The following is a 57,671-nucleotide window of genomic DNA, read 5'->3' as shown; positions in this document are numbered from 1 at the left end:
GCCGAACAGCAGGGAACAGCAGGAACGCTGGGAGGAGATCTGACCAACGGCCGCCCAAGACCGGCAGAGCCTCTGGCTCGGTGATTCGTTACTGACCTGGGGCCTGTGGTCGAGCGCCTGAAGGCGCCGGAGTCAGTGCTCAAAGTCGTCAGCAGGTCCAAATAGCTGATCGACGGCCTTCCGAGCGCGATCCTGGCTGTTCGGCATGAGGTGCGCATAGACCCGCAGCGTCAGGGCGGGATCGGCGTGTCCTAGGTAGTCACTCACGGCCCGGAGGCTCTCCCCGGCATCCAGCAGCACCGACGCGTAGAAGTGCCGGAGGGCGTGCATGCCGTGCTCCCGCGCGGGTGCGTAGGGTTCGCCTCGGCGCGGAGTCGGGATGAGGCCGGCGGCGGCGATGGCGGGCTTCCACTCCTGGAGGTTGAAGTTGCTACGCCAGACCAGACCGCCCGCGGTGTTGGTGAAGAGAAGGCGGAAGGTCACCTTCGGCCCGTCCGGGGTCTTCCATGGGAGCGTCACGGGGACTGGCTTGTACGTGTCCATGTGGGTGCGGACAGCGGCGGCTACCGTCCGGGGGAGCGGTACGTCACGCTCCTTGTTGCACTTCGGAGGGGCGAAGACTGCCTTCCCCCGGATGAGCTTCACCTGACGGAGGACACGGATCGTGCCGGCCTCGAAGTCCAGGGCGTCGTCCTCCGCCAGGCCGATGATCTCGCCCTGGCGGAGACCGCACCCGCCACCGAGATTCGCCATCGCCCGGTACCGCTCCGGGAGCGCGGCCCGCACCGCGAACACCTGCTCCGGGAGCCAGGGCACGACCCGCCGGGTCTCAACCGCCGGGGGTCGGACCGACTTCGCTCCACAGGGGTTCCGGCTCAGCAGGCCGTCGTCCACGGCGGCAGAGAGCACCGCCCGCACGTCGGAGTAGATGTTCCGGGCGTACCCGCCAGTGATCGGGCTGGCCTCCAGTGCCTTGACCAGCTCCTGGATGTGGGACGGGCGGAAGGAGTCGAGAGGGCGTCGCCCGATACGGGGGAAGACGTGGAGCCGGAGGTGGGTCTCCACGAGAACCTGGGTCGCAGGGTCCGTGGTCTGCATCTTGAGCCATCGCTCCGCGAACTGCTGGAACGTCGTCCGGGCGGCCCTGGGGTCGATGTACTGGCCCCGCGACATGTCGGCGCGGACCTGGGCGAGCCACTGCTCCGCGAGGCGGCGCTCCCGGTCCGCGAACGACTTGCTCTTCTCGTTTCCGTCGGGGCCGACGTAGCGGGCCCGGTAGCGAGAGCCGGTGCCGTAGCGGTCGGTGCGGACGCGGCGGGGCTTGCCGTCGGGGCCGATCTCGGTCTTGTACCAGCGGTCTTGGATGTGTCCGGCCATGGGTGGCCTGCTCCTCGGGGGTAGCGGGTGTGGGTTGGCGCGTGCGGGCCCGCTTTGAGCCTGTTTTGGGGCGCACTGGGGTAGGCCGCTGGCTGCTAGCGGCCTGCTCAGGTGGGGTGTGGGGTGCTAGCGGGGGTGCTACCGGTAGCGGGGTGGGCCGCTACCGGTAGCGCGAATCACGCAGCGGGGCTGCTCTGGTCGGCGACCCACCGGGCGACGGCGTCGGGGTGGTACCGGACGTGGCGGCCGGCGCGGAATCCGGGCGGACCGGTGCGCTTGCGGCGCCACTGGTAGACGGTCTCCAGGGGCACGCCGAACAGCGCGGCGACGTCCTCGGGGGTGAGGAACCGTGCGGGCAGGGTGAGGGGTTCGGCCGATGGGGCGGTGGGCAGTGCGGTGACGCTGGCGGTGCGGCGGGGCATGCTGCGTTCTCCTCGCGGGTCGATGGGTCCAAGCAGTGGTGGAGGGCAGTGCGGCGGGGCTGGGGCCGGGGAAGGCGCTGTTCCCGGCCTCGCCCCGGCGCTCTGGTCGCTGGGTGGGTGCGAGCCGGATTGAGCGGCTGGCCCGGCTGGCCCGCTATCTGCTAAGTGCCTGGTCAGGTCGTGGGTTGCCCGCTATCGGCCCTGCTATCGATAGCGGCCGGGTGCGCTATCGATAGCAGCCCGTCGCCCTGCCGAATGAGGACGAGAGGGAGGCTCAGGCAGGGCGGTTGGGGCATGTTCCGGATGCTCTGAGGCTTGCCTGTGGGGTGCCTCCCTGCCTCCCTGGGAGACGGATTGTGCTGGCTGGAGCGGGTGGGCGGGGTCAGGGAGGCGGTGAGGGAGAACTCCCTGCCTCCCTGGCGTCCCCCCCTGCTGCGGGCTGGCTCTTCCGAGCGGGTCGCGGGTGCCGGTTGGCTGCCTGAAAGCAAGAAGAGCACCGGCGGCCAGGGGGAGTGCTCCTCTTGTTTTTCGAGCGAGCGTGGGCGCCTGCTGGTGCGGCTGCTAACCGCTAACCACCTGGTCGGCAACCCTGTGGGCCGCTATCGGGGCCGCTAACGTTAGCGGCCTGCCCCGCTAGCGTTAGCGGGCATTGGGCGGTCCACCGCGGACTCTGGCTGGTCTTGAGAGCTGACGGCGGGTGGGACACGGGTTGATCCTTTCGAGGGCCGCGGGCGGCTGGTCCTGGTGTCGGGCTGCCTGTCGTGCGGGGGTGTCTGTCGCCTGTTGCCTGTCACCTGTCTGTCGCCTGTAAGGCGCAGGTCGCAGGGGGTGCGTGGCCGCGGGGGCACTGTTGGGAGCACCGATGGCTACAGGTGACAGGTGACAGGTGACAGGTGCGCGGGTCGGCCAGAGCGGCTTGTCACTTGTCTTGTCACTTGTCGTCTCGGATGTGGCGGGTGGTCTCGTGCGGTGCCGGGACGGTGGATGGGGGAGCCGCACAACAAGTGACAAGTGACAAGCCCGGCGACAGTGCTGGGTGCCTGTCGGGGTGCCAGTCGGCTCGCGCGCGTTACCCGGGATTTCGGGAGGCCGGGTGACGGTCGGCGACTGGCGCCAGTCACTGGCGATGGTCACGTTCCGTGCGGGCTACTGGGTACTGGGTAGTGGGGAATCCCCGGGGTGAGCCCGGTTTTAGGCCCCTGGGAGCCGTTTCGGGCTACTGGGGTGCGCCCCAGTAGCCATTACCCGGTAGCTCTGCGTGATCGTCTCTCGTTGTCGGTGGGTGTCAGGTTGGGCGCTGCGAGGGTGTCTGACACCTGGAGGCGCGGTGACCGGTGTCAGGTCGGGGTGTCTGGGTCGCCGGGCGGGGTGTCAGACGGAGTGTCAGACACTGTCTGACGGCCCTCGCGCGCGCGTTACCCGGGGAAATGGGGCCGGTTGCCGTCCGGGGTGTCTGACACCCGGCGGTGGAGTGCATGGGCGCCGGGTGGCGGTCACGGGCAGTGGTGGGCTGGCGGGCAGGAGGGCCAGGGAAGGCGCTTTCTCTGGCCCCGCCCCGCCGGCCTGGTGGTCGCATGAGCCGGGGGCGGGGTGGGCTCTTAAGAGCGGTGATGGTGGGGAGCGGGCCCGCGGCTCGGTCGGCCGTGGGATGGGGGTGTCTAGTTTTCTGGACGGTTCGGGCCTGCTGGGGTCGGGGGTCATGGTGGTCTCCTGTCTTCGGGGGTGGTCCGGAAAGGTCGGAAAGGTCGTAAAGGGGTCTGACCTGCGGTTTTGGGTGGCGGAAAGTGGTCCGGAAAGGTCCGGAAAGGGGTCCGCGAAGGGTGCGGGCCGGAGGGGCTCGGGGGCTTTCCGGACCTTTCCGGACCACTTTCCGCCCGGTGTTTTTGCTGGTCAGGGGGCTTTCCGACCTTTCCGACCTTTCCGGACCGGGGGTCAGTCGTCGCCGGGGGCGTAGAGGTAGACGGTCTGGTGTCGTCCGCTGCCCTGGACGGGGGCGGCGGTGAAGCCGGGGAGCTGGCAGAGCCGGGCGGTCAGCTCGCCGCGCCAGGTGGCGTTCTGCCGTTTGAACATGACCTGGACCTCGGACTGGGTCAGCCCGCCGGGCCCGGCCGCCTTGACGGCCGCCGCGAGCTTGTCCAGGTTCGGGTCACCGGTGCCGCCGGCGGCGGCGCCGAGGATGTGGGCGGCGCTGGCCCGGGCGTAGCGGATGAGCGCCCACGCCGCGCGCAGGTGCTGTTCTTGGATGCAGGGCTTGCGGTCGAGCAGGGCGTAGACCATGGCGGTCCGCTTGGCGTAGGGGGCGGCGCGGGCGGTGAACTCCGCCAGCGGTCCGTCGTCGTCCTCGCCGCCGGACAGCGCCGGATACACCTCCTCCCGCCAGAGCTGCGCGGCCTGCTCGGTGAGCTTGACCTCGCCGACGCGGCGCGCGTCCGCCAGGACGGTCCGCCAGGCACCGGCGAGGTTGGTCACCAGGTCCTCGGAGGCGCCCGCGGCGTCCGGCAGCAGCAGATTGCGGTGCACGAAGACCGGCAGGAAGCGGTTGTAGGTGCCTCCGGCCAGTTCGGAGTCCTGCATCTTGGCGCGCAGTTCGCGCGGGGAGATGTGGCCGATCAGGGCAATGTGCGGGGCGGTGGCGTGCATGGCCTGGCGGTTCATCACGCCGAGGTCCTCGCCGTTCCACGCCTGCCGCAGCACACCGCCCAGCGAGGAACCTTCGCGGCGGGCGCGGGCCATGGTGATGCCGTACTCGGACTCCACGACCCACAGGCGCTTGTCGGTGACGCCTTCGGTGTCCTTGCCGGTCTTGGGGTCGGGGCCGCCGTCGCGGACGGCTTCGATCAGGCCCTCGCCGGAGGACAGGCCGGAGGGGGTGTTGTCCGCGACGAACTCGGGGACGGCGGCCTTGAGCAGGCGGCGCACGGTGTTGGAGGCGGCGCCCTTGCGGCCGGCGGCGGTCGCGCCCACGGTCAGGGCCCAGATCAGGGCGGGGTGGCGGTCGTTGCCGATCCACAGGAACGGGCCGGGGCCGATCACGGCGCCGCCCGCGGAGAGCAGGTTCACCAGCACCCCGACGGGGTCGGCCTCGGTGGTCGGGTCCAGGGCGCGGACGGTCTCGCCGACCCACCCGCAGAACACCTCGGGGTCGGGGACCGGCCCGGGCCGGGTCGGGCGGTCCACGCCGGGGGCGGGGTCGTAGAGCGGGTTGGCCGCCCGGGTTGGTCGATCGTCGGTCTGGTGGATCAGGTGGAGTTCTGGGCTCATCGGCGGATCTCCAAGTCGGCGGTCGGTCGGGTCCGATCGGGCGGCGGTCGGGTGGCGGGTCGCGCATCGGCTGGCCTCACGGGTTGTGCGGCGGTCGGGCGGGTGTGCCGAGGAGAAAGCGCTGCTCCGGCCGCCCGCCGGGTGGCGAGGGGGCGGCCGATCGATCGGGTGGTGGATCGGCGGATCGGTGCAGGCCGGAGGGCGACCGTCGGCCGGTCGGGGCGGGGCCGGAGAAGCGCTGTTTCCTTGACGGGAGTCGGGCTGGCGGTCGGCCGATCGCTCACCCGATCGCGGTGGGTGCTCACCGCCCGGCGGCCGGTGCTCACCGCCCGACTGGTGGCCGCTCAACGGTGCGTGGCGGGTGCTCAGAAGAGGCCACCCGCCCGCTCACGGCGGGCCGGTCGGTGCTCACGGGTTCGGGGGTGGGCGCTCATCGATCGGCGGCGGGTGCCCACCCCCGGCCGGTGGGCGCTCACCGGTGCTCACCGGGTGCTCACTGGCCGGTCGGGTACGCGTACTCGGGGCGTTCCCGCCGTACCCGGTACGGATAGCGGGCAGGTCGGGCCGGGTGTGCTGCCCGGCCGACCCGGTGGTCGGGCCGGGCGGTGTACCCGGTGTGGGTACGGGGCGGGAACGGTTCCGGGTACACCCGGTGGGCGGTGCGGGTACGGCGGTCAGGCGGCGGCCAGCGGGCGGGTGCGCACGGTGGGCAGGGCGGTGGTGAACACGTGGTCCAGGCCCAGCAGGTAGGCGCCGGTGAGCGGCGCGGCCTCCAGCCGCGTCAGGTGCAGGACCGGGGCGGCGGCCGGCGGGCAGCCGTCCACTCGGGGCATCACCAGCATCTGGTCGTCCGCGCGGACGACGTCGTTGGCGATGCCGCCGTGCCGGGCTATCCGCACGCCCGGCACCGCGTGCAGGTCGGCGAACAGGTCCTCCACCAGCAGCAGCCGGGTCGCCTCGGCGTGGGTCGCCGCGAGCGTCGGGTCCGGCAGCGCGATCCGCACCCGCACCCCGGCGGCGGCCCGGTCCGTGAGCAGGACCACCAGGTCGGGCACCGCGTCCAGCAGGAACAGCCCGCAGGACAGGGCGAGGTCGATCCGGTCCCCGGCGCCGCGCGGCACCTGCGACCACAGGGCGGCCGGGACGGCGGCGCGCGTCGGGTACCAGGTCAGCAACTCGTCCCGGGGCGCCGGGGTGGCCTTGTGCCGGGTGCCCAGGGTCGGCCACAGCCGGTACGGGTCGGCGTGCAGCATCCTGGCCACCGCGTGGGCGTGCCGGGCGTAGGGGGTGCGGCCCGGCTCGTTCAGCCAGCGCTCCACCGTGCGCGGGTCGGTGCCCACCTCGCGGGCCACCGCCTCGATCGTCAGCCCGGAGGCCACCAGGGCGGTCCGCAGGCGGGCGTTGCCGTGAACGGCGCGGTCGGCGCTCACCGGGCCACCCCCAGCACACCCACCGGGATGCCCCGGGCCTTGAGGTAGGCGCGGAACGCCTCCCGCTGGATGCGGATCGTGCCCCGGCCCGTGCCCACCCGGTAGGACGGCAGCCGCCCCGAGCGGACCTCGCGGTACGCGGTCTCGTCCGAGACGCCCAGCGCCCGGGCGACCTGGACGACCCGCAGCGGTTCGTCCGAGCCGTACCCGGCCAGCTCTGCGAGAAGTGCGGCCTGTGACAGAGATGCGGTGCTCATGCGCGCACTCCGCCCCGGCCGATCAGCACCTGGGAGGCCGCGAGCGTGGCGGGCGGCTCGGGGGCGGTCACGCCGAACAGGTGCGTGATCACCTGGCCGAGGCGGACCGCGAAGTCCAGCAGGTTCGAGGACCGGCGGCCGGTGTAGACGTCCATCGCCATCTCGGCGAAGTCCTCGGCGGCGCCGATGTCGGTCTGGGTCAGGCCGAACCACAGGCACTCCAGGATGCGGGCCTCGCTCGGCCCCTCCAGGTCCTCCCGCATGAGCATCGACCCGGGCGTGAACAGCAGGCGGCCCATGATCTCCGCGAACGTCAGGTTGATCGTGAGCTGGACCGCCACACGCGGCGCGCTCTCGGCCGTGTCCGGGTCGCCGAACACGTCGACCTGGTGGCGGATGGGGCCGGCCGACAGTGGCTGGCGAGCAAGCGAAACGGGCATGATGGAACTCCCTTCACTGGGGCATGGAGCGGCGGTCTTTCTTGGCGGTTAGGGCGCCGCTCCTACTGCGTCTACCTGGACTCTTACGGGCACCCCCGTGGGGGCGGACCGTCGTTCAACTGGTGCGCACCAGCAGGATGGCAACTGGTGCGCACCAGTGTCAAGCGCTTCTCTGTCGGTCTGTCAGTTCCGGCCGTATCTCTATGGAACGACGTAGGCCAACGGCCCGGTAGGCAGCTGGGGTTAACCCAGTTTTGTTAACCCGTCATGTGCGCGTCGGTTCTGCAGGATGCTGAGGTGGAACGGGCATCACCAGGGCAGGGGGAGTGCATGGCAGAGCGGCTACGTCAGGCCCGCAAGGAGCGCGGCTGGTCGCAGGACCGGCTGGTGCGGGAGATCGTCCGGTATGCCGAGCGACGCCTCATCGATGTGGCCTCGCCGACCAGCTTGAAGGTCTACATCTCGGAGTGGGAGAACGGTCGCAGGACTGTCTCTGGCACGTATGCCGCCATCCTGCGGGCGCTGTTCGGGAAGACGGACGACGAGCTGTTCGGAGCTCCTGAGCCCGCCCCGACGACTGCCGATGGCTACGACGATCTGCTCGGTCGGATCGACTCAGCCCGGGGACTCAGCCTCGGCATGGTGGACACCCTGCTGAACCAGACCGAGTTACTGCGGAGCTTTGATCGCCAGATGGGTGCGGCGGCGCTAGTCGACCAGATGCGTGCGCACCTGGATGCGCTGGAGGACGCGCTGACCTTTGCAGTGCTCCCTGACGCTCGGCGGCCCGTGGCTACGGCCCTGGCGGGGGCGGCCACGCTCGCCGCCTGGCAGGCGCTCGACGTGGGGGCAGTGGAGCGGGCCTGGCGCCACTACGAACTGGGCAAGCGCGCGGCGGCAGAGGCTGAGCAGCCGATGTACCTCGCTCACGCGATGGCGGAGCAGGCGTACGTGCTCGCCGACGCAGGGCGCCCGGAGATGGCGGTGGATCTGGTACGCGATGCCCAGCGGGTCGGAGGAACTAAGGTCTCCCCGCGGCTTGCAGCGTGGCTGTATGCGGCGGAGGCAGAGCTATGTGCGAAGGCGGGCCTGGCGGGTGACTGCCGCCATGCGATTGACCGCGCTGCGTTGGTGCTACCGGCTGGTGACGAGGCGCGCGATCCGGACATGCTGAGCATCTTCCTCAACGCCAATCACCTGGCCCGATGGCGCGGGAATGCGCTTGCCATGCTGGGGGAGGAAGCTGCCCTGGCGGAGCTCTACGTAGCCCTTGAGCGGATGGACCCGGCGTTCACGAGGGCAACGGCCGGCCTGCGCTGCGATCTGGCGCAAGCGCACCTGGTGCGAGGGGAGTTCGGACAGGCGAAGGAGCATTTGCAACAGGCCCGCCTCCTGGCGAACCGAACAGGGTCAGTCCGGCACAGGAGGCGGATTGAAGGTCTTACCGGGCGCCTGTAGGCCGTTGAGAGCGGCTGGCCAGCAGGTGAAGCAGGGCGACGAGCGTTCCCGACCCCAGCAGCTCATCCCGGGCGATCAGGCCCGGGACTTCGGCGAGAGGAATCCACTCGATCCGTCCGGCTTCCTCGGCGTCCGTCGGCTCCCCGACTAGGGTGGCTCCCCGGGCTACGAAGATCTCGTGAGGGGAGTCCACCATCCCCACCATGGGCTGGTAGGTGACTACGTGCTCGATGCTGCCGGGCCGCCAGCCGGTCTCCTCCTCCACCTCCCGAGCGGCGGCGGCGGCAGGCTCCTCGCCAGCGTCCACGATGCCGCCGGGGAGCTCCCAGCCGAAGCGGCCCGGTACGAAGCGGTAGCGCCAGAGCATCAGGACGCGGTCTTGGTCGTCCACCACCGCCGTGATGGCGACGTGCTGAAGCCGTACGACGTGGTGCTCGAAGCGCTCGACGCCGGGGGGTTCGACATCCACCAGGGCGAGCTTCACCCACTCGTTGTCGTAGACCAGCCGCTCACCATGGATGCGCCACGGCTCAAGCTCCCCGTGTGGTGCCTTGACTGTCACGTGCCCCTCCGGGTTGCTGGTGCTGACGTAGTAGCCGCTTCCATGCTGGGCAACTACCAGGCCCTCGGCGGCGAGTTTCGCCAAAACCAGCCGGACTGTCGTCCGTCCGACGCCAAGATCGGCCGACAGTGTGCGCTCGGACGGCAGCTTCGCGCCGCCGGCCAGCTCGCCGGAGCTGATCCATTCACGGACGGTTCGCTCCACCCGGTCGGTCTTCTCTCCCATGGCCTTTCGCACTCTCCCGCCCTCCATAACTGGTGCGCGCCAGTCTAGGTCAACTCAAAGCAGACGCAGAGGCGTTCCCACCGGCTTGGCGAGGCTTCTTCTCCCCCTCGCAGCTACGAACAGCGCAAAGCCGCTTCACTAGCCGCACGCGTACTGGAAGATGCCAGCATGATCGTGCCGTCTGGGGGAGGTCGGGCTGGTGGGGAGAGTAGGAAGAGTGGGGATCAGAGATCGCATGTTGCGGCGCCTTCGAAGGCGTGCGCGGGCTTCCGTTCGTAATTCTGTTCTTTTTTGGAACTTCGTTCTTCACGCCATGGATATTTCGGAAAGGGTTCCGGTATCCGTGCGCTGGGCGCTGGCGGCCTATCATTTTGGGCGGTTCCGTAGGCTATGTTCATACTTGTTGATGGCTGTGCCGATGATTGTTTTTGGGTATGCCGCCCCGCTTATTGTCATGCGACACCCTGGATCCTTCCCCTCCTGGCTTATCTGGCTAAATCCTTTCCATGGGAATATTGTCGGCTCGATCGTTTGGCAATTCTTGCTGCCGGTGTCGTCCTATGTGGTGCTGCGCACATCTATGCCTCTCGGCAGAACTGAAGATCGCAGCACCTATAGATTGATAGCAAAGATCTCCGCGGCAATTCAATCGTGCGGTGCCGCATATCGCCAGACTGCTCCTCGCGATGCGGTAATCATGCAGCTCCTTTCTTCTAGGATTAGATCGGTTGAGAGGGGGATACTTCAGGGTCCATTGAGGCGCGGCACGATGCCCAGGCGATCGCACCGGCGACAGGCTCTGACCGTGCATGCTCGTTTGGTGGTCGCCTCGTTGCGGCGTGTGGAGGAGTCCGTTGACGTGAACCCTGAGATTGCATGCAAAGAATTGGCCCGCATGCTTACGCATATTGCCGAAAAATATGCCCAAGGGAGGCTTGGTGCGTTGCTGCCGGATGGTGATCTAGAGGGACTCGAACCCGTTCGGGACCACGCCACGCTGCTATCCGCATGTCGCACGGTAGTGGGCTTCGCTTTTGTCGCCCTGGCCGGTTGGGCCGGTACGGTATATGGCAAGCCGTATGGCGTTGAGGCGCCATGGTCGCTGGTTCCGGCTGTGATGGTGGCGCTCGTAGCTTTTCCTGCATTGCGCCCGTCGGTTCCAGAAATCGCTCGATCGTTTCTTCCTGGAGCCAAGTAGTCGATGCCTGGGTCGAGTTCGGGTCGCGGGCGGCCCCCCTCCTCGATCTGACCCCCCATGGGCGTACCCGGAACCTCCAGGGGCCGCCAAGGCCGAGCGCAAGCGTCACGAAGTGAGCCTTAGCGGCCCCTGGAGAACCCGGGTGCGGCGAAGCTGCCCGATCGAGGAGGGAACCACCCGCTCAGCCCGGCCGTGGCCGCAGGCCAGCCAAGCTGCTCCGCCGGGAGCGCGATACGGTGCCCGCATAACGCCCGAAGACCGAGTCGAAAGCCGGGAAGACCTCGCGGCATTCATCCGTGATCTCCACTCCGAGTACCTTGAACGGGGCGCCGAGTGGGAGAACGCGACGCTCGATCGCTTCCTGGAGGCCCTTGCCAGCTGGGTCGAGGATTCGCCCGGCTGGTACCGCAACTTCAAGCGCGAGATGCCTGCTGACGGCGACTGGGGCTTCTTCGCCCGTGCCCTCGGAGCAGCCACTGTCTACGAGTGAGCTGACGGCCGTACCAGATGAGTACCAGATCGGGCGGTCAGTCGCCGTAAGTGGCGGGAAGGGCGAGCGCACGAAGAGGGCTTGCAGGTGATGTTCGCCCAGCTCAGGGGTTAGTTCGTGGCGGGGACACTGCTGATTCCCAAGCTCAGGTGGTAGGCGGGCGGTCGTAGCTGGCAGCGTCGGACGGGGTGAGAATCAAGGATGCCCCCAGAGCCGCCAGCCTCGCCTGCTTGGACGTCTTTCGGAAGTTCTTGTCCGACGTCACGAATACGTCGGCGCGAGCCATGATGTGGGTGTGGAGCACCATCACGTCCAGCTGCTGGTTGCGCCACTTACGTTCGGCCTGCTCCCTGGCCTGGCCATCGAGCCCGAGAGGTACCGCATCGACATAGTCGAACGGTGCAGTCGGAAACAGGACCGAGTGGAGATTACGAGCCTCCGCCTCAGCCTCGTCATGGGCGAGGACGCACCAGTCCAGGTAGCTCAGATCGAGCACGCACACCGGGCGAAGAATCTCCAGATCTTCCAGGCCAAGCTTGTGAAGGCGTTCCTGGAAACCGGCGAAGTTGTCCAACACGGTTCCGTCTCGCTGGTTCTCTGCCGCCGTTGTCGCCACCACGCGTACCAAGCTGGCTCCCGCCCGGTGGCGCGCCACCAGCTCGTTGACGGCAGCCGCTTCATGCCGGCGCTCTTCCAACGCTATGAGGCAGTTGGTGTCGAGCGTGAAGGTAGGCATAGGCAAGGGTTCTCCAGGCGCAGGTCGTGCTGGCGATCGGCGACAGGTGCCGCTTGCCACGGGGCGTACCCACGCCGACCGGTGTAGATGCAACGCAGGATCTGGGCCTCACCGGGCCGTCTGTGGGCCGTGCGAGGGCGGCCAACGATGACAGATGACGGCCGAGGCCGAATGCCACTCCCCAAGTGGGAGCTGGGCCAACGTTGGGGATCTGCGACACTGGATGCACCATGCCTAAGCCCGGAGAACTGACCTTCGTCGCGCCGCGCGGCGCTAAGCCCCCGCGACACCTCGCCGACCTCAGCCCCGCCGAGCGCAAGGAGGCCGTCGCCGAGCTGGGCGAGCAGCCGTTCCGCGCCAAGCAGCTGTCCAACCACTACTTCGGCCGGCTGTCCGACGACCCGGCGACCTGGACGGACATCCCGGCGGGCAGCCGCGGGAAGCTCACCGAGAGCCTGCTGCCGGAGCTGATGTCGGTGGTCCGGCACGTCTCCTGCGACGACGACGCGACCCGCAAGACGCTGTGGAAGCTCTTCGACGGCACCCTGGTCGAGTCGGTGCTGATGCGCTACCCGGACCGGGTCACCATGTGCATCAGCTCGCAGGCCGGCTGCGGTATGAACTGCCCCTTCTGCGCCACCGGTCAGGCGGGTCTGACCCGTAACCTGTCGACCGCGGAGATCGTGGAGCAGATCGCCTCGGGCATGCGGGACCTGAAGAGCGGTGCCGTCCCCGGTGGCGAGGCCCGGCTCTCCAACGTGGTCTTCATGGGCATGGGCGAGCCGCTGGCCAACTACAACCGGGTGCTCGCCGCGGTCCGCCGGCTCACCGACCCGGCACCGGACGGCTTCGGCCTCTCGCAGCGCGGCATCACCGTCTCCACGGTCGGCCTGGTGCCCGCCATGTACCGCTTCGCCGACGAGGGCCTCAGCTGCCGTCTGGCGCTGTCCCTGCACGCGCCCGACGACGAGCTGCGCGACGAGCTGGTGCCGGTGAACACCCGGTGGAAGGTCGACGAGGTGCTGGAGGCCGCGTGGAACTACGCGGACAAGTCCGGCCGCCGGATCTCCATCGAGTACGCGCTGATCAAGGACATCAACGACCAGGCGTGGCGGGCCGACCTGCTCGGCCGGCTGATCAAGAACCGCCGGGTGCACGTGAACCTGATCCCGCTGAACCCGACGCCCGGGTCCAAGTGGACGGCGTCCCGCCCGGAGGACGAGCGTGAGTTCGTCCGGCGGCTGCAGGCGCACGGGGTGCCGACGACCGTCCGCGACACCCGTGGCCAGGAGATCGACGGCGCCTGCGGCCAGCTGGCCGCCGCGGGCTGACCGGGCACCGGAGGAACGGAAGGGCGGTGGACACCCGACGGGTGTCCACCGCCCTTCCGTCGTCCGGTCTCAGACCAGGCAGGCCGCCGCGAAGAGGGCGGTCAGACCGCCGGTGATCAGCAGTGCGCCGGCGGCAGCGGCGGCGCGGACGGCGACCGCGGCGCGCAGCGTCGCCGGCTCGGCGCCGAGCCGGACCAGCGAGGCGGTCACCTCGCGCCGGGCCGCGCGGATCTCCAGGGCGCGGGCCACCACCGCGCCGACCGCGCAGCCGGTGACCAGGAGGACGGCCGCCCGGACCGGCAGGTCGGGCTCGTCGCCGTAGGCGAGGGCCGCGAGGAGCACGGCGAGGCCGAGGACGAGCACCGCGAGCGGACCGGCGAGCGGCCGGGCCTCCGCGGTGAGCGACCGGGCGGCGAGCAGCCGCACCGGGCCGGGCCGGCGCAGGGCGAGCAGCCGGCCGGCGAGCGCCAGCAGCGGTGCGGTGAGCAGGGCGAGCCCGAGCGCGGTGAACGCCCAGCCGGTCAGTGCGGCGGTACCGACCGATCCGAGGTGGGCGGGGAGTTCGACGGGCCGGCCGTCCTGTTCGGCGCCGGGCCGCAGTCCGTACAGCTCCAGGGCCATGCCGACGACGGTGAGTCCGGTGGGTACGGCGATCCGCACCGGGTGGAAGCCGGTGCTGTGGGGCACGGCGGTCCGGCCCGGCAGGGCGTCGGTCAGCGGGACGGCCGCGGCGGCCGCGCAGCCGGCCACCAGCGGCACGAGGACGAGCAGGGTGACCGGCGCGGCGGCCGGCAGCGAGCTGCCGAGGCCGACGTCGGCGGCGAGCCCGGGCCCGGCGATGTCGTTGCGCAGGACGAGGAAGAGCAGCAGGGCGAGCACGCTGCCGAGGGCGGCGGCGAGCGCCGTCTCGACGGCGATCAGCAGCCGGATGCGGACGGGGCCGTAGCCGGCCGCGGCGAGGCCGGCGATCCGCTCGGGGTGCTGGACGGGCACGGCGCGGGCGGCGGCGGCGGAGAGCCAGCCGACCGCGGCCAGCGCGGGCAGGCACCACAGCAGCCGGGGCACCGAGGTGGCGGAGGGTTCGCCGAGGGCCCGGCCGAGGGAGCGGAGCAGGAAGGCGGCGGCCGTCGCGGCGGCGGCCGCGGTGAGCAGCCAGCGGACCAGGTCGAGTGCCCGGTAGCCCCTGACCAGTCGGAGTGGGAACACGTCGTTCTCTCCGCTCTCAGCGCGCGGCCGTGACGGCGGTGGAGCCGGTGGCCGTGGAGCCGGTGGCGCCTGCGATGGTGGTGCCCGCGGCGGGGCCGGCCGTGCTGCTCGCCGGGCCGGCGATCCGGCCGTCGATGAGGGTGAGGGTACGGTCGGCCTGGCCGGCCGGCTCCGGGTCGTGGGTGGCCAGGAGCATGGTGAGGTTGTGCGAGCGGGCGGCGCTGGCCAGTATCCGCAGCACCTGCTCGCGCTCCTCGCGGTGCAGCGGGGCGCCCGGGTCGTCGGCGAAGACCACCCGCGGCAGCGGTGCGAGGGCCCGGGCGACGGCGATCCGCTGGCGCTGGGCCTGGGTCAGCTCGGCGGGGCGGCGGGCGGCGCAGTCGGCGACGTCGAGCCGTTCGAGCCACTCGGAGGCGGCGGTGTACGCGGCGCGGTGGCCGGTGCCGGCGAGCAGCAGCGGGAGGGCGGTGTTCTCGCGGGCCGTCAGTTCCGGCACCAGGTGAGGTTCGGAGCCGACCCAGCCGAAGCGTTCGCGGCGGAGCTTCTCACGGCCGAGGCGGCCGAGGGTGTGCACGGGAGAGCTGTGGAACCAGATCTCGCCCTCGTCGACCGGCAGCTGGGCGGAGAGGCAGCCGAGCAGGGTGCTCTTGCCGGAGCCGCGGGGCCCGGTCACGGCGAGCACTTCGCCCTCCCGGACGGCGAGCGAGACTCCGCGCAGGGCGGGTGTGCCGTGCTGGGACTTGACGATCCCTCGGGCCCACAGCACGTCGTTGTCTGGCGGGGCCGCTGACATGGAGAACCGTCCTGGTGCCTTGTCGGGATATGACAGTCGTCAGATTAGAACGAACAGGTCGGGGTGCGGTTGCGGCACACTGGCCCATCCCCGGGCAAATCACCGTCATTCCGGCGGTCGGATCCGGTATCCGGGGGCCGGACACGCCGAAGGGCGGCCCCGGTGGACCGGGACCGCCCTGGCGGAGGGTGGGAGGAGGCTCAGATCTTCGCCCACGCGTCGGTGAGGCTGACCCGCAGGATCTGCTCGATCTCGTCGAAGGTCGACTGGTCGGAGATCAGCGGCGGGGCCAGCTGGACGACCGGGTCGCCACGGTCGTCGGCGCGGCAGTACAGGCCGTTGTCGAAGAGCGCCTTCGACAGGAAGCCGTAGAGGACGCGCTCGACCTCGTCGTCGTTGAACGACTCCTTGGTGGCCTTGTCCTTCACGAGCTCGATGCCGTAGAAGTAGCCGTTGCCGCGGACGTCGCCGACGATCGGCAGGTCGCGCAGCTTGTTCAGGGTGCCGAGGAAGCGCGACTCGTTGTCGAGCACGTGCTGGTTGAGGCCCTCGCGCTCGAAGATGTCGAGGTTGGCCAGCGCCACCGCGGAGGACACCGGGTGGCCGCCGAAGGTGTAGCCGTGCAGGAAGGTGTTGTCGCCCTTGTAGAACGGCTCGGCGATGCGGTCCGAGATGATCGTGGCGCCGATCGGGGAGTAGCCCGAGGTCATGCCCTTGGCACAGGTGATCATGTCGGGCTGGTAGCCGAACTTGTCGGCGCCGAACATGGTGCCGAGGCGGCCGAAGGCGCAGATGACCTCGTCCGACACGAGCAGCACGTCGTGGCGGTCGCAGATCTCGCGCAGGCGCTGGAAGTACCCGGGCGGCGGCGGGAAGCAGCCGCCGGCGTTCTGCACCGGCTCGACGAAGACGGCGGCGACGGTGTCCGGGCCCTCGAAGAGGATGGCCTGCTCGACCTGGTCGGCGCACCAGCGGCCGTAGGCCTCCGGGTCGACGGTGCCGTCCGGGCCCTCGAGGTACTCGGGGGCGCGGTAGATGTTGGTGTTGGGAGCCTTGTGGGTGCCGGGCACCAGCGGCTCGAACGGGGCCTTCAGGCCCGGCAGGCCGGTGATCGACAGGGCGCCCTGGGGGGTGCCGTGGTACGCGACGGCCCGGGAGATGACCTTGTACTTGGTCGGCTTGCCGGTCAGCTTGAAGTACTGCTTGGCCAGCTTCCAGGCGGTCTCGACCGCCTCGCCGCCGCCGGTCGAGAAGAACACCTTGTTCAGGTCGCCCGGGGCGTAGTTCGCCAGGCGCTCGGCGAGCTCGACGGCCTTCGGGTGGGCGTAGCTCCAGACCGGGAAGAAGGCGAGCTCCTTGGCCTGCCGGGCAGCCGCCTCGGCGAGCTCCTCGCGGCCGTGGCCGGCCTGGACCACGAACAGGCCGGCGAGGCCGTCGAGGTACTTCCGGCCCTTGTCGTCCCAGACGTAGGTGCCCTCACCGCGCACGATGGTGGGGACGGGGGAGTTCTCGTACGACGACATGCGGGTGAAGTGCATCCACAGGTGGTCGTAGGCGGTCTTGGAAAGGTCCTTCTGCGCCGGGTCGGCTGTCATCTGGTGCCCCAGGTGTAGGTCTGTTTCCGGAGCTTCAGATAAACGAAGCTCTCGGTGCTCCGCACGCCGGGAAGCGCGCGGATGCGCTTGTTGATCATTTCGAGCAGGTGCTCGTCGTCCTCGCACACCAGCTCGGCCAGCAGGTCGAACGAGCCTGCGGTGCAGACGACGTAGTCGACCTCGTCGAACGCGGCCAGGGCGTCCGCGACCGGTTCGATGTCGCCCTCCACCCGGATCCCCACCATCGCCTGCCGGGTGAAGCCGACGGTGAGGGGGTCGGTGACGGCGACGATCTGCATCACGCCCTGGTCGAGCAGCTTCTGGACGCGTTGCCGCACGGCGGCCTCCGACAGGCCGACGGCCTTGCCGATGGCGGCGTACGGGCGTCGCCCGTCCTCCTGGAGCTGTTCGATGATCGCCTTGGAGGCGGCGTCGAGGGGAACGCTGGCGTTCCGGTCGCGGTTGGCCACGACGCCACTGTGCACGATCGCCGGGCGCCGCGCAAGCCGCCGGGGTGCTGATTTCGTCGCTGTTTCCAAGATTGCATGCGGATTGCGTCGTGTCCGAGCGGGAACCCTGTCGATACCGTCGGTCATTGGGTAGCCTGGATGACGTGCACGCGCAGGCGTGCACACCCCCCCAGTGGACCGCGGCCGGTCCGACCCGGCCAGCCGTGCGCCGGAGGTACCCTGGCGCCGGATTCTGCAACGCCGCAGGCCCAGACCGAGGAGAGACCCGTGAGCGACCTTCGTACGCTGCGCAACTACATCAACGGCGAGTTCGTCGATGCGGCGGACGGCCGCACGCTGGACGTGATCGACCCGACGACCGGCGAGGTGTACGCGACCTCCCCGCTCTCCGGCGCCGCCGACGTCGACGCTGCGATGGCCGCCGCCGCCGAGGCGTTCCCCGTATGGCGCGACGCCACCCCCTCGACCCGCCAGAAGCTCCTGCTGAAGATCGCGGACGCGGTGGAGGCCCGTGCCGACGAGATCGTCGACACCGAGTGTCGCAACACCGGCAAGCCGCGCGGGCTGACCCTCTCCGAGGAGATCGGCCCGATGGTCGACCAGATCCGGTTCTTCGCCGGCGCCGCCCGCCTGCTGGAGGGCAAGGCCGCGGGCGAGTACATGGACGGCATGACCTCGATCGTCCGCCGCGAGCCGGTCGGCGTCTGTGCCCAGGTCGCGCCGTGGAACTACCCGATGATGATGGCGGTCTGGAAGTTCGCCCCGGCCATCGCCGCGGGCAACACCGTCGTCCTCAAGCCCTCCGACACCACCCCGGCCTCCACCGTGCTGCTCGCCGAGATCATCGGCGGCATCCTCAAGGACATGGAGCTGCCGGCCGGCGTCTTCAACGTCATCTGCGGCGACCGCGAGACCGGCAAGCTGATGGTCGAGCACCCCACCCCGGCGATGGCCTCCATCACCGGTTCCGTCCGCGCCGGCATCCAGGTCGCCGAGTCCGCCTCCAAGGACGTCAAGCGCGTCCACCTGGAGCTCGGCGGCAAGGCCCCGGTCGTGGTCTTCGAGGACGCCGACATCGCCGAGGCCGTCGAGGGCATCTCGGTGGCCGGCTTCTTCAACGCCGGCCAGGACTGCACCGCCGCGACCCGCGTCCTGGTGCACGAGTCGATCCACGACGCCTTCGTCGAGGCCCTCGCCAAGGCCGCCGCGGACACCAAGACCGGCGGCATCGACGACGAGGACGTCCTCTACGGCCCGCTGAACAACGCCAACCAGCTCGCCCAGGTCACCGGCTTCATCGAGCGCCTGCCCGAGCACGCCAAGGTCGAGGCCGGCGGCCACCGGGTCGGCGACAAGGGCTACTTCTACGCCCCGACCGTCGTCTCGGGCCTGCTGCAGGACGACGAGATCATCCAGCGCGAGGTCTTCGGCCCGGTCATCACCGTGCAGAAGTTCACCGACGAGGACCAGGCCGTCGGTTACGCCAACGGTGTCGAGTACGCCCTCGCCTCCTCCGTCTGGACGAAGGACCACGCCCGCGCCATGCGGATGTCCCGCCGCCTGGACTTCGGCTGCGTCTGGATCAACACCCACATCCCGCTGGTCGCCGAGATGCCGCACGGCGGCTTCAAGAAGTCCGGCTACGGCAAGGACCTGTCCTCCTACGGCTTCGAGGACTACACCCGCGTCAAGCACGTCATGACCGCCATCTGACGACCCGACGCGACCGGCGCACCCAGGGGGCGCGGGCAGCTGCGCGCACAGCGCGGCCGCCCGCGCCCCCGGCGCCTTTGCCACCCTGTCACGGCGACGCGGCGATCGGGTGACATGGTGCAACTGCCTCGCGGCCGCCCTCCTCCCTAGGCTGGCCGCATGAGCATCCCCACCGCTGACTCAGCCGCAGGCCAGGCCGTCAAGGCCGCCGACCGCGCGCACGTCTTCCACTCGTGGTCCGCCCAGGCGCTGATCGACCCCCTCGCGGTGGCCGGCGCCGAGGGTTCGTACTTCTGGGACTACGAGGGCAACCGCTACCTCGACTTCTCCTCCCAGCTGGTGAACACCAACATCGGCCACCAGCACCCGAAGGTCGTCGCCGCGATCCAGGAGCAGGCGGCCAAGCTCTGCACCATCGCGCCCGGCTTCGCCGTCGAGCCGCGCAGCGAGGCCGCCCGGCTGATCGCCGAGCGCACCCCCGGCGAGCTCAACAAGATCTTCTTCACTAACGGCGGCGCCGAGGCCAACGAGAACGCCATCCGGATGGCCCGTCTGCACACCGGCCGGCAGAAGGTGCTCTCGACCTACCGCTCGTACCACGGCGCCACCGCCAACGCGATCGCGCTGACCGGCGACCCCCGCCGCTGGGCCAACGAGACCGGCGTCTCCGGCATCGTCCACTTCTGGGGCCCCTACGCCTACCGCTCGGTCTTCCACGCCGAGAACGAGGCGCAGGAGTGCGAGCGCGCGCTCGCCCACCTGGAGCAGGTCATCGCCTTCGAGGGCCCGGCCACCGTCGCCGCGATCATCCTGGAGACGGTCGTCGGCACAGCCGGCATCCTGATCCCGCCGCCCGGCTACCTGCAGGGCGTCCGGGAGATCTGCGACCGGTACGGCATCGTCTTCATCCTCGACGAGGTGATGGCCGGCTTCGGCCGCACCGGCGAGTGGTTCGCCGCCGACAACTGGGCCGTCACCCCCGACCTGCTGACCTTCGCCAAGGGCGTCAACTCCGGCTACGTCCCGCTCGGCGGCGTCGCCATCAACCCGGAGATCGCCGCCACCTTCGACGAGCGGGTCTTCCCCGGCGGCCTCACCTACTCCGGCCACCCGCTGGCCTGCGCCTCCGCGATCGCCACCATCAACGCGATGGCGGAGGAAGGCATCGTCGAGAACGCCAAGCACATCGGCGAGAGCGTGATCGGCCCCGGCCTGCGCGAGCTCGCCGAGCGCCACCCCTCGATCGGCGAGGTCCGCGGCCTCGGCGTCTTCTGGGCGCTCGACCTGGTCAAGAACCGCGAGACCCGCGAGCCGCTGGTGCCCTACAACGCCGCCGGACCCGCCAACGCGCCGATGGCGGAGCTGGCCGCCGCGTGCAAGCAGCGCGGCCTGTGGCCCTTCGTCAACATGAACCGCTTCCACGTGGTGCCGCCGTGCACCGTCAGCGCGGAGGAGGCCAAGGCCGGCCTCGCCATCCTGGACGAGGTCCTCACCCTCACGGACGCGCACACCGCCTGACGCACCGACGGGAACGGCCCCGGGGCAACCGCCCCGGGGCCGTTCCGCGTGGCCGCGCAGGACGGCGGTGCGGCTTCAGCGGCGCACCGCGTCCAGCGCCAGCAGCGCGACGTGCAGCGACAGGCAGGACTCCACCTGGTCCAGGTCCACCCCGAGGATCCGCTCCACCTTGTGCAACCGGTCGTAGAACGACGGCCGGGACAGGTGCGCCGCGTCCGCAGCCGCCGACTTGTTGCGGCCCTGCTCCAGGTAGATGCGCAGCATCCGCACCAACTGCCCGCCGTGCTCGGCGTCGTACGCCAGCAGCGGCCCGAGCTCCCGCTCCACGTACGTCTGCAGCCGCTCGTCGTCGCGCAGCAGGTGCAGCAGACCGCGCAGCCGGACGTCCGGCAGCCGGTAGTAGGCGGCCGCCCGGCCGCCCGGCGCGTCGTGCAGCGCCGCGTCCGCGACCTGGGTGGCCTCCAGCAGGGTGCGCCGGGCGTCGCGCACCGACCCCACCGAGGAGCCCACCGCTATGACCGGCTCCGGCGGCGGCGCCGACGCGTCCCGCGCGCCGTCCGCCACCAGCTTGCGCAGCGCCGCCGCGAACGCCTCCAACGCCGTGTGCTCGTCCTGCTGCGAACCGAGCGCGATCAGCATCCCGACGCCCTCGTCGTCCAGCGCGCCGACCAGCGCCGGCAGCCGGCAGCCGCGGATCGCCGTGGCCGCCAGCTCGGTGAAGTCCCGCAGCCGCGCCTGCGCCTCCAGCGCGGCCGGCACCGGTCCGCGGCGCTGCCGCAGCACCACGCCCACCAGCCGCCGGCCCTCCAGCGGCACCCCCAGCGCCTGCGCGCGCAGCGCCACCTCACTGACCGTCAGGGCGTGCGTGAGGATGCCCGAGAGCAGCGTGCGGTGGGTCTGCCGCTCCAGGCTCTCCCGGTCGCGCACCACCAGCCGGTTCAGCGCCAGCGTCGCCGCGCCGCGCTCCAGCATCATCGCGTGCGGGTGCGGGGTGCCCTCCGGCAGCGCGCCCGGCTCGCCGATCAGCACCAGCCGCCCCCAGTCCTGGCCGCGCGCACCGACCGCGGTGACCAGCCAGCCGCTGCGCGGATCGTGCCCGGTGCGCCCCTGCGGGCGGACCCCGCGCGAACGGGCCTCCCAGCCCTCCAACAGCTCCGCCTCCGGCCGTCCGGCGCTCTCGTGCGCCAGCACCTGGTGCGCCAGGTTCTCCAGCACCACCGGCGCACCGGCCAGCTGCGCCACCTGCCGCACCACCTCGCCGGGTTCGGCGCCCTCCACCGCCAGCTCGTTGAAGACCTGGTGCACCGCCTCGGAGGTGCGCAGCTGCTCCAGCTGGGCGTTGACCACCAGCGCGTGCACCGCCTCGGTGACGGCGACGAAGCGCAGCTCGCGGCGGAGCGCGATCAGCGGCAGGCCGCGCTGTTCGGCGGCGTTGACCAGGGCGCGCGGCAGCGAGTCGAAGTAGCGGCGGCCGAACTCGACGACCAGGCCGGCGGCGCCGACGTCCGCGAGCTCGTGGACGTAGCGGGCCAGGCCCTCGCGCTGCTCGGGCAGGGCGATGCCGGTGGTGAGCACCAGCTCGCCGCCCTGCAGGACGCCGGCGACGTCCGGCAGCTCGCTCACGTGGACCCAGCGGACGGGTCGCTCCAGGTGGTCCGCACCGGCCACCACGTCGGGCAGTCCGCGCCGCATCACGTCCAGGTCCAGCACCCGGGCGACGGTGGGGAGCATCGCGGGCCTCCAGCTGATCAGGGGTGTCAGAGAAATCTTGCCTCGGCACGGTGCCCGCCCACCCGCCGTGCGGCCTTGCACCCTGTAAACCCCTTGCCGCCGGGCCTGTCGGAGTGACCCTTGTCACCCGATCGCCCGAGACGGCATGGTCGGGCCATCGGAAGTGGCGAAAACCGGGACGCGGCAGCGGAATCCGCAGCGTAACCAGAAGGCAACAGCGGAATCCCTTGTGGAAGAAAACTGGGCCTGTCAGGATCGCGCAATCCCGGTGAACCACCGCTTCGGATCTCTCCGTCTGCTATGCGGCGACTGGACCAGTCGCCGGCCATGGCGTACGGGCATCGCCGCACCGCCGAGGAAGCATGGGCGTGCAGCGGGTTCCGCGCCCCGGGGCGCGGAGGCCGAACCACCGGGCACATGGAGGACAGCAGATGGACCTGACCAGCTTCAGCGCCGGCGCGCAGCACATCGCCGGGCGGGTGGTCCGGGGGAGCGGCGACGAGCGGTTCAGGGTGGTCAACCCGGCCGACGGCAGCACCGTGGAGGAGGTCGTGCTGGCCTCGCCCGCCGACGTCGACGCCGCGGTCGACGCGGCCCGCGCCGCCCTGCCCGAGTGGTCCCGCGCCACCCCCGGCACGCGCTCCGAGGCCCTCAACCGGCTGGCCGGCGTCCTCGCCGACCACGCGGAGGAGTTCGCCCGCGTCGAGACCGCGCAGACCGGCAAGCCGATCAAGCTCTCCACCGAGTTCGACGTCCCCGGCACCATCGACAACACCGCCTTCTTCGCCGGCGCCGCCCGCAACCTGGAGGGCAAGGCCGCCGGCGAGTACTCCGGCGACCACACCTCGTACGTGCGCCGCGAGGCGATCGGCGTGGTCGGCTCGATCTCGCCGTGGAACTACCCCCTGCAGATGGCCGCCTGGAAGATCCTCCCGGCCATCGCCGCGGGCAACACCATCGTCCTCAAGCCGGCCGAACTCACCCCGCTCACCTCGCTGATGTTCGCCGCCGCGTGCACCGAGGCCGGCATCCCCGACGGCGTCGTCAACGTGATCACCGGCGCCGGCCGCACCGCCGGCGAGCACCTCGTCTCCCACCCCGCGGTGTCGATGGTGTCCTTCACCGGCTCCACCGCCGTCGGCAAGCGGGTCGCCGAACTCGCCACCGCCTCCGTCAAGCGCACCCACCTCGAACTCGGCGGCAAGGCCCCGTTCGTGGTCTTCGACGACGCCGACCTGGAGGCCGCCGTGCACGGCGCGGTCGCCGCCTCCCTCATCAACAGCGGCCAGGACTGCACCGCCGCCACCCGCGCCTACGTCCAGCGCCCGCTCTACGACGCCTTCGTCGCCGGGGTCGCCGACCTGTACGCCGCCGTCCGCCTCGGCGACCCGCGCAACCCGCAGACCGACCTCGGCCCGCTGGTCTCCTTCGCCCACCGCGACCGGGTCGCCGGCTTCGTCGAGCGCGCCCGCCGCGACGGCGCCACGGTCGTCACCGGCGGAAGCACCGGCACCAAGGGTCACGACGGCACCGACCTCACCCTCGGCGCCTACCACCTGCCCACCCTGATCACCGGCGCCGCCCAGGACAGCGAGGTCGTCCAGGGCGAGATCTTCGGCCCCGTCCTCGTCGTCCTGCCCTTCGACGGCGACGAGGAGGGCCTGCGGCTCGCCAACGACACCCCCTACGGCCTCGCCGCGTCCGCCTGGACCCGCGACGTCCACCGCTCGCTGCGCGCCACCCGCGAGATCGCGGCCGGCTGCGTCTGGGTCAACGACCACATCCCGATCATCAGCGAGATGCCGCACGGCGGCTACAAGGCCTCCGGCTACGGCAAGGACATGTCGCAGTACTCCCTCGACGAGTACACCCAGGTCAAGCACGTCATGTACGACACCACCGCGGTCGCCCGCAAGGATTGGCACCGCACGATCTTCGGGGACCGATAACCCCGTCCGTCCCCCACGCCCGAGCCCCCATCAGGAGGGTGTCCCCGCATGCAGCTCCACGAGATCACCGACGGCCTGCCGGAGCCGGTCCGCAAGGCCTGGGAACGCAGCCTGACCAACGGCCGGGCCGCCCTCAGCCGCCGGACCGTGCTCCGCGCCGGTGCCCTCGCGGCCGGCGCGGGCACCCTCACCGCCTGCGGCATCCCGCCGGCGAAGAGCACCAACGGCACCTCGGGCGAGGCCGCCAACGCCGCCGCGAAGGACCTCTCCGACAGCGACAAGGTGGTCAACTTCTCCAACTGGCCGCTGTACATCGACGTCGACCCCAAGGACGAGCAGAAGCACGCCACCCTCGACGCCTTCACCACGGCCACCGGCGTCAAGGTCAAGTACACCGAGGACGTCAACGACAACGTCGAGTTCTTCGGCAAGGTCAAGCCGCAGCTCGCCGCCGGCCAGGACACCGGGCGCGACATCATGGTCCTCACCGACTGGATGGCCGCCCGGCTGATCCGCCTCGGCTGGGTGCAGAAGCTCGACCAGTCCGAGATCACCACCGCGATCACCAACCTGGAGTCCCGCTTCCGCGCCCCCGACTGGGACCCGGGCCGCCTCTACTCCTACCCGTGGGCGGGCATCCAGGTGGTCATCGCCTACAACAAGAAGGCGACCAAGGGGAAGGCCGTCACCAGCGTCTCCCAGCTGCTCGACGACCCCGAGCTCAAGGGCCGCGTCACCTTCCTGTCGGAGATGCGCGACACCATCGGCATGACCCTGCTCGACATGGGCAAGGACCCGGCGAAGTTCACCGCCGACGACTACGCCGCCGCGATCGCCCGCCTCCAGAAGGGCGTCGACAGCAAGCAGATCCGCAAGTTCACCGGCAACGACTACGGCCAGGAGCTGTCCTCCGGCGACATCGCCGCCTGCGTCGCCTGGGGCGGCGACCTCATCCAGCTCAAGGCCGACAACCCCGACATCGAGTTCGTCGTCCCGGAGGCCGGCTACGTCGCCTCCACCGACAACATGCTGATCCCGGCCCGTGCCCAGCACAAGAAGAACGCCGAACGCCTCATCAACTTCTACTACCGGCCCGAGATAGCCGCCCAGCTCACCGCGGGCATCGGCTACGTCTCCCCGGTCACCGGCGCCCAGACCGAGCTCGCCAAGCTCGACGCCGACGCCGCCGCCAACCCGCTGGTCATCCCCACCCCGGAGATGGCCGCCAAGGTCCACAACTTCCGCAGCCTCACCGAGGCCGAGGAGAGCGACTTCGAGGACAGGTTCTCCAAGCTCATCGGCGCCTGACCACCGCCCCCGACCCCCGGCCTCGGAAGAAGGACCCCACGACCATGACCGATCAGGCGACCGCCACCACCGCACAGGCCACCGGCCCCGCCAAGACCCCCTCGGGCGGCGACGTCCGGCTCACCGGCATCAGCAAGACCTACGGCAGCTCCACCGCCGTCCACCCGCTCGACCTGACGATCCCCCAGGGCTCATTCTTCGCCCTGCTCGGCGCGTCCGGCTGCGGCAAGACCACCACCCTGCGCATGATCGCCGGCCTGGAGGACCCGACCTCCGGCACCGTCCTCATCGGCGGCCAGGACGTCACCGCCCTGCCCCCGTACAAGCGGCCGGTCAACACCGTCTTCCAGAGCTACGCGCTCTTCCCGCACCTCGACATCTACGAGAACGTCGCCTTCGGCCTGCGCCGCCGCGGCAAGAAGGACGTCAAGAAGCAGGTCGAGGACATGCTGGAGCTGGTCGAGCTCGGCCCGCTCGCCCGCCGCAAGCCGCACCAGCTGTCCGGCGGCCAGCAGCAGCGCGTCGCCGTCGCCCGCGCCCTCATCAACCACCCCCAGGTCCTGCTCCTCGACGAGCCGCTCGGCGCACTCGACCTCAAGCTCCGCCGCCAGATGCAGCTCGAACTCAAGCGCATCCAGACCGAGGTCGGCATCACCTTCGTCCACGTCACCCACGACCAGGAGGAGGCCATGACCATGGCCGACACCATCGCGGTGATGAACGCCGGACGCATCGAACAGCTCGGTGCCCCCGCCGACCTCTACGAGAACCCCGCGACCACCTTCGTCGCCAACTTCCTGGGCCAGTCCAACCTCATCCCCGCCGAGGTCACCGGGAACTCCGGCGACGACCTGCTGCTCAGCGCCGGCGGCACCCGCCTCGCCGTCCCCCGCTCCCGCTGCGCCACCGACGCCACCAAGGTCCACCTCGGCGTCCGCCCGGAGAAGATCACCATCGCGCACTCCTCCGCCGACGTCCCCGAGGACCGCAACCGCCTGGTCGGCACCGTCGTCGACTCCAGCTTCATCGGCGTCTCCACCCAGTACACCGTCCGCACCGGCACCGGCCAGGACATCGCCGTCTTCGAGCAGAACATGGAGCGCGACGGCCGGATCGTCCCCGGCGCCACCGTCCAGGTCCACTGGAACCCCGCCCACTCCTTCGCGCTCGACGCCTCCCAGGCGATCGACGCCGGCACCGCGGAGGAGGACGCGTGACCACCACCACCGAGGCGGCCCCCCTCCAGGAGGCCGCAGCACCCCCCGCACCCCGGCGCACCCGGCGCAAGCTCGTCCCGTACTGGCTGCTGCTGCCCGGTATCGCCTGGCTCGTGGTCTTCTTCGCGGTGCCGATGGTCTACCAGGGCTCCACCTCCCTGCAGACCGGCTCCCTGGAGGAGGGCTTCCGCGTCACCTGGCACTTCGCCACCTACTGGGACGCCTTCACCGAGTACAAGTGGCACTTCGTCCGCTCCTTCGCGTACGCCGCCACCGCCACCGTGCTCTGCCTCGCCATCGGCTACCCGCTCGCCTACACCATCGCCTTCAAGGCCAGCAAGCGGTGGCGCAACGTCATCCTCATCCTGGTGATCGCGCCCTTCTTCACCAGCTTCCTGATCCGCACCCTGGCCTGGAAGACCATCCTGTCCGACGGCGGCTACGTGGTCGGCGCGCTCAACGCCCTGCACGTCCTCGACGTCACCGACGGCCTCGGCCTCACCGCCGGCCACCGCGTCCTCGCCACCCCGCTCGCCGTGGTCTGCGGCCTCACCTACAACTTCCTGCCGTTCATGATCCTCCCGCTCTACACCTCACTGGAGCGGATCGACCCCAGGCTGCACGAGGCCGCCGGCGACCTCTACGCCAAGCCCTTCACGACCTTCCGCAAGGTGACCTTCCCGATCTCCCTGCCGGGCGTCGTCGCAGGCACCCTGCTCACCTTCATCCCCGCCTCCGGCGACTACATCAACGCCCAGCTGCTCGGCTCCCCCAGCGAGCAGATGGTCGGCAACGGCATCCAGAAGCAGTTCCTCAACGTGCTCGACTACCCCACGGCGGCCGCCCTGAGCTTCATCCTGATGGCCCTGATCCTCGGCGTGGTGACGGTCTACATGCGCAAGGCCGGAACGGAGGACCTGGTCTGATGAACAAGGTGTCCAGCTGGCTGCGCCGCAACCTCGTCACCCTCGCGGGCGTCCTCGCCCTCGCCTACCTCGTCCTGCCCAACCTGGTCGTCCTGCTCTTCTCGTTCAACAAGCCCGCCGGCAAGTTCAACTACGAGTGGGCCCAGTTCTCCACCGACGCCTGGACGGACCCCTGCGGCGTCGCCGACATGTGCGGCTCGCTCGTCCTCAGCCTGCAGCTCGCCCTCGCGGCCACCGCCGGGGCCACGATCCTCGGCACCATGGTCGCCTTCGCCCTGGCCCGCTACCGCTTCCGCGGCCGCTCCGCCACCACCGGGCTGATCTTCCTGCCGATGGCCATGCCCGAGGTCGTCATGGCCGCCTCGCTCGGCACGCTCTTCCTCAACATGCGCATCCCGTTCGGCTTCACCACGATCCTGATCGCCCACATCATGTTCTGCCTCAGCTTCGTGGTCACCGCCGTCAAGGCCCGCGTCATGAGCATGGACCCGCGCCTCGAACAGGCCGCCCAGGACCTCTACGCCACCCCCGTGCAGACCTTCCTCAAGATCACCCTGCCGCTCGCCGCCCCCGGCATCGCCGCCGGCGCGCTGCTCAGCTTCGCCCTCTCCTTCGACGACTTCATCATCACCCAGTTCAACTCCGGCCCCACGACCGTCACCTTCCCGATGTTCGTCTGGGGCGCCTCGCAGCGCGGCATCCCCGTCCAGGTCAACGTGATCGGCACCGCGATGTTCGTCGCGGCCGTCGTCCTCACCGTCGCCGGACAGTGGATCGGCAACCGCCGGAAGGCCCGCGCCTGATGAACCGTCACACCACCGCCCCGTTCTACTGACCAGAGTCCGGACGACCACCAGAAAGCGGCTGATACGGCATGGACTCCGCCCGTGCGCTCAGTGACGTCAAACCCACCTCGTTCTGGCTGGAGGACCCGGGTCGGCCCGAGGCCCTCCCCGCCCTCGTCGGCGACACCACCTGCGACCTGCTGGTCGTCGGCGGCGGCTACTCCGGCCTGTGGACGGCACTCCTCGCCAAGGAACGCGACCCCTCGCAGGACGTCGTCCTCGTCGAGGCCGACGAGGTGGGCTGGGCGGCCTCCGGGCGCAACGGCGGATTCTGTGCCGCCAGCCTCACCCACGGCTTCGGCAACGGCCTGCAGCGCTGGCCCGCCGAACTGAACCGCCTCGAAGAACTCGGCCGCGCCAACCTCGACGCCATCGAGAACACCCTCAAGCAGTACGACCTCGACTGCGAGTGGGAACGCACCGGCGAGATCGACGTCGCCACCGAGCCCCACCAGCTCGACGAACTCCACGAGGTCGCCGAGGCCCTCGCCGAGCACGGCCTCGACATCACCGTCCTCGACGCCGACCAGGTGCGCCGCGAGGTCGACTCGCCCACCTTCCTCGGCGGGCTCTGGGACCGCGACGGCGTCGCCATGGTCCACCCCGCCAAACTCGCCTGGGGCCTCAAGAAGGCCTGCCTCGAGCAGGGCGTCCGCATCCACGAGCGCACCAGGGCCCTCACCCTCACCGAGCACGGCAGCGGCATGGCCGTCCGCACCCCCTACGGCCGGGTCTTCGCCCGCCGCGTCGCCCTCGGCACCAACGTCTTCCCGTCCCTGCTCAAGCGCGTCCGCCCCTACATCGTCCCGGTCTACGACTACGCCCTCATGACCGAGCCCCTCGACGACGAGCAGATGGCCGCGATCGGCTGGCGCGGCCGCCAGGGCCTCGGCGACAGCGCCAACCAGTTCCACTACTTCCGGCTCTCCGCCGACAACCGCATCCTCTGGGGCGGCTACGACGCCATCTACCACTACGGCGGCAAGGTCCGCGCCGAACACGACCAGCGCCCCGACACCTTCCGCACCCTCTCCCGGCAGTTCTTCGAGACCTTCCCCCAACTCGAAGGACTCCGCTTCACCCACGCCTGGGGCGGCGCCATCGACACCTGCAGCCGCTTCTCCGCCTTCTTCGACACCGCCCACCGCGGCCGCGTCGCCTACGCCGCCGGCTTCACCGGCCTCGGCGTCGGCGCCACCCGCTTCGGCGCCGAGGTCATGCTCGACCTCCTCGCCGGCGAACGCACCGAACGCACCGAACTGGAGATGGTCCGCAAGAAGCCGCTGCCCTTCCCGCCCGAACCCGTCCGCTGGGCCGGCATCGAACTCACCCGCTGGTCGCTCGACCGCGCCGACCGCCACGGCGGCCGGCGCAACCTCTGGCTGCGTACCCTGGACCGCCTCGGCCTCGGCTTCGACAGCTGACCGCGGCGCCGGCCCGACCGCCGGCGCCACAGCGGGGCGCACCGCAGCCACCCGGCCCGGTGCGCCCCGCGGCGCGTCCGCGTTCGTGCCCGTGCGCACCTTCCGTCCGTCACGGGCGCCGGAAATCCGAACCGGCCGGAACCGCCGAAACCGTGTAAGAACCCGCACCCGCCGCCCTCTCCCCGGTGAGCGACCCCGACCCGTCCCCCGAGGAGCACCGATGCCGCCCACCGCCCGCACCGCCGCAGCCTGGCTCGCCGCGGCCGCCCCCGACCCCCGCGCCTTCCTGCGCACCTGGGAACGGAACGGCCGTCGCCCCGCCCCGCTGCCCGCCGGTCGTCAGTGGGACGCCGTCCTCACCCCCCGCCCCCTCGGCCGCACCGCCCTCGACGCCCTCGCCCGCCTCCCCGGACCGGGCCCCGTCCTCCAGGACCGCACCGCCGGCACCGTCGCCTTCCTCGTCCCCACCGGCACCGCCGACGGCTGGCTCGCCTCCGGCATCCGCACCCTCGGCCACGGCACCGCCCTCACCGTCCCCCATCCGGACGGGACCGACCGCACCCTCCACTGGCTGATCCCCCCGGACGCCACCGGCCGACTCGTCGACCCCCGCAGACTCGAACTCGCCCTCCACGCCGCCGCCGCCCGCCTCACCGGACTCCCGTGAACCCACCGGCCTCCCGCGGACCCGCGGTCGAACGGACGGCCGAACCACCCGCCGCCCGGCCACCGCGAGGCCGAACCGCGCCAGACTGGACGCATGACCGCAAGCGCGCTCGCCGACGAGCACCTCCGGCTGCTGGAGACCGCCCAGCCGCTCTGCCTCCGGTACGCCCTCGCCCTCGCCGGCCCCGACGCGCTCGCCGCCCACGGCCTCCCCGCCACCCGCTCCACCGGACTCGTCCTCGTCACCGCCGAGGGCCCGCCCCTCGCCGACATCGCAGCCGGCCTCGCCGAACACCTCCGCGCGGCCGGCCACCGCGCCGTCGTCCAGCCCGGTACCCCGCGCCAGATCCAGCTGACCGGCACGCCCTGCCCGATCGAACTGCGCAAGGAACCCCTGCGGCACCCCGCCCTGCTGCTCCCCGGCACACCCGTCCCGGTGGTCGCGCTGCCGGACGCCGCCGCGCTCGCCGTGCTCCGCCTCTGCGACCGGGGCCTCCCGGAGGACCTCGCCGCGCTGCACGTGCTGAGCGGCCCGTTCACCGAGGGCGAGCTGCTGGCGCTGGCCGGCGGACTCGACGAGGACTTCCAGGCCGCGGTGCTCGCCGACCGGCTGGAGTCCGCCGCCGCCCTCGTCCACCCGGACGCCGCAGCCCGCTCCGCCTGGGCGCAGGCCTGGGCACAGGACCTCCGACTGGACCTGATGGAGGTCCGGGAGGACCTCGACGGGCTGCACGACCCCTATCTGGAGGACGTCGAGGCGGAGCAGCCCGACGACCTGTAAGGGTGAATCTCCGTTCCCCGTCATGCTGCTCGTTGAGGCTCGGCGGCAGGGTCCGCAGACTGGATTACGAGCGCGGGAGCCCCGTGATCCCGTCGTCCGGACGAAGCCGGGCGGCGCCGTTACCACGTACCGGCGGCCCACACACCGCACGGGACTTCGGAGGCAGACGATCTTGAGCAAGTCCAGCCCGAACAAGCACGTCACCCACTGGATCGGTGGCGCTCCCGTCGCCACTGCCGGCGCCGCGCCCCGCCGCGGTGACATCTTCGACCCGGCCACCGGACAGGTGTCGGGCCAGGTCGACTTCGCCGAGATCGCCGAGGTCGACCAGGCCGTCGCCGCTGCGGCCTCGGCGTTCGCCGAGTGGCGTCGTTCGTCCGTGGCCAAGCGCACCCAGGTGCTCTTCCGCTTCCGCGAGCTGTTCAACGCCCGCAAGGACGAGCTCGCGTCGATCATCGTCTCGGAGCACGGCAAGGTGCACTCGGACGCGCTCGGCGAGCTCGCCCGCGGCCTGGAGGTCGTGGAGTACGCCTGCGGCATCCCGCAGCTCTCCAAGGGCGGCTTCTCCGAGCAGGCGTCCACCGGCATCGACGTCTACTCGATCCGCCAGCCGCTCGGCCCGGTCGCGATCATCTCGCCGTTCAACTTCCCCGCCATGGTGCCGATGTGGTTCTTCCCGATCGCCATCGCGACCGGCAACACGGTCGTCCTGAAGCCCTCCGAGAAGGACCCGTCCGCCGCCAACTTCCTCGCCGAGCTGTGGAAGGAGGCCGGCCTGCCGGACGGCGTCTTCAACGTCGTGCACGGTGACAAGGTCGCGGTCGACCGCCTGCTGGAGCACCCCGACATCAAGTCGGTCAGCTTCGTCGGCTCCACCCCGATCGCCCGCTACGTCTACGAGACCGGCACCCGTTACGGCAAGCGGGTCCAGGCGCTCGGCGGCGCGAAGAACCACATGCTGGTGCTGCCCGACGCCGACCTCGACCTGAGCGCCGACGCCGCCGTCAACGCGGGCTTCGGTGCGGCCGGCGAGCGCTGCATGGCGGTCTCCGTCCTGGTCGCCGTCGACCCGATCGGCGACGAGCTGGTCGAGAAGATCAAGTCCCGCGTCGCCACGCTGAAGGTCGGCCCCGGCTGCAACGGCGACTCCGAGATGGGCCCGCTGGTCACCGGCCAGCACCGCGACAAGGTCACCTCGTACGTCGAGTCCGGCCTCGCCGACGGTGCCGAGCTGGCGATCGACGGCCGCAAGCACGACATCGCCGCCGAGGACGTCAACGGCGCCCCGACCGCGGACGGCTTCTGGCTCGGCCCCACCCTGTTCGACCACGTGAAGCCGGGCATGTCCGTCTACAGCGACGAGATCTTCGGCCCCGTCCTCTCGGTCGTCCGGGTCTCCAGCTACGAAGAGGGCCTGGCCCTCATCAACAGCAACCCGTACGGCAACGGCACGGCCATCTTCACCAACGACGGCGGCGCTGCCCGGCGCTTCCAGAACGAGGTGGAGGTCGGCATGGTCGGCATCAACGTGCCGATCCCCGTCCCCGTCGCCTACTACTCCTTCGGCGGCTGGAAGGCCTCGCTCTTCGGCGACGCCCACGCCTATGGCCCCGACGGCGTGCAGTTCTTCACCCGCGGCAAGGTCGTGACCCAGCGCTGGCTCGACCCGTCGCACGGCGGCATCAACCTCGGCTTCCCCACGAACAGCTGAGCCGCCCCCGCTCCACCGACCGACGACCGGCCGGACCCTTTCCCCCAGGGTCCGGCCGGTTCGTTTGCATCCGCTCCCCGTTCGGCGTAGTGTTGACTGGTCGCTCGGCAGGGAGCACCGGACACGCGTCTGCGCGGACGGCCCCGGAGCGGCCAATCCCTTGAAACACCACTTCCAGATCCTCACCGGGTCGCGTCTTGTCGCGTCCCCGTGCGAATTCGGCGTGCGCGTTTTGGGGATTGTGTTCGGGCTGGCGCCGGATTCGCTTTTCGGAGCGGGGATCGGCTAAGGTTTGAAACGTCGGACGGGCCGTCAGGCCGGTTCCGACAAAGCGGTGAAGAAAGCAAGTCGGTGAAGAGCACGGACTCGGATCTGATAAGCTGGAAACACGAAAGAGCGAAACGCCCGGAGGGTCCGCTGGAAGGCGGTCCGAAGGAAGTGTCCGTTCCTTGAGAACTCAACAGCGTGCCAAAAGTCAACGCCAGATATGTTGACATCCCCGGCCGGTCGGGCAATCGATCGGTTGGAGATTCCTTTTGAAATAACACAGCGAGGACGCAGTGCGCGGGATCACCCTATTCCGGTGGTTGCCGTGCCGCTCAACGCGAGTGTGCACCCGATGACGGGTAATCATTCACGGAGAGTTTGATCCTGGCTCAGGACGAACGCTGGCGGCGTGCTTAACACATGCAAGTCGAACGGTGAAGCCCTTCGGGGTGGATCAGTGGCGAACGGGTGAGTAACACGTGGGCAATCTGCCCTGCACTCTGGGACAAGCCCTGGAAACGGGGTCTAATACCGGATACGACCTTCCTCTGCATGGGGGTTGGTGGAAAGCTCCGGCGGTGCAGGATGAGCCCGCGGCCTATCAGCTTGTTGGTGGGGTAATGGCCTACCAAGGCGACGACGGGTAGCCGGCCTGAGAGGGCGACCGGCCACACTGGGACTGAGACACGGCCCAGACTCCTACGGGAGGCAGCAGTGGGGAATATTGCACAATGGGCGAAAGCCTGATGCAGCGACGCCGCGTGAGGGATGACGGCCTTCGGGTTGTAAACCTCTTTCAGCAGGGAAGAAGCGCAAGTGACGGTACCTGCAGAAGAAGCACCGGCTAACTACGTGCCAGCAGCCGCGGTAATACGTAGGGTGCGAGCGTTGTCCGGAATTATTGGGCGTAAAGAGCTCGTAGGCGGCCTGTCGCGTCGGATGTGAAAGCCCGGGGCTTAACCCCGGGTCTGCATTCGATACGGGCAGGCTAGAGTGTGGTAGGGGAGATCGGAATTCCTGGTGTAGCGGTGAAATGCGCAGATATCAGGAGGAACACCGGTGGCGAAGGCGGATCTCTGGGCCATTACTGACGCTGAGGAGCGAAAGCGTGGGGAGCGAACAGGATTAGATACCCTGGTAGTCCACGCCGTAAACGTTGGGAACTAGGTGTTGGCGACATTCCACGTCGTCGGTGCCGCAGCTAACGCATTAAGTTCCCCGCCTGGGGAGTACGGCCGCAAGGCTAAAACTCAAAGGAATTGACGGGGGCCCGCACAAGCAGCGGAGCATGTGGCTTAATTCGACGCAACGCGAAGAACCTTACCAAGGCTTGACATACACCGGAAACTGGTAGAGATATCAGCCCCCTTGTGGTCGGTGTACAGGTGGTGCATGGTTGTCGTCAGCTCGTGTCGTGAGATGTTGGGTTAAGTCCCGCAACGAGCGCAACCCTTGTTCTGTGTTGCCAGCGAGTAATGTCGGGGACTCACAGGAGACTGCCGGGGTCAACTCGGAGGAAGGTGGGGACGACGTCAAATCATCATGCCCCTTATGTCTTGGGCTGCACACGTGCTACAATGGCCGGTACAAAGGGCTGCGATGCCGTGAGGCGGAGCGAATCCCAAAAAGCCGGTCTCAGTTCGGATTGGGGTCTGCAACTCGACCCCATGAAGTTGGAGTTGCTAGTAATCGCAGATCAGCATGCTGCGGTGAATACGTTCCCGGGCCTTGTACACACCGCCCGTCACGTCACGAAAGTCGGTAACACCCGAAGCCGGTGGCCTAACCCTTGGGAGGGAGCCGTCGAAGGTGGGACCAGCGATTGGGACGAAGTCGTAACAAGGTAGCCGTACCGGAAGGTGCGGCTGGATCACCTCCTTTCTAAGGAGCGCACGGCAGCTTCGGACGAGTGTTCCGGAGTGCTAGCTCATGGGTGGAACGTTGACTATTCGGCACGGACAGAGTCATGGACGCTAGTACTGCTTCGGCGTGGAACGCGTGATGTGAACTGTTCGGGTCGGGCACGCTGTTGGGTCCTGAGGGAACGAAGGTTTCCTCGTGGATGCCGGCTCCACTTGATGCACTCTCGGGTGTGGATGGTGGGTGTCTGGTCGTTGTTTGAGAACTGCACAGTGGACGCGAGCATCTGTGGCCAAGTTTTTAAGGGCGCACGGTGGATGCCTTGGCACCAGGAACCGATGAAGGACGTGGGAGGCCGCGATAGGCCCCGGGGAGCTGTCAACCGAGCTTTGATCCGGGGGTGTCCGAATGGGGAAACCCGGCAGTCGTCATGGGCTGTCACCCTTACCTGAACACATAGGGTAAGTGGAGGGAACGCGGGGAAGTGAAACATCTCAGTACCCGCAGGAAGAGAAAACAACCGTGATTCCGGGAGTAGTGGCGAGCGAAACCGGATGAGGCTAAACCTTGAGCGTGTGAGACCCGGCAGGGGTTGCGCTCGGGGGGTTGTGGGAATGAGCTTGATCGGTCTGCCGGCCGGTCGGCGAGTCAGAAACCGTTGGTGTAGTCGAAGGACATGCGAAAGGTCCGGCGTAGAGGGTAAGACCCCCGTAGACGAAACATTAGCGGCTTGCTTGCTCATCTCCCAAGTAGCACGGGGCCCGAGAAATCCCGTGTGAATCTGGCGGGACCACCCGCTAAGCCTAAATATTCCCTGGTGACCGATAGCGGATAGTACCGTGAGGGAATGGTGAAAAGTACCGCGGGAGCGGAGTGAAATAGTACCTGAAACCGTGTGCCTACAAGCCGTGGGGGCAGTCTTCGGACTGTGACTGCGTGCCTTTTGAAGAATGAGCCTGCGAGTTTGCGGTGTGTAGCGAGGTTAACCCGTGTGGGGTAGCCGTAGCGAAAGCGAGTCCGAATAGGGCGTTTGAGTTGCATGCCCAAGACCCGAAGCGGAGTGATCTAGCCATGGGCAGGTTGAAGCGCGGGTAAGACCGTGTGGAGGACCGAACCCACCAGGGTTGAAAACCTGGGGGATGACCTGTGGTTAGGGGTGAAAGGCCAATCAAACTCCGTGATAGCTGGTTCTCCCCGAAATGCATTTAGGTGCAGCGTCGCGTGTTTCTTGCCGGAGGTAGAGCACTGGATAGGCGATGGGCCTCACCGGGTTACTGACCTTAGCCAAACTCCGAATGCCGGTAAGTGAGAGCGCGGCAGTGAGACTGTGGGGGATAAGCTCCATGGTCGAGAGGGAAACAGCCCAGAACACCGACTAAGGTCCCTAAGCGTGTGCTAAGTGGGAAAGGATGTGGAGTCGCAGAGACAACCAGGAGGTTGGCTTAGAAGCAGCCACCCTTGAAAGAGTGCGTAATAGCTCACTGGTCAAGTGATTCCGCGCCGACAATGTAGCGGGGCTCAAGCACATCACCGAAGTCGTGTCATTGCAGCAATACTCCCAACGGAGGCTGTGATGGGTAGGGGAGCGTCGTGTGCCGGGTGAAGCGGCCGAGGAATCGAGTCGTGGACGGTTCACGAGTGAGAATGCAGGCATGAGTAGCGATACAAGAGTGGGAAACTCTTGCGCCGATTGACCAAGGGTTCCTGGGTCAAGCTGATCTGCCCAGGGTAAGTCGGGACCTAAGGCGAGGCCGACAGGCGTAGTCGATGGACAACGGGTTGATATTCCCGTACCCGCTTTGAAGCGCCAACGCTGAACCCTCTGATGCTAAGCCCGTGAAGCCGTCCTGGATCCTTCGGGTGAAGGGGAGTGGTGGAGCCGGTGGCCCAAGGTGGTAGTAGGTGAGCGATGGGGTGACGCAGGAAGGTAGTCCAGCCCGGGCGGTGGTTGTCCCGGGGTAAGGGTGTAGGACGCAGGGTAGGCAAATCCGCCCTGCACGTAGTCTGAGACCTGATGCCGAGCCGATTGTGGTGAAGTGGATGATCCTATGCTGTCGAGAAAAGCCTCTAGCGAGTTTCATGGCGGCCCGTACCCCAAACCGACTCAGGTGGTCAGGTAGAGAATACCGAGGCGTTCGGGTGAACTGTGGTTAAGGAACTCGGCAAAATGCCCCCGTAACTTCGGGAGAAGGGGGGCCAGCCCTGGTGATGACCTTTACGGTCTGAGCTGGGGGTGGCCGCAGAGACCAGCGAGAAGCGACTGTTTACTAAAAACACAGGTCCGTGCGAAGCCGTAAGGCGATGTATACGGACTGACGCCTGCCCGGTGCTGGAACGTTAAGGGGACCGGTTAGTCCGATTTCGGTCGGGCGAAGCTGAGAACTTAAGCGCCAGTAAACGGCGGTGGTAACTATAACCATCCTAAGGTAGCGAAATTCCTTGTCGGGTAAGTTCCGACCTGCACGAATGGCGTAACGACTTCTCGACTGTCTCAACCACAGGCCCGGTGAAATTGCATTACGAGTAAAGATGCTCGTTTCGCGCAGCAGGACGGAAAGACCCCGGGACCTTTACTATAGCTTGATATTGGTGTTCGGTTCGGCTTGTGTAGGATAGGTGGGAGACTGTGAAGCAGCAACGCCAGTTGTTGTGGAGTCGCCGTTGAAATACCACTCTGGTCGTGCTGGATGTCTAACCTGGGTCCGTGATCCGGATCAGGGACAGTGTCTGGTGGGTAGTTTAACTGGGGCGGTTGCCTCCTAAAGGGTAACGGAGGCGCCCAAAGGTTCCCTCAGCCTGGTTGGCAATCAGGTGTTGAGTGTAAGTGCACAAGGGAGCTTGACTGTGAGACTGACGGGTCGAGCAGGTACGAAAGTAGGGACTAGTGATCCGGCGGTGGCTTGTGGAAGCGCCGTCGCTCAACGGATAAAAGGTACCCCGGGGATAACAGGCTGATCTTCCCCAAGAGTCCATATCGACGGGATGGTTTGGCACCTCGATGTCGGCTCGTCGCATCCTGGGGCTGGAGTAGGTCCCAAGGGTTGGGCTGTTCGCCCATTAAAGCGGTACGCGAGCTGGGTTTAGAACGTCGTGAGACAGTTCGGTCCCTATCCGCTGTGCGCGTAGGAGTGTTGAGAAGGGCTGTCCCTAGTACGAGAGGACCGGGACGGACGAACCTCTGGTGTGCCAGTTGTCCTGCCAAGGGCATGGCTGGTTGGCTACGTTCGGGAGGGATAACCGCTGAAAGCATCTAAGCGGGAAGCCTGCTTCGAGATGAGCACTCCCACCTCCTTGAGAGGGTAAGGCTCCCAGTAGACGACTGGGTTGATAGGCCGGATATGGAAGCCCAGTAATGGGTGGAGTTGACCGGTACTAATAGGCCGAGGGCTTGTCCTCAGTTGCTCGCGTCCACTGTGTTGGTTCTGAAACCACGAACAGGCCATGTCTGTGTCGGAGAGTTTCATAGTGTTTCGGTGGTCATAGCGCGAGGGAAACGCCCGGTTACATTCCGAACCCGGAAGCTAAGCCTCGTAGCGCCGATGGTACTGCAGGGGGGACCCTGTGGGAGAGTAGGACGCCGCCGAACAATTCTTCAAAGAGAAGCCCCCTCCCCTTTGGGAGGGGGCTTCTCTGCGTTAGCCTTCGCCAATGCAGAACCTGACGCTCACCTGGCAGGCCTCGGCCGGCGCATCCGCGGCGCTGTACGCCTCGGCCTTCGTCGCCGGGCGGGCCCGTCGTGCGACGCCGGCGGCCCTGCTGAGAGAGGCCGGCACGCTCCTCGCGCTGTTCGCACTCTGGCAGGTGGTCGGTCATCTCTCGGTGATGAGCACGGACCACGCGCTGGACCGGGCGGAGTGGATCCACCGCACGGAGCTGGCCTTCGGCCTGCCCGACGAGGTGGCCTGGCAGCGGGCGGTGGTGCCGCATCCGTGGCTCGTCCAGGGGGCGAACTACTACTACGCCACCATGCACTTCGGGGTGATGCTCGTCCTGCTGCTGTGGCTGTTCCTGAAGCACCGGGAGAACTACGCCTGGGTTCGGACCACGGTGGTGGCGACCACGGCCGCCTGCCTGCTCATCCAGTTCATTCCGGTCGCGCCGCCGCGCATGCTGCCGGGGAACGGGTTCGTCGACCTGGCCGTGCAGTACGGGCAGTCCGTGTACGGCGGCGCGGTGGCCGGCGTGGTGCCGGACCAGCTTTCGGCGATGCCCTCGGTACACGTGGCCTGGTGCGTGATCGTGGCGGTGGCCGTCGTGGTGGTCGGCCGGAGCCGCTGGCGCTGGCTGGTCGTGCTGCACCCGGTGCTGACCGTGGTGGTGGTCGTGGTGACCGCGAACCACTTCTGGGCGGACGGGCTGGTCGCGGTGGGCCTGCTGCTGGTGGTCTACCTGGTGCAGCACGCCATGGCGGGCTGGCGGGGTCAGACCGGTGTTCCGGGTGTGGTGCAGGTCCGGGCGGAGGACGGCAGCCGGGACGTGCAGGAGCACAGCCCCGCCGTCCGCTGAGAGGCGGAGCAGGCGGGGCTGCAGGGCTGTGGGGTTGCAGGACTGCGGTTCCGGACACGGCGGTGGGCCGGGCCCCGTGGGGGAGAGGTCCGGCCCACCCGTTCCCGGGGGGGTTACTTGACCGGCAGTGCCGCCCGGCCCCAGCCGCTGTTGGTCAGCGACGCGGTCGCCCAGTACCAGGCCGCGAGGCCGGAGACCGCGGCGACCCAGCCGGCGAGCTTGCCGAGGCCGGAGCTGTCGCCGAAGGCGGCGACCGCACCGAGCAGCAGGGAGACCGTGAGCAGACCGTAGACGGCGCGTCCCAGCCAGCCGCCGCTGTTCCAGCTGGCGAGGGCGAGGGTGAGCGCGAGGAGCGCCCAGAGCAGCAGGAAGAGCCCCGCGGCGTTCTTGCCGGCGCCCTCCGCCGTCGACCAGGTCGCCCAGAACGCGCCGAGGCCGGTGAACGCGGTGCCGGTGAAGCCCTCACCGACGTGGAGCTGCCACAGGCCCGCGACGAACAGCGCGATGCCGCCGACCAGGTGGGTGAGCGACACGGCGTCCTTGACGCCGGCACCGCTGAGGATGCCGGTGGAGAGCAGGCCGTATGCCAGAAGGGTCAGTCCGAGGGCCAGGTATCCGAGAGGACCCGCGTCGGCTCCTGCGGGTCGGGCGTCCGCCCCGGTAGCGACATTGCTCACCGGAGGCTCCTTTCACTGCGTGCCGGGATGGCGGCGTGTTCTGTGGGGGCGCACCGCGACATGGGGGAGCGCGGCGCGTGACGGTGCACGGAGGTGCACAGGAGGTGCGGTGCGGTGCACGGAAAGGTGCGTGAGGTGCTGCGCGATGCCGGGCCGCGGGCGCACGGACGTGGACGTGCGGGCGGTTTCCGGCAGGTGAGGACCGGCGGCGCGGCCGTCGGTCGGTGCCCCTCCGGGGTGATCCCCCGGTGATGGATGTGTACCCGGTCCTGGCGCCTTGTACCCTTGTGAATCACACAATTTGTGCAGTCGTCAGCTGTGTGGTGCCGCGGTCCGACCACCCGGTGAACGGGATTGAACGCCCGGGTGCCCCCGGGACGTTCGCGGCGCCGTCAGGCGTGGCGCTGTTCGGGCACCCGCAGGGTGAGGATCGCCATGTCGTCCGAGGGCGGCTCGGGGGCGAACCGCTCGACGGCGCGCTGGACCCGAGCGGCGACCGCGCCGGCGGTCAACCCGGTGCAGCCGGTGAGGACTTCGGCGAGACCGTCGTCGCCGAGCATCCGTCGGCCTTCGCGGCGCTCGGTGACGCCGTCCGTGACGCAGAGCAGGACCTCGCCCGGGGCGAGGACCAACTCCTCGGCGGTGAGGTCGAGTTCGTCCATGACGCCGAGCAGCGGCTGCGGTGAGGCGGCCTGGTCGACCTGCCCGTCGGTGCGCAGCCGCAGCGGCAGCGGGTGGCCGGCGCAGACCAGGGAGAGCGCGGTGGATCCGTCCGGCCGGGGCGTCAACTCCCCGTACAGCAGGGTGAGGAAGCGGCTGCGGGTGCCCTCGCCGAGGATGGCCGAGTTGAGCCGGGAGAGGACCTGGGGTGCGTCGAGGCCCTCGCGGGCGAGCAGGCGCAGCGAGTTCCGGGCGAGGCCGGTCACCGATGCGGCCTCCGGTCCGGTGCCGCAGACGTCGCCGATGGCGAAGCCGTAGGTGCCCTCGCGGATCGGGAAGATGTCGTAGAAGTCGCCGCCGACCTCGTTGCCCTCGCCGGCGGCCTGGTAGAAGACCTCGACCTCGACGCCGGGGATCTTCGGCAGCTCGGGCGGCAGCAGCGCGCGCTGGAAGGCCTGGCTGGTGGCGGTGCGCTCGGAGTACAGGCGGGAGTTGTCCAGGGCGAGCGCGGCGCGGCGGGAGAGGTCCTCGGCGAGTTCGAGGATCTCCTGGCGGAAGCGGACGCCGCTGCCGACGCCGAGGACGAGCAGGCCGATGACCCGGTTGCGGGCGGCGAGCGGCAGGACGACGGTCTCGCCGAGCAGGCCGGCGAGGGCGGGGCCGTCGCTGAGTCCGAGGCTGCGGGCGGTCTCGACCGGAGCCTTCCAGAACCGGGCGCCCGCGGCGGGGACGGCCTCGGGGGAGGGGGTCTTGTCGAGGACGTCGCGCAGCGGGTCGATGCGGTCCTCGTCCTCGTGCAGGAGGAAGGCGAGGTCGGCGCCGCCGTTCTGCTCGCCGGTGGTGTAGACGGCGCACCAGGCGGCGAGCTTGGGGACGGCCATCTGCGCCATGAGGGCGAGCGTCTGCTCGTGTTCGAGGGTGCCGGCGAGCAGGTCGGAGGCCTCGACGAGGAAGGAGAGCGAGCCGCGGCGCAGCTGTTCGAGCTCGGTGAGGCGGGCGCTCTCCAGCGCGAGGGCGATCCGGTCGGCGGCGAACTGCAGGCGCAGCGCGTCCTCGTTGTCGTAGCGGGCGGGCGCGGCGGCGGCGACGCCGAGCGTGCCGGTGAGGCGGCCCTCGACCTTGAGCGGGACGGTGATGAGGGAGCGCAGGCCACTGCCGTTGAGCAGGGGTGCGGCGGAGGGGCGGACGGAGAGGTCCTCGTGGACGGCGGGGAGCCGGGCGGAGTCGTAGCGGCCGGCGCCGCCGTCGATCGGCAGGCGGGCGTAGCGGCGGCCGGAGCCGGGCAGGCCGGTGGCGGCGCGGACCTCGAACTCGGTCTCGTCGTCGGTGGTGAGCAGCAGGTAGGCGGCGTCGGCGTCGAGCAGGTCGCGGGCGCGGTCGACGATCCGCTGGAGGAGTCCGTCGAGGTCGCCGAGGTCGCCGGCGGAGAGCGGGCCGACGAGCAGGTCGAGGGGCTCGATCGCGGCGGGGACCTCGGCGGCGGTGCCGGGGCTGCGCAGGACGGCGCGGTCGCCGTCCTGGACGAGCAGGCAGAGCGTGGAGGGGATGCCCCGGGGGTCGCGGAGCCGGACCTGGACGCCGTAGACCTCGACGGTCCGGCCGTCGCCGGCGTGGACGCCGAAGCTGCCCTCCCAGCGGGCCAGTCGGAGGGTCTCGGCGAGGCCGAGCCCGGTGCCGGGGGACTGCGGCCAGGCGGCGAGGTCGGACCACGGGCGGCCGAGGGCCTGGTCGGCGCCCTGCCGGAAGAGCGCCTCCGCGTCCGGGTTCCAGCCGCGGACGACGCCCTCGTCGTCGAGCTGCACGACGGCGACGCGCACCGGCCCGTCGGTGTCGGGGAGTTCGCCGCCGGGCAGGCTCGGCACGGCGTAGCGGGTGCCGTGGACGTGCTCGGGCAGGGCGAGCCGGAACCAGACGGTCTTGCGTCCGGCGGCGTACTCGACGCCCCAGCAGGAGGAGAGGGCGGAGCACATGAGCAGGCCGCGGCCGCCCTCGCCGTCCGGGTCGGCGTAGCGGTCGGAGGCGGTGGGTACGTTGGCGAAGGCCGGCAGGCCGCGCTCGGGGTGGTGGTCGGTGACCTCGATGCGGACGGTGTCGACCTCGCGGACGCAACCGACCTCGGCGGCGGTGCCTGCATGGACCACGGCGTTGGTGACGAGTTCGCTGACCAGGACGACGGCGTCGTCGACCACCTCGGGCAGGCCCCAGCCCAGCAGCGCGTCGCGGACGAATCCGCGTGCGGCGGCGGCCGAGCGGCCGGCCGGTTCGAAGGTGGCGGCTGCGCGCGCGGTGACCACGTGCCCACGTCTCCTCTGCTCTGGTCCGGTCTGCTCTTGATCCGGTCTGCTCCGGTCCGGCTGTTCGCTGCCGGGAGGGTCCGCCACGGGGCCCGGTGCAGCGTTCCACCCTACTTTCCGCTTCGTTCCCCGCGTGCCCCGGGCGCCGAAACAGATCCCTGGGGGTGATTCTGCCCAAGGATTCCGTGCGCGTGCCGTGAACGCTGCGCAAGCGGACGGACACCGGGCGCAGGTGCTGACAGACTGGGGGGTCCGCAGGACAGCACCGGCCACGTACGGTCGGGAGGGGTCCCGCCGCCGTTGACGGCGGCCGGGCCGCCCGAGCGGTACTGGAACGGTACCGGACAGTCACGATGTGGGAGGGTCCCGTTGAGTTCGGCCACCAAGGACGCCATCGCCACGACCGGGGACGCGGACCGCGCCGGCCACCGGGCCCGCGGGGTGCCCGGGCGGCGGTCCGGGCACGCCAGGGGCGCCGAGCCGGCAGACCTGCGCAAGCTGCTGGCTGCGCTGACCGCGATGCGGGACGGCAACTTCCGGCGGCGGCTGACCTTCCCCGGCGACGGTCCGCTGGCGGAGATCGCCGCGGTGTTCAACGAGGTCGCGGAGCGCAACCAGCACCTCACGGGCGAGCTGGCGCGGGTGCGGCGCGCGGTCGGCCGGGAGGGCCGGCTCTCCGAGCGGCTGGAGACGGGCGTCGGCGAGGGCGCGTGGATGGCCGCCATCGACAACTGCAACGCGCTGATCGACGACCTGGCCCGGCCGATGGCCGAGGTGGGCCGGGTGCTGACCTCCATCGCGGAGGGCGACCTGGACCAGCGGATGGAGCTCCGCTCGGTGCACACCAGCGGGGCGAGCTACCCGCTGCGCGGCGAGTTCCTGAAGGTGGGCCGCACCGTCAACGGGCTGGTCGACCAGCTGTCGGAGTTCACCGACGAGGTGACCCGGGTGGCGATCGAGGTGGGCACCGACGGCAAACTGGGCGGCCAGGCCCGGGTGCGCAGCGTCTCGGGCAGCTGGAAGGACCTGGCGGACTCGGTCAACACCATGGCCGGGCGGCTGACGGCGCAGGTGCGCAACATCGCCGAGGTGACGACGGCGGTCGCGAAGGGCGACCTGTCGCGGAAGGTCACGGTGGACGTGGCCGGCGAGATGCTGGAGCTGAAGAACACCGTCAACACGATGGTGGACCAGCTGAATTCGTTCGCCGCGCAGGTGACGACGGTGGCCCGCGACGTGGGTACGGAGGGCCGCCTCGGCGGTCAGGCGCAGGTCCCGGGCGTGGCCGGCGTGTGGCGCGACCTCACCGACTCGGTGAACTTCATGGCGGCGAACCTGACGGCGCAGGTGCGCAACATCGCCGAGGTGACGACGGCGGTCGCCAAGGGCGACCTGTCGCGCAAGATCGAGGTGGACGCCCGCGGCGAGATCCTGGAGCTGAAGAACACCATCAACACGATGGTCGACCAGCTGTCCGGGTTCGCGGAACAGGTGACGAGGGTGGCCCGGGCGGTCGGAACCGAGGGCATCCTCGGCGGCCAGGCGCAGGTGCCGGGCGTGGCCGGTGTCTGGAAGGACCTGACCGAGAACGTCAACTCGATGGCGAACAACCTGACCAGTCAGGTGCGCAACATCGCCCAGGTGACGACGGCGGTCGCGAAGGGCGACCTGTCGCAGAAGATCCAGGTGGACGCCCGCGGCGAGATCCTGGAGCTGAAGAACACCATCAACACGATGGTCGACCAGCTCGGCGCCTTCGCCGACGAGGTGACCAGGGTCGCCCGGGACGTGGGCACCGAGGGCATCCTCGGCGGCCAGGCGAGCGTGCCGGGGGTGTCCGGCACCTGGAAGGACCTCACCAACAGCGTCAACCTGATGGCGAACAACCTGACCAGCCAGGTCCGCAACATCGCCGAGGTGACGACGGCGGTCGCCCGCGGCGACGTCTCCAAGAAGATCACCGTCGACGCCAAGGGCGAGATCCGCGAGCTGGTGACGACCGTCAACACGATGGTCGACCAGCTCTCGGCGTTCGCGGACGAGGTGACCCGGGTCTCCCGCGAGGTGGGCACCGAGGGCATCCTCGGCGGCCAGGCCCGGGTGCGCGGGGTCTCCGGCATCTGGCGGGACCTCACCGACAACGTCAACTTCATGGCGTCCAACCTGACCAGCCAGGTGCGCAACATCGCCGAGGTCGCCTCCGCGGTGGCCCGCGGCGACCTGTCGAAGAAGATCACCATCGAGGCGCAGGGCGAGGTCAAGGCGCTCGCGAGCACCATGAACACGATGGTCGACCAGCTGTCGGCGTTCGCCGTCGAGGTGACCCGGGTGGCCCGCGAGGTCGGCACCGACGGCACCCTGGGCGGCCAGGCCTCGGTGCCCGGCGTGGGCGGCATCTGGAAGGACCTCACCGACAACGTCAACCTGATGGCCAACAACCTCACCGGCCAGGTGCGCAACATCGCCCTGGTCATCACGGCGGTGGCCCGCGGCGACCTGTCGCAGAAGATCGACGTCGACGTGCGCGGCGAGATCCTGGAGCTCAAGACCAGCATCAACACCATGGTCGACCAGCTCGGCGCGTTCGCCGACGAGGTCACCCGCGTCGCCCGCGAGGTGGGCACCGACGGCCGGCTCGGCGGCCAGGCCCGGGTGCCCGGCGTGGCCGGCCGCTGGCAGGACCTCACCGAGTCGGTGAACGAGCTGGCGAACAACCTGACCCGGCAGGTGCGCGCGATCGCCCAGGTCGCCACCGCGGTGACCCGCGGCGACCTCTCCCCGCGGATCGACGTGGACGCGTCCGGCGAGCTCGACGAGCTCAAGGACAACATCAACCAGATGATCGCCAACCTGCGCGAGACCACCCGCACCAACAAGGACCAGGACTGGCTGAAGACCAACCTGGCCCGGATGTCCGGTCTGCTGCAGGGCCGCCGCGACCTGGAGGCCGTCGCCTCGCTCATCATGACCGAGCTCACCCCGGTGGTCTCGGCCCAGCACGGCGCCTTCTTCCTCGCCCAGCCGTCCGGGCGGACGGCCGAACTGGTCACCGAGGACGACGACGAGAACGACACCGTGCTGCGTCTGATCGGCAGCTACGGCTACCAGCGGCGCACCATGCCGACGACCTTCCGGCCCGGCGAGGGCCTGGTCGGCCAGGTCGCGGTGGAGCGCCGCTCGATCGTGATCAGCCACACGCCGCCCGGCTACCTGAAGATCGCCTCCGGCCTGGGCGAGGCCTCCCCGGCGCACGTGGTGGTGCTGCCGGTGCTGTTCGAGGGCCGGCTGCTCGGCGTGATCGAGCTGGCCTCGTTCAGCGCCTTCACCGCCGTCGCGCTGGACTTCCTGAACCAGATCGCCGACCTGATCGGCGTCACCGTCAACACCATCAGCGTCAATACCAAGACCGAGGGCCTGCTCCTGGAGTCCCAGCGACTCACCGCCGAACTCTCCATGCGGTCCGCCGAGTTGGAGGCGCGCCAGGAGGAGCTGGAGCGCACCAACGAGGAGCTGCAGGAGAAGGCCGAGCAGCTCGCCCAGCAGAACCGCGACATCGAGATCAAGAACAGCGAGATCGAGGAGGCCCGGCAGATCCTGGAGGAGCGCGCCGAGCAGCTCGCCCTCGCCTCCCGCTACAAGAGCGAGTTCCTCGCCAACATGTCGCACGAGCTGCGCACCCCGCTGAACTCGCTGCTGATCCTCGCCAAGCTGCTCTCGGACAACAACGAGGGCAACCTGTCGCCCAAGCAGGTCGAGTTCGCCGAAACGATCCACGGTGCGGGTTCCGACCTCCTGCAGCTGATCAACGACATCCTCGACCTGTCCAAGGTCGAGGCGGGCAAGATGGACGTCCGCCCGGCGCGGATCGCGCTGGTGCAGCTGGTCGACTACGTCGAGGCGGCGTTCCGGCCGCTCGCCGAGGACAAGAGCCTGGACTTCGCGGTCCGGGTCTCCGACGACCTGCCGGTCACCCTGCACACCGACGAGCAGCGCCTCCAGCAGGTGCTGCGCAACCTGCTGTCCAACGCGGTGAAGTTCACCGACGCCGGCGCCGTCGACCTGCTGATCCGCCCGGTCACCAACGGCGAGGTGCCGCAGCACGTCCGCGAGCAGCTCCTGGAGGCCGACGCGATCGGCGACCCGGACGAGGACCTGATCGCCTTCTCCGTCTCCGACACCGGCATCGGCATCCCCGGGAACAAGCTGCGGGAGATCTTCGAGCCGTTCCGGCAGGCCGACGGCGGCACCAGCCGCAAGTACGGCGGCACCGGCCTCGGCCTGTCGATCAGCCGGGAGATCGCCCGGCTGCTCGGCGGCGAGATCCACGCCGAGAGCGAGCTCGGCCGCGGCTCGACCTTCACCCTCTACCTGCCGCTGCGCGCCGACGCTCCCGACACCGTCCCGCAGGACCGTGCGGCGGACCGGCCGGTGCGCGCTGCCGTCGGCGTCACCCCGGTCGGGACGCCGGTGCCGGTCGGCGAGAACCCGGCGGAGCACTGGGCCCAGGAGGTGCGCGAGCTGGCCGAGGAGCGCCGCCGGGGCGCCGCCGAACGGCGCCGCGCCGTCGAGGGCCGCACCCCGCGGCGGGCCCTGGAGGGCCGTGCCGCCGCGGAGCCCGTCGCCACCGAGCGGGAGCAGTTCCCGCGCCAGCCCGAGCGGCCCGCCGACCGGGCCGGCTCCGCCGGCCAGTTCCAGGGCCGCTTCGAGGGCCAGCGGGTGCTGATCGTCGACGACGACATCCGCAACGTCTTCGCCCTCACCAGCGTGCTGGAGGAGTACGGCCTGGCCGTGCTCTACGCGGAGAACGGCCGTGAGGGCATCGAGGTGCTGGAGCAGCACGAGGACGTCGCCCTGGTGCTGATGGACATCATGATGCCGGAGATGGACGGCTACGCGACCACCGAGGCGATCCGGCGGATGCCCCAGTTCGCCGGGCTGCCGATCGTCGCGCTGACCGCCAAGGCGATGAAGGGGGACCGCGAGAAGAGCCTGGAGGCGGGCGCGAACGACCACGTCACCAAGCCCGTCGAGACCGACCACCTGCTGGCGGTCATGCGCCAGTGGCTGCCGGTCGGGTAGCCGCCAGGTCCACCGGTCGGTCCGCACTGGCGGGTCCGACCGGGAACCCGGTAGTGTGCCGCAATCGTTGCGAAAGGTGACCGAACGGTGACTCGGAGTCCCGGATCGGCAGTCCCGGGGACCCGAGTTGCCGGGAGCGATGTGGCGGGCGAGGGGGTACGGCTAGCATGACCGGGTCAGTAGTGGGCGGCACGGGCGTGCCGACCCTGGGCAGGCAACCGGCAGGAGGGCGGGTCCTGGTGCAGAAGGCGAAGATCCTTCTGGTCGACGATCGGCCGGAGAACCTGCTGGCGCTGGAGGCCATCCTCTCCGCGCTCGACCAGACCCTGGTCCGGGCCTCGTCCGGCGAGGAGGCGCTCAAGGCGCTGCTCACCGACGACTTCGCCGTGATCCTGCTCGACGTCCAGATGCCCGGCATGGACGGCTTCGAGACGGCCGCGCACATCAAGCGCCGCGAACGCACCCGCGACATCCCGATCATCTTCCTGACCGCGATCAACCACGGGCCGCACCACACCTTCCGCGGCTACGCGGCCGGCGCGGTGGACTACATCTCCAAGCCCTTCGACCCGTGGGTGCTGCGCGCCAAGGTCTCCGTCTTCGTCGACCTCTACATGAAGAACTGCCAGCTCAAGGAGCAGGCAGCCCTGCTGCGCCTGCAGCTGGAGGCGGGCGAGGCCCCGGCCATCGGCGGCGCCCTGCTCGGCGAGCTCTCCGCCCGGCTGGCGACGGTCGAGGAGCAGGCGGAGGCCCTCACCAAGCAGCTGGACGGCTCCTCGGAGACGGCCGCCGCCGCGGGCGCCGCCCACCTGGAGCGCAAGCTCGCCGGCCTGCGCCGCGCCCTCGACGCCCTGCGCCCCGGCTCGTCCTGACGGGTCGCCGGGCGCCGGCCCACGTCCACCCGGTCGGGTGACGCGACCGCGGTGACAGGACGTCGGCGACACGCCCCCTTGCTCGCACTCGGTCACATGTGCAGGCGTGCCGCCCGCCGGTAGGCTGCTGTGCCATGGCCACACGTACGCCCGGAAGCCAGGCACGCAACCCGAAGCCCGGGCCGGCCAAGAAGGCGCCGGCCAAGAAGGCCGCCGCCACGCCCGCGGCGCCGCGCAAGGCGGCCGCGAAGAAGGCGCCCGCCAAGAAGGCCGCGGCACCCGCACCGCCGCCGCCCCGCCCGATACTCTTCCGCGCCGTCCGGGCCGTCTGGCTCGGCCTCGCGCACTCCGTCGGCGCGCTCTTCCGCGGCTTCGGCCACGGCGCCCGCAACCTCGACCCGGCGCACCGCAAGGACGGCGTGGCCCTGCTGCTGCTCGCCCTCGCGCTGGTCACCGCGGCCGGCACCTGGTTCAGCCCGCAGGGCTGGCTCGGCGAGGCCGCGACCAACGTCGTCTCCGGCCTGTTCGGCCGGCTCGACGTGCTGGTGCCGTTCCTGCTCGGCGGCGTCTCGGTGCGGCTGATGCGGCATCCGGAGGTGCCGGAGGCCAACGGCCGGATCGCGATCGGCCTGACCGCGCTGGTCGTCGGCATCCTCGGCCTGGTCCACATCGGCTGCGGAGCGCCCGTCATGTCCAGCGGGGCGTCCCGGATACGGGCGGCCGGCGGCATCGTCGGCTGGGCCGCCTCCACGCCGATGATGGCCGCCGCCGGTCCGCCGCTCGCGGTGCCGCTGCTGATCCTGCTCGCCTTCTTCGGCCTGCTCGTGGTCACCGCCACTCCGGTCAACAAGATCCCCGAGCGGCTGCGCGGTCTCGGCGAGCGGCTCGGCGTGGTCGAGCCGGCCCTCGCCGGCGGTCCCGCCGCGGACGGCCCGGCCGCCGGCACCGCCCGCGAGCACTCCACCGAACCGCCCGAGGACGCCGACCCCGACGCGCTGCCCTTCACCATCGACGACGAGGACGCCCCGCCCCGCAGGCGCCGCCGCCGCAAGCAGGTCGACGACCCGGAGCTCGGCTCCGCCGTCCCCGACATGTTCGTCAAGGACCCGTACGAGACCCGCGACCTCGCGGCCGGCGTCGCCGCGGACCTCGACGGCGCCCTGCTGTACGGCGTCCCGGGTTCGCCCGCGGTCGCCAGCATGCTCCACCAGGTCAAGGACAACACCGCCCCGCCGGAGGATCCCGCGGTGCCCGCCGCCCGCTCCGAGGGCGCGCCCGAGGGCCACGGCCCGGCGCCGGTGCGGATGGAACAGCTCACCCTCGCCGGCGACATCGCCTACTCGCTGCCGCCGCTGGACCTGCTGGAGCACGGCGCCCCGGCGAAGGCCCGCTCCCGGCTCAACGACGAGGTCGTCGCCCAGCTCACCGGCGTCTTCGCCGAGTTCAAGGTGGACGCCCGGGTCACCGGCTTCACCCGCGGCCCGACGGTCACCCGCTACGAGGTCGAGCTCGGCCCCGCCGTGAAGGTCGAGCGGATCACCGCGCTGGCCAAGAACATCGCCTACGCCGTCGCCAGCCCGGACGTGCGGATCATCTCGCCGATCCCCGGCAAGTCCGCGGTCGGCGTGGAGATCCCCAACCGGGACCGCGAGATGGTCAACCTCGGCGACCTGCTGCGCTCGCGCGCCGCCGCCGAGGACGACCACCCGATGGTCGTCGGCATGGGCAAGGACGTCGAGGGCCACACCGTGATGGCCAACCTCGCGAAGATGCCGCACATCCTGGTCGCCGGCGCCACCGGCGCGGGCAAGTCCTCGTGCATCAACTGTCTGATCACCTCCGTCCTCGTCCGCTCCACCCCGGACGAGGTGCGGATGGTGCTGGTCGACCCCAAGCGCGTCGAGCTGACCGCGTACGAGGGCATCCCGCACCTGATCACGCCGATCATCACCAACCCGAAGAAGGCCGCCGAGGCCCTCCAGTGGGTGGTGCGCGAGATGGACATGCGCTACGACGACCTGGCGGCCTTCGGCTTCCGGCACGTCGACGACTTCAACGCCGCCGTGCGCTCCGGCAGCGTCAAGCCGCCGCTCGGCAGCGAGCGCGAGCTGACGCCCTATCCGTACCTGCTGGTCATCGTCGACGAGCTGGCCGACCTCATGATGGTCGCGCCCCGGGACGTCGAGGACTCGGTCGTGCGCATCACCCAGCTGGCCCGCGCGGCCGGCATCCACCTGGTGCTCGCAACCCAGCGGCCCTCGGTGGACGTGGTGACCGGCCTGATCAAGGCCAACGTGCCGTCCCGGCTCGCCTTCGCCACCTCGGCGATGGCCGACTCCCGGGTCATCCTCGACCAGCCCGGCGCGGAGAAGCTGATCGGCAAGGGCGACGCGCTCTTCCTGCCGATGGGCGCCTCCAAGCCCGTCCGCATGCAGGGCGCCTTCGTCACCGAGGCGGAGATCGCCAAGGTCGTCCAGCACTGCAAGGACCAGATGGGCGCCGTCTACCGGGAGGACGTCACCGTCGGCGGCGGCCCCAGGAAGGAGATCGACGAGGAGATCGGCGACGACCTCGACCTGCTGATCCAGGCCGCGGAGCTCGTCGTCTCCACCCAGTTCGGCTCGACCTCGATGCTCCAGCGCAAGCTGCGGGTCGGCTTCGCCAAGGCCGGCCGGCTGATGGACCTGATGGAGTCCCGGGGCATCGTCGGCCCCAGCGAGGGCTCCAAGGCGCGCGACGTCCTGGTGAAGCCGGACGAACTGGACGGTGTCCTGCTGACACTCCGTGGATGAGCCGCTTCTCACTCGTTCGGAGGAATGTGATAAGTAGGGGGAACCGCGCCGAGCAGTCGGCGCGTCCCTATCGGGGCGGGGACGAATTGTGCGCCCGGCCTGCGCTGACCTGCCGTCAGACGCGGCCGGCAAGCCGCCACGTTCGGGCCTATTCCGCTTGAGATTCGTTCCACCCCCGCCCCTAGACTGTTTTCTCAGCAGGTGGCCAACGCTCGAAAGGCGCGTCCAGTGACCATCGGCAAGTCCCCCGACCGTGGCAGCAGCCGGCCCTCCGCCCGCAGGTCCCGGAACGACCCGGGGCAGCCGGCGCCGGCGGCCGACCAGCCTGCCGCTGACCTCCCGAGCATCGGTCGTGTGCTCACCACCGCCCGCATCGACGCCGGCCTGACCGTCGATCAGGTGAGCACCCGCACCCGCGTCCGCGTCCCCCTCGTCCACGCCATCGAGCAGGACGACTTCTCCCGCTGCGGCGGCGACTTCTACGCCCGCGGCCACATCCGCGCCCTGGCCCGCGCCGTCGGCGTCGACGGCGACGAACTGGTCGCCCGCTACGACGCGGCGCACGGCGGTTCGCCCGCCGACCGCCGCCCGACCCAGCTGCTCGACACCACCCCGATCAAGGTCAACGACCACCGCCGGCCGAACTGGACCACCCCGATGGTGGTCGCCATCCTCGCCGTGGTCGCCCTGATCGGCTTCAACCTGTTCGGCGGCCACTCCAACACCCCCGCCACCGGCGCCGCCAGCTCCCCGCTGGCCAGCGCCGCCGGCTCCGCCCCGGCCAGCGCCTCCGCCCAGCCCCCGGCGCCGGCCCCGAGCCTCGCCCCGATCGCCGCGGCCCCGGCCGACAAGGTCACCGTGAAGCTCGTCGCCGAGAAGGCCACCAGCTGGGTCTCGGCCAAGGACGGCAAGGGCAAGGCGCTGTTCTCCAACAACCTCGAGACCGGCCAGGACCAGACCTTCACCGACCCCAAGCAGATCAGCCTGGTGCTCGGCAACGCCGGCGCCGTGCACGTGTACGTCAACGGCAAGGACCTCGGTCCGGCCGGTGCCGACGGCCAGGTGGTGCACGTCACGTACACCCCGGGAGACCCGCAGGCAGGCTGAGTCGGGGCCTTGGATCGGCGCGCACGGCCTCCGGGGCGAACGGCACCGGGGGCCGCGCGTTAATCTTGGCGTCATGCCTGAACGCCGTACTGTCGCCCTTGTCACGCTCGGATGCGCCCGCAACGAGGTGGACTCCGAGGAACTCGCCGGGCGGCTGGAGGCGGACGGCTGGCAGCTGGTCGACGACGCAGCCGACGCCGACGTCGCCGTCGTCAACACCTGCGGCTTCGTCGAAGCCGCCAAGAAGGACTCCGTCGACGCCCTGCTGGAGGCCAACGACCTCAAGGGCCACGGCCGCACCCAGGCGGTCGTCGCCGTCGGCTGCATGGCCGAGCGCTACGGCAAGGAGCTCGCCGACGCGCTGCCCGAGGCGGACGGCGTGCTCGGCTTCGACGACTACACCGACATCTCCACCCGGCTGCAGACCATCCTCGCCGGTGGCCACGTCGAGGCCCACACCCCGCGCGACCGCCGCAAGCTGCTGCCGCTCACCCCGGTCGAGCGCCAGGCAGCCGCCGCCGAGGTCGCCCTGCCCGGCCACGGAGCCCCCGAGGACCTCCCCGAGGGCGTCGCCCCGGCCTCCGGCCCCCGCACCCTGCGCAAGCGGCTCGACGACAGCCCGGTCGCCTCGATCAAGCTGGCCTCCGGCTGCGACCGCCGATGTTCGTTCTGCGCCATCCCGGCCTTCCGCGGCTCGTTCATCTCCCGCCGCCCCTCCGACGTCCTGAACGAGGCCCGCTGGCTGGCCGAGCAGGGCGTCCGCGAGGTCGTCCTGGTCAGCGAGAACAACACCTCGTACGGCAAGGACCTCGGCGACATCCGGCTGCTGGAGACCCTGCTCGCCGAGATCGCCGACATCGACGGGATCGAGCGCGTCCGGGTCAGCTACCTGCAGCCCGCCGAGATGCGGCCCGGACTGATCGACGCCATGACCTCGATCGACAAGGTCGCGCCCTACTTCGACCTGTCCTTCCAGCACTCCGCCCCGCCCGTGCTCCGCCGGATGCGCCGCTTCGGCTCCACCGACCAGTTCCTGGAGCTGCTGGACGGCATCCGCGCCAAGGCCCCGCAGGCCGGCGCCCGCTCCAACTTCATCGTCGGCTTCCCCGGCGAGACCGAGGAGGACTTCGCCGAGCTGGAGCGCTTCGTCTCCGGCGCCCGCCTCGACGCGATCGGCGTCTTCGGCTACTCCGACGAGGAGGGCACCGAGGCCGCGACGCTCGACGGCAAGCTGCCCGAGGACGTCGTCGCCGACCGCCTCGCCCGGCTCTCCCGGCTGGCCGAGGAGCTCACCGCCCAGCGTGCCGAGGAGCGGATCGGCACCGAGGTGCTGGTGCTCGTCGAGTCCGTCGAGGACGGCACCGTCGAAGGCCGCGCCGCCCACCAGGCCCCGGAGACCGACGGCCTCACCACCCTGCTCGGCGCGGACGACGCCGAGGTCGGCCGGTTCTACCGGGCCGTGGTGGTGGCCACCGAGGGCGTCGACCTGGTCGCCGAGCTCGTCGGCGACGCCGTCCCAGGAGCGGACGCGTGACCAAGGGGCCCGGCGCCCCGACCGCGGCCCCGCCCGGCCGCCCCGGGGCCGCGCCGTCGCCGCAGCCGGGCCTCTGGAACATCGCCAACGTCCTGACGATGATCCGCCTGCTGCTGGTGCCGGTCTTCGTGCTGCTGCTCTTCGCGGACGGCGGCCACGACCCCAAGTGGCGCTCGGTCGCCTGGGCCTCCTTCGCCATCGCGATGATCACGGACGTCTTCGACGGCGAGCTCGCCCGCCGCAAGGGCCTGATCACCGACTTCGGCAAGATCGCCGACCCGATCGCCGACAAGGCGATCATGGGTGCCGCCCTGATCGGCCTGTCGATCCTCGGCGACCTGCCCTGGTGGATCACCGTGGTGATCCTCGCCCGCGAACTCGGCATCACCCTGATGCGGTTCTGGGTCATCCGGTACGCCGTCATCCCGGCCAGCCGCGGCGGCAAGCTCAAGACCCTCACCCAGGGCATCGCGGTCGGCATGTACGTGCTGGTGCTGACCGGGCCGCTGGCCACCGCCCGCGCCGTGGTCATGGGCGTCGCCGTGCTGCTCACCGTCGGCACCGGCCTCGACTACGTCGGCCAGGCGATCCGGCTGCGCCGCGAGGGCCTGGCCGAGCAGCGCGCCGCCGAACAGGAGGCCGCCGGCCGATGATCACTCCCCACGGCAGCACGGCCGACGGCGGCCCCTCCGACGGCAGCGCGGCCGGTGACGGTCTCGCGGAACGCGTTCATGCCGCGCTCCGCGGACGGCACGCCACCGTGGCCGTCGCCGAGTCGCTGACCGGGGGTCTGCTGGCGGCCGCTCTGGTCGACGTCCCGGGCGCCTCCGCCACGTTCCGAGGCTCCGTCACCGCGTACGCCACGGACGTCAAGGCGTCCGTGCTGGGCGTGGACGAGGGGCTGCTGGCCGTCCACGGCCCCGTCCACCCGGTGGTGGCCCGCCAGATGGCCGAGGGCGTACGGACGCTGCTCGGTGCCACCTACGGGCTGGCCACCACCGGGGTGGCCGGACCGGAGCCGCAGGACGGGACGCCGGTCGGCACGGTCCACATCGGCTTCGCCGGTCCCACGGGAACACGGGCCGACTCCCGGGTGTTGTCAGGGCAACGTGCAATCATCCGTCGCACGACGGTGACGGCCGCTCTGGAGCTTCTGCTCGAGCGCCTAGCGAGTGACGGCCCGTCGCGCTGAGCTTTCGCGAAATCTCCGAATCGGCCGCCCGAGCTGGAGGATCGTGTTAGAGCACAGGCCCTGGGCGGGCAGAACAGAGCCAAGCCGAGTCACCGCGTGGTGACGCCACGGGCCCGGACGACGCACTGCGGACGCCCGGGCCGGGTACAGAACGGGAGGGGACGGCCTTGCAGCCCAGAGTGAACACGACCACGGTCCCCGCACGCGATGCGGACGAGGCGGTACGGTGGGGTCGTGACATCTCGATCCGCAGTCCGAGGAGGGAGGCACCGATGATCCTGCTCCGTCGCCTGCTGGGCGATGTGCTGCGTCGGCAGCGCCAGCGCCAGGGCCGCACACTCCGCGAGGTGTCGGCGGCCGCCAGGGTTTCGCTCGGCTACCTCTCCGAGGTGGAGCGGGGGCAGAAGGAGGCTTCCTCCGAGCTGCTCTCCGCCATCTGCGACGCGCTCGATGTCCGGATGTCCGAGGTCATGCGCGAGGTCAGCGACGAGCTGTCCCTCGCCGAACTTGCGGCGATGGCCACCCTCTCCGAGGGTGATCTGCTGAGGCCGGTCCTCGAACCGGTTCCGCTGCCGGCCCCCGGTGTCGATCGGGCCGGCACGACCGTGCCCAAGGCAGCAGCCATGGACGTGGTCGCGGCCTGACCGGACCTCGCCCTCCCCGACCAGGGGAGCGAGTGAAGGAGGCCCCGGTGCGCAGAGTCGTTACGGCACGAGCCCAGGTGCTCGTCAGGGCGGCCGGGCGGGCCCACCTCAGGTGGGTCGGCCCGGCCGCCCTGCTGTGTGCGGCCGCCGGATGGTGGCTGTTCGGTCCCGTCGCAGGCGGCGACGGACCGGCGCTCGGCATACTCGCCGCCGGCGGCTGGGGGCTCGGGCTGCTGCCCGTCCACACCGACCGCCGGCTGACCGGCCCGGCCCGGCGTCCCCGCACCACCCCGCCGGACCACGACGGCGCCGGCCCGGCGGCCGGCCCGGACGCGTCGGGGGCGTCACACCCCTGAGCGGCTCGTCCGGGCGCCCCGGGGGCTACTGGCCGCGGTCCCGGGGCCGCAGGCGGTACCCGCGGGGGGTGGGGTGGAATCCGGCGGCCTCCAGGACGGGGCCGAGCGGCGAGGTGAGGGCGGACTCGCCGTTGGCGCGCTCCACCGTCACGCTGCCGAGCGCCCCCTCGCGGGCCGCACGCCCCAGCGCCTGCGCGGCCGTCGCCAGCACCTCGCCGTCCGACCAGGACAGCAGCGACTTGCCACCGCGCTCCACGTACAGCACCAGCTCGCCGTCGACCAGGACGACCAGGGCGCCCGCCTTGCGGCCCGGCCGATGGGCGGAGCCCTTCGCCGGGGAGGCACCCGGCGGCTCGGGCCAGTCCAGGGCCGCGCCGTAGGCGTTGGCCGGGTCGGCCGCGGCCAGCACCAGGGCCTCCGGCTGGTCGGTGGAGCCGGGTCCGCCGGTCGTCCAGCCCTGCGCGCCGGCGCGTTCCAGCCGCCCGCTGACCGACCGCAGCCGGTCGGCGGCGCCGTCCATGGCGAACTGGGCGCCGCCCAGGCCCTCGACGAAGTACCCGCGGCGGGCCCGGCCGCGCTCCTCGAAGGCGGAGAGCACCCGGTAGACCCCGGCGAAGCCGCCGGGGACGCGCTCGGCGGCGACAGTGCCCCGGGTGAGGACGCCGTGCCGGTCGAGCAGGCTCTGGGCCCGGGCGGCGGCCCGGGCGGTCGCCTCCGCGGAGGGCTCCGGCAGCAGCGACCAGCGGCCGGCCGTCGTGGGCGGGCCGGGGCGGCGCGCACCGTACGCCCGG

41 protein-coding genes, 3 rRNA genes and 1 pseudogene (1 of these 45 cut by a window edge) are annotated in these 57,671 nt (G+C 70.2%); 29 read left to right on the top strand and 16 right to left on the bottom strand.

The window, feature by feature from the left end; translation table 11 throughout:
• A protein-coding gene (locus KSNIM_RS13570) for a hypothetical protein (protein ID WP_263103487.1) crosses the window boundary here: on the top strand, positions 1 to 43 show its end. The gene continues 464 nt to the left of window position 1, outside the view; only the last 43 of its 507 coding nucleotides appear in the window; the start codon falls outside the window, past its left edge; the stop codon is at positions 41 to 43.
• Between the two features lie 89 nt (positions 44 to 132).
• Here the strand turns inward: KSNIM_RS13570 and KSNIM_RS13565 are convergent, their stop codons facing one another.
• The 6 genes from KSNIM_RS13565 to KSNIM_RS13540 form a co-directional block, all read right to left on the bottom strand.
• The gene (locus KSNIM_RS13565; protein ID WP_263103486.1) at positions 133 to 1,377 is read right to left on the bottom strand and encodes a tyrosine-type recombinase/integrase; all 1,245 of its coding nucleotides are present in this window, start codon (positions 1,375 to 1,377) and stop codon (positions 133 to 135) included.
• A 176-nt stretch (positions 1,378 to 1,553) separates the two neighbouring features.
• The gene (locus KSNIM_RS13560) at positions 1,554 to 1,799 is read right to left on the bottom strand and encodes a helix-turn-helix domain-containing protein (RefSeq protein ID WP_263103485.1); all 246 of its coding nucleotides are present in this window, start codon (positions 1,797 to 1,799) and stop codon (positions 1,554 to 1,556) included.
• A 1,932-nt stretch (positions 1,800 to 3,731) separates the two neighbouring features.
• On the bottom strand, positions 3,732 to 5,060 hold the full coding sequence (locus KSNIM_RS13555; protein ID WP_263103484.1) for a YfjI family protein: 1,329 nt from the start codon (positions 5,058 to 5,060) through the stop codon (positions 3,732 to 3,734).
• A gap of 674 nt (positions 5,061 to 5,734) precedes the next feature.
• A complete protein-coding gene (locus tag KSNIM_RS13550; RefSeq protein ID WP_263103483.1) occupies positions 5,735 to 6,490 on the bottom strand; it encodes a helix-turn-helix domain-containing protein in 756 nt (251 codons plus the stop codon).
• Positions 6,487 to 6,747 (bottom strand): helix-turn-helix domain-containing protein, encoded by a 261-nt coding sequence (locus KSNIM_RS13545; RefSeq protein ID WP_263103482.1) that lies wholly within the window; start codon positions 6,745 to 6,747, stop codon positions 6,487 to 6,489. The genes KSNIM_RS13550 and KSNIM_RS13545 overlap by 4 nt, the downstream gene beginning before the upstream one ends.
• Positions 6,744 to 7,187, bottom strand: a complete 444-nt coding sequence (locus tag KSNIM_RS13540) for a hypothetical protein (protein ID WP_263103481.1) — start codon at positions 7,185 to 7,187, stop codon at positions 6,744 to 6,746. The genes KSNIM_RS13545 and KSNIM_RS13540 overlap by 4 nt, the downstream gene beginning before the upstream one ends.
• Positions 7,188 to 7,517: 330 nt before the next feature.
• Between KSNIM_RS13540 and KSNIM_RS13535 the strand changes: the two genes are divergently transcribed.
• Positions 7,518 to 8,645 (top strand): helix-turn-helix domain-containing protein, encoded by a 1,128-nt coding sequence (locus KSNIM_RS13535; RefSeq protein WP_263103480.1) that lies wholly within the window; start codon positions 7,518 to 7,520, stop codon positions 8,643 to 8,645.
• On the opposite strand, the gene KSNIM_RS13530 is transcribed toward KSNIM_RS13535, so the two are convergent.
• Positions 8,629 to 9,432, bottom strand: a complete 804-nt coding sequence (locus KSNIM_RS13530) for a GntR family transcriptional regulator (protein WP_263103479.1) — start codon at positions 9,430 to 9,432, stop codon at positions 8,629 to 8,631. The two genes, KSNIM_RS13535 and KSNIM_RS13530, sit on opposite strands and share 17 nt — an antisense overlap.
• 859 nt (positions 9,433 to 10,291) lie before the next feature.
• Here KSNIM_RS13530 and KSNIM_RS13525 point away from each other — a divergent pair.
• Both KSNIM_RS13525 and KSNIM_RS13520 read left to right on the top strand, forming a co-directional pair.
• Positions 10,292 to 10,630: a hypothetical protein gene (locus tag KSNIM_RS13525; protein ID WP_263103478.1), complete on the top strand. Its 339-nt coding sequence runs from the start codon at positions 10,292 to 10,294 to the stop codon at positions 10,628 to 10,630.
• Between the two features lie 142 nt (positions 10,631 to 10,772).
• A complete protein-coding gene (locus KSNIM_RS13520) occupies positions 10,773 to 11,120 on the top strand; it encodes a hypothetical protein (protein WP_263103477.1) in 348 nt (115 codons plus the stop codon).
• A gap of 145 nt (positions 11,121 to 11,265) precedes the next feature.
• Here the strand turns inward: KSNIM_RS13520 and KSNIM_RS13515 are convergent, their stop codons facing one another.
• On the bottom strand, positions 11,266 to 11,856 hold the full coding sequence (locus tag KSNIM_RS13515) for a hypothetical protein (protein ID WP_263103476.1): 591 nt from the start codon (positions 11,854 to 11,856) through the stop codon (positions 11,266 to 11,268).
• A gap of 230 nt (positions 11,857 to 12,086) precedes the next feature.
• On the opposite strand from KSNIM_RS13515, the gene rlmN reads away from it, so the two are divergent.
• Positions 12,087 to 13,187: a 23S rRNA (adenine(2503)-C(2))-methyltransferase RlmN gene (rlmN, locus tag KSNIM_RS13510; RefSeq protein WP_263103475.1), complete on the top strand. Its 1,101-nt coding sequence runs from the start codon at positions 12,087 to 12,089 to the stop codon at positions 13,185 to 13,187.
• A 69-nt stretch (positions 13,188 to 13,256) separates the two neighbouring features.
• Here rlmN and KSNIM_RS13505 read toward each other — a convergent pair whose 3' ends face one another.
• The 4 genes from KSNIM_RS13505 to KSNIM_RS13490 form a co-directional block, all read right to left on the bottom strand.
• The gene (locus KSNIM_RS13505) at positions 13,257 to 14,393 is read right to left on the bottom strand and encodes a hypothetical protein (RefSeq protein ID WP_263103474.1); all 1,137 of its coding nucleotides are present in this window, start codon (positions 14,391 to 14,393) and stop codon (positions 13,257 to 13,259) included.
• Between the two features lie 16 nt (positions 14,394 to 14,409).
• Positions 14,410 to 15,186, bottom strand: coding sequence for an ABC transporter ATP-binding protein (locus KSNIM_RS13500; RefSeq protein ID WP_263103473.1), 777 nt, complete (start codon positions 15,184 to 15,186; stop codon positions 14,410 to 14,412).
• 200 nt (positions 15,187 to 15,386) lie between these two features.
• Complete coding sequence (locus KSNIM_RS13495; protein WP_263103472.1) at positions 15,387 to 16,781, bottom strand: aspartate aminotransferase family protein; 1,395 nt, start codon at positions 16,779 to 16,781, stop codon at positions 15,387 to 15,389.
• Positions 16,778 to 17,251 carry an Lrp/AsnC family transcriptional regulator gene (locus tag KSNIM_RS13490; protein WP_043175796.1) on the bottom strand — a complete coding sequence of 158 codons (474 nt, stop codon included), beginning with the start codon at positions 17,249 to 17,251 and terminating at the stop codon, positions 16,778 to 16,780. Before KSNIM_RS13490 ends, KSNIM_RS13495 begins: the two co-directional genes overlap by 4 nt.
• A gap of 267 nt (positions 17,252 to 17,518) precedes the next feature.
• Here KSNIM_RS13490 and KSNIM_RS13485 point away from each other — a divergent pair, with 267 nt between their 5' ends.
• Both KSNIM_RS13485 and KSNIM_RS13480 read left to right on the top strand, forming a co-directional pair.
• Positions 17,519 to 18,964 (top strand): gamma-aminobutyraldehyde dehydrogenase, encoded by a 1,446-nt coding sequence (locus tag KSNIM_RS13485; protein ID WP_263103471.1) that lies wholly within the window; start codon positions 17,519 to 17,521, stop codon positions 18,962 to 18,964.
• Positions 18,965 to 19,123: 159 nt separating this feature from the next.
• Entirely contained in the window at positions 19,124 to 20,482 is a 1,359-nt protein-coding gene (locus tag KSNIM_RS13480; protein WP_263103470.1) for an aspartate aminotransferase family protein, read from the top strand.
• A 75-nt stretch (positions 20,483 to 20,557) separates the two neighbouring features.
• Here the strand turns inward: KSNIM_RS13480 and KSNIM_RS13475 are convergent, their stop codons facing one another.
• On the bottom strand, positions 20,558 to 22,213 hold the full coding sequence (locus tag KSNIM_RS13475; RefSeq protein ID WP_263103469.1) for a PucR family transcriptional regulator: 1,656 nt from the start codon (positions 22,211 to 22,213) through the stop codon (positions 20,558 to 20,560).
• A 431-nt stretch (positions 22,214 to 22,644) separates the two neighbouring features.
• Between KSNIM_RS13475 and KSNIM_RS13470 the strand changes: the two genes are divergently transcribed.
• From KSNIM_RS13470 to KSNIM_RS13410, 13 genes are all read left to right on the top strand, one after another.
• Positions 22,645 to 24,162 (top strand): gamma-aminobutyraldehyde dehydrogenase, encoded by a 1,518-nt coding sequence (locus tag KSNIM_RS13470; RefSeq protein ID WP_263103468.1) that lies wholly within the window; start codon positions 22,645 to 22,647, stop codon positions 24,160 to 24,162.
• A 48-nt stretch (positions 24,163 to 24,210) separates the two neighbouring features.
• The gene (locus tag KSNIM_RS13465; RefSeq protein ID WP_263103467.1) at positions 24,211 to 25,470 is read left to right on the top strand and encodes a spermidine/putrescine ABC transporter substrate-binding protein; all 1,260 of its coding nucleotides are present in this window, start codon (positions 24,211 to 24,213) and stop codon (positions 25,468 to 25,470) included.
• 44 nt (positions 25,471 to 25,514) lie between these two features.
• On the top strand, positions 25,515 to 26,687 hold the full coding sequence (locus KSNIM_RS13460) for an ABC transporter ATP-binding protein (protein ID WP_263103466.1): 1,173 nt from the start codon (positions 25,515 to 25,517) through the stop codon (positions 26,685 to 26,687).
• Positions 26,684 to 27,613, top strand: a complete 930-nt coding sequence (locus tag KSNIM_RS13455) for an ABC transporter permease (protein WP_263103465.1) — start codon at positions 26,684 to 26,686, stop codon at positions 27,611 to 27,613. The genes KSNIM_RS13460 and KSNIM_RS13455 overlap by 4 nt, the downstream gene beginning before the upstream one ends.
• Positions 27,613 to 28,416: an ABC transporter permease gene (locus tag KSNIM_RS13450; protein ID WP_263103464.1), complete on the top strand. Its 804-nt coding sequence runs from the start codon at positions 27,613 to 27,615 to the stop codon at positions 28,414 to 28,416. Before KSNIM_RS13455 ends, KSNIM_RS13450 begins: the two co-directional genes overlap by 1 nt.
• A gap of 71 nt (positions 28,417 to 28,487) precedes the next feature.
• Complete coding sequence (locus tag KSNIM_RS13445; protein ID WP_263103463.1) at positions 28,488 to 29,882, top strand: NAD(P)/FAD-dependent oxidoreductase; 1,395 nt, start codon at positions 28,488 to 28,490, stop codon at positions 29,880 to 29,882.
• 220 nt (positions 29,883 to 30,102) lie between these two features.
• A complete protein-coding gene (locus tag KSNIM_RS13440; RefSeq protein ID WP_263103462.1) occupies positions 30,103 to 30,549 on the top strand; it encodes a hypothetical protein in 447 nt (148 codons plus the stop codon).
• A gap of 93 nt (positions 30,550 to 30,642) precedes the next feature.
• The gene (locus KSNIM_RS13435) at positions 30,643 to 31,329 is read left to right on the top strand and encodes a hypothetical protein (protein WP_263103461.1); all 687 of its coding nucleotides are present in this window, start codon (positions 30,643 to 30,645) and stop codon (positions 31,327 to 31,329) included.
• 172 nt (positions 31,330 to 31,501) lie between these two features.
• Positions 31,502 to 33,040: a CoA-acylating methylmalonate-semialdehyde dehydrogenase gene (locus KSNIM_RS13430; protein ID WP_263103460.1), complete on the top strand. Its 1,539-nt coding sequence runs from the start codon at positions 31,502 to 31,504 to the stop codon at positions 33,038 to 33,040.
• 633 nt (positions 33,041 to 33,673) lie between these two features.
• Positions 33,674 to 35,188: ribosomal RNA gene (locus tag KSNIM_RS13425) — 16S ribosomal RNA — on the top strand.
• A 269-nt stretch (positions 35,189 to 35,457) separates the two neighbouring features.
• A 23S ribosomal RNA gene (locus KSNIM_RS13420) occupies positions 35,458 to 38,563 on the top strand.
• Positions 38,564 to 38,636: 73 nt separating this feature from the next.
• A 5S ribosomal RNA gene (rrf, locus tag KSNIM_RS13415) occupies positions 38,637 to 38,753 on the top strand.
• Together the 16S, 23S and 5S rRNA genes form the textbook arrangement of a ribosomal RNA operon.
• A 62-nt stretch (positions 38,754 to 38,815) precedes the next feature.
• Positions 38,816 to 39,673, top strand: coding sequence for a phosphatase PAP2 family protein (locus KSNIM_RS13410; protein ID WP_263103459.1), 858 nt, complete (start codon positions 38,816 to 38,818; stop codon positions 39,671 to 39,673).
• 113 nt (positions 39,674 to 39,786) lie between these two features.
• Here the strand turns inward: KSNIM_RS13410 and KSNIM_RS13405 are convergent, their stop codons facing one another.
• Entirely contained in the window at positions 39,787 to 40,350 is a 564-nt protein-coding gene (locus KSNIM_RS13405; protein ID WP_263103458.1) for an acetate uptake transporter, read from the bottom strand.
• Between the two features lie 392 nt (positions 40,351 to 40,742).
• Positions 40,743 to 43,304, bottom strand: coding sequence for a SpoIIE family protein phosphatase (locus KSNIM_RS13400; protein WP_263103457.1), 2,562 nt, complete (start codon positions 43,302 to 43,304; stop codon positions 40,743 to 40,745).
• 441 nt (positions 43,305 to 43,745) lie between these two features.
• On the opposite strand from KSNIM_RS13400, the gene KSNIM_RS13395 reads away from it, so the two are divergent.
• From KSNIM_RS13395 to KSNIM_RS13355, 9 genes are all read left to right on the top strand, one after another.
• Entirely contained in the window at positions 43,746 to 48,383 is a 4,638-nt protein-coding gene (locus KSNIM_RS13395; protein ID WP_263107946.1) for a HAMP domain-containing protein, read from the top strand.
• A 236-nt stretch (positions 48,384 to 48,619) separates the two neighbouring features.
• Positions 48,620 to 49,255, top strand: a complete 636-nt coding sequence (locus tag KSNIM_RS13390) for a response regulator (protein ID WP_263107945.1) — start codon at positions 48,620 to 48,622, stop codon at positions 49,253 to 49,255.
• A 134-nt stretch (positions 49,256 to 49,389) separates the two neighbouring features.
• Complete coding sequence (locus tag KSNIM_RS13385) at positions 49,390 to 52,047, top strand: DNA translocase FtsK (protein ID WP_263103456.1); 2,658 nt, start codon at positions 49,390 to 49,392, stop codon at positions 52,045 to 52,047.
• 228 nt (positions 52,048 to 52,275) lie between these two features.
• Positions 52,276 to 53,154, top strand: coding sequence for a helix-turn-helix domain-containing protein (locus tag KSNIM_RS13380; RefSeq protein ID WP_411543707.1), 879 nt, complete (start codon positions 52,276 to 52,278; stop codon positions 53,152 to 53,154).
• 73 nt (positions 53,155 to 53,227) lie between these two features.
• Positions 53,228 to 54,688, top strand: a complete 1,461-nt coding sequence (gene rimO, locus KSNIM_RS13375) for a 30S ribosomal protein S12 methylthiotransferase RimO (protein ID WP_263103454.1) — start codon at positions 53,228 to 53,230, stop codon at positions 54,686 to 54,688.
• Complete coding sequence (pgsA, locus tag KSNIM_RS13370; RefSeq protein WP_263103453.1) at positions 54,685 to 55,341, top strand: CDP-diacylglycerol--glycerol-3-phosphate 3-phosphatidyltransferase; 657 nt, start codon at positions 54,685 to 54,687, stop codon at positions 55,339 to 55,341. Before rimO ends, pgsA begins: the two co-directional genes overlap by 4 nt.
• Complete coding sequence (locus KSNIM_RS13365) at positions 55,338 to 55,880, top strand: CinA family protein (RefSeq protein WP_263103452.1); 543 nt, start codon at positions 55,338 to 55,340, stop codon at positions 55,878 to 55,880. Before pgsA ends, KSNIM_RS13365 begins: the two co-directional genes overlap by 4 nt.
• A 272-nt stretch (positions 55,881 to 56,152) precedes the next feature.
• On the top strand, positions 56,153 to 56,524 hold the full coding sequence (locus KSNIM_RS13360) for a helix-turn-helix domain-containing protein (RefSeq protein WP_030272544.1): 372 nt from the start codon (positions 56,153 to 56,155) through the stop codon (positions 56,522 to 56,524).
• A 47-nt stretch (positions 56,525 to 56,571) separates the two neighbouring features.
• Positions 56,572 to 56,880 carry a hypothetical protein gene (locus KSNIM_RS13355; RefSeq protein ID WP_263103451.1) on the top strand — a complete coding sequence of 103 codons (309 nt, stop codon included), beginning with the start codon at positions 56,572 to 56,574 and terminating at the stop codon, positions 56,878 to 56,880.
• A 25-nt stretch (positions 56,881 to 56,905) separates the two neighbouring features.
• Here the strand turns inward: KSNIM_RS13355 and KSNIM_RS13350 are convergent.
• Positions 56,906 to 57,671: pseudogene (locus KSNIM_RS13350) on the bottom strand (DEAD/DEAH box helicase); the annotation flags it as partial.

This window comes from Kitasatospora sp. DSM 101779 (genome assembly GCF_025655475.1).
In the GTDB taxonomy this organism is placed as follows: domain Bacteria; phylum Actinomycetota; class Actinomycetes; order Streptomycetales; family Streptomycetaceae; genus Kitasatospora.
Note: the sequence above shows the minus strand (reverse complement) of the source record. Positions and strands in the feature narration are given on the sequence as shown.

Bases quoted from the DNA above. Each gene is read 5' to 3' on its own strand.
- KSNIM_RS13565 (WP_263103486.1), bottom strand. From the start codon at position 1,377: ATGGCCGGACACATCCAAGACCGCTGGTACAAGACCGAGATCGGCCCC.
- KSNIM_RS13560 (WP_263103485.1), bottom strand. From the start codon at position 1,799: ATGCCCCGCCGCACCGCCAGCGTCACCGCACTGCCCACCGCCCCATCG.
- KSNIM_RS13555 (WP_263103484.1), bottom strand. From the start codon at position 5,060: ATGAGCCCAGAACTCCACCTGATCCACCAGACCGACGATCGACCAACC.
- KSNIM_RS13545 (WP_263103482.1), bottom strand. From the start codon at position 6,747: ATGAGCACCGCATCTCTGTCACAGGCCGCACTTCTCGCAGAGCTGGCC.
- KSNIM_RS13540 (WP_263103481.1), bottom strand. From the start codon at position 7,187: ATGCCCGTTTCGCTTGCTCGCCAGCCACTGTCGGCCGGCCCCATCCGC.
- KSNIM_RS13535 (WP_263103480.1), top strand. From the start codon at position 7,518: ATGGCAGAGCGGCTACGTCAGGCCCGCAAGGAGCGCGGCTGGTCGCAG.
- KSNIM_RS13530 (WP_263103479.1), bottom strand. From the start codon at position 9,432: ATGGGAGAGAAGACCGACCGGGTGGAGCGAACCGTCCGTGAATGGATC.
- KSNIM_RS13515 (WP_263103476.1), bottom strand. From the start codon at position 11,856: ATGCCTACCTTCACGCTCGACACCAACTGCCTCATAGCGTTGGAAGAG.
- rlmN (WP_263103475.1), top strand. From the start codon at position 12,087: ATGCCTAAGCCCGGAGAACTGACCTTCGTCGCGCCGCGCGGCGCTAAG.
- KSNIM_RS13500 (WP_263103473.1), bottom strand. From the start codon at position 15,186: ATGTCAGCGGCCCCGCCAGACAACGACGTGCTGTGGGCCCGAGGGATC.
- KSNIM_RS13495 (WP_263103472.1), bottom strand. From the start codon at position 16,781: ATGACAGCCGACCCGGCGCAGAAGGACCTTTCCAAGACCGCCTACGAC.
- KSNIM_RS13480 (WP_263103470.1), top strand. From the start codon at position 19,124: ATGAGCATCCCCACCGCTGACTCAGCCGCAGGCCAGGCCGTCAAGGCC.
- KSNIM_RS13475 (WP_263103469.1), bottom strand. From the start codon at position 22,213: ATGCTCCCCACCGTCGCCCGGGTGCTGGACCTGGACGTGATGCGGCGC.
- KSNIM_RS13470 (WP_263103468.1), top strand. From the start codon at position 22,645: ATGGACCTGACCAGCTTCAGCGCCGGCGCGCAGCACATCGCCGGGCGG.
- KSNIM_RS13465 (WP_263103467.1), top strand. From the start codon at position 24,211: ATGCAGCTCCACGAGATCACCGACGGCCTGCCGGAGCCGGTCCGCAAG.
- KSNIM_RS13460 (WP_263103466.1), top strand. From the start codon at position 25,515: ATGACCGATCAGGCGACCGCCACCACCGCACAGGCCACCGGCCCCGCC.
- KSNIM_RS13450 (WP_263103464.1), top strand. From the start codon at position 27,613: ATGAACAAGGTGTCCAGCTGGCTGCGCCGCAACCTCGTCACCCTCGCG.
- KSNIM_RS13445 (WP_263103463.1), top strand. From the start codon at position 28,488: ATGGACTCCGCCCGTGCGCTCAGTGACGTCAAACCCACCTCGTTCTGG.
- KSNIM_RS13440 (WP_263103462.1), top strand. From the start codon at position 30,103: ATGCCGCCCACCGCCCGCACCGCCGCAGCCTGGCTCGCCGCGGCCGCC.
- KSNIM_RS13435 (WP_263103461.1), top strand. From the start codon at position 30,643: ATGACCGCAAGCGCGCTCGCCGACGAGCACCTCCGGCTGCTGGAGACC.
- KSNIM_RS13410 (WP_263103459.1), top strand. From the start codon at position 38,816: ATGCAGAACCTGACGCTCACCTGGCAGGCCTCGGCCGGCGCATCCGCG.
- KSNIM_RS13385 (WP_263103456.1), top strand. From the start codon at position 49,390: ATGGCCACACGTACGCCCGGAAGCCAGGCACGCAACCCGAAGCCCGGG.
- rimO (WP_263103454.1), top strand. From the start codon at position 53,228: ATGCCTGAACGCCGTACTGTCGCCCTTGTCACGCTCGGATGCGCCCGC.
- KSNIM_RS13365 (WP_263103452.1), top strand. From the start codon at position 55,338: ATGATCACTCCCCACGGCAGCACGGCCGACGGCGGCCCCTCCGACGGC.
- KSNIM_RS13360 (WP_030272544.1), top strand. From the start codon at position 56,153: ATGATCCTGCTCCGTCGCCTGCTGGGCGATGTGCTGCGTCGGCAGCGC.